Here is a 55,589-nt window from a genome sequence, read left to right as displayed (position 1 = left end):
ACCAGCCTGCGCCTGCCGGGGGTGGTGTACCGGCCGCTGCGCTCGCGCCACCTGCGCGACATCGAGCTCAGCTGCCTGTACCGCACCGACGACATGTCGCCGGTACTGGCGGCATTTCTGGAGGTGGTGGGTGCGTTTGCCAACGCCCAGAGCACGAAGGGCCGGGACGCGGGCGGGCGGGATTGACCCTGCCATGGCCATGGATGGTAGGTCGGCCATGGTCTTCCCGTCAGGCCTCGGAAGGCGCAAGCCCCAGCGCCTGCAAGCCGGCGACCGCGATGGCTTCGTCCTGCGCTTCGCTGCCACCCGAGACACCGATGGCACCGATGCGCATGCCGCCCTCCACGATGGGCAGTCCGCCCCCAAAGGCGACAAAGCGCGGGCGCAACACCAGCCCCTCGCGCACCGCAGGCGAATGTTGCTGCAGCACCGCATGCCACTGGGAGGTCGGCAGGCCGAAACTGGTGGCGGTGTAGGCCTTGTCGATGGCAATATCGACCGAATGCAGCGGCGCGCCGGGCATGCGCACGAACGCCGCCAGCACGCCGGCGGTATCGACCACCGCCACGTTGACCTGCACGCCCAGGGCGGTGGCGGCCTGCACCGCTGCCGCCACGGCGCACAGGGCCGCGGTGGCATCGATCACGCGCTGCTCCCGGCTCAGAGAGGCAGCACCGGAGCCAACGCTGGGATCTGGCATGGCCATGGCGTTCAGAAGGCCTTGACCATCGTCAGCCGCACCAGGTTCCCCTTGGGCTGCGGGCCGGTGCCGGCTTCGGCGCGAAACTCCTTGTAGACCGCGCCCTTGAGGAACACGCCGGCGGCAGCGATCGGGTACACCAGTTCGGCGCCCAGCGCGTGCCGCGAGGACTTGTCGGCGCTGGCGCCCGGGCCGCTGTCGTTGCTGGTCTGCCACTGGCTGTAGCCCACCACCCCCGCCTGCACCGGGCCAAACACCTTGGCCAGCCCCCACTCCACCGTGGCCTGGTTGCCATGGCGAAAGCCACTGTCGGTCTTGCCATGGCGCTCGAAGCGCAACAAGGCCGAACCCGAAATCGTCTTGGCGGCATCGAAGTAGTAGGTCGCACCACCGGTCAGCATCGTGCTCTTGAAGCCCTTGCCCGCCGATGCCGGATGGTCGGTGTTGCCCGAATCCAGCCACATGCCGGCGGCCGCCACGGCATCCCACTGCGCGCCGTGCCAGCCCAGCACCAGGGGGCCGACGTAAACGTCGCCCACACCCGAACGGCTGTCCGCGATGCCCGCGGCATGGATGGTCAGCGAGGTCCGCACCAGCGGCACGATGGCCTCGACACCGTAATCGGCACCCAGCACCTTGTGGCCCGTCATCCAGACAAAGCGATTGGCCAGCGCGGTGACGGTGCCGCTGTTGTGCCCCGGCAGATCGGTGCTGGAGCCCGGTGCGCGAAAGCTGTTGATGTTGTAGTTCACCACATAGCCCAGGTAATACAAGCCGGGCGGCGGCACGCTGGCGGCCTGTGCGCCTTCCACACCGGGAACGTAATGGCCTTCCGCCTGGGCGGCCAGGGGCGCCAGGCTGCCCAGACCCGCCAGCAGGGCGGTCGCTGCAAATGTTTTCTTCATGGGTTTTCTCGTACAACGAAGCAAAGAGGAAATAGCGGAGCCGGGGCGCCGCTTCAGGTGTACACGTCCGTGAAGGACGCCACCAGTTCACCGGTGTGAAAGAAGATCCCGCTGCCCAGCTTGTCCTCGCTCCAGGTGGTCACGGGGCGGTCGGGCTGCGCCAGGTAACCGAGGCCGGCAAAGGTTTCGTTGCGGTTGCCGCTGGGGTCGAAGAAGTAGATGGTCTCGCCGCGCGTGATGCCGTGGCGCGTGGGGGCCACGTCGATCTTGACCTTCTTCTTGGCCATGACATCGGCGGCCTTGAGCACGTCGTGCCACGAATCCAGGAAGAACGCGATGTGGTGCAGGCCGCTGACCGGGCCGCCCACAAAGGCGATGTCGTGCGGCGTGGTGGTGCGCGCCATCCAGGTGGCGGCCTGCATATCGCCCTGGGGGCCGACCAGCACCTGCTCGGTCAGGAAGAAGTCCAGGCATTCCTTCATGAAGCGCGTGTTGTCCTGCACTTTGTTGATGCCCGCCTCGGGGTTCATCTCGCACATCAGCAGCAGGTGGTCGAGCCAGTGCGCGCCCGCGCCCCGGATGCCGTCGGGCCAGGGATCGGGATTGACGGTGCCCACGTCGGTGCCCACGTATTCCTTCATGGCATACAGGCGCATTTCGTGGCCGCTGGGCAGGTTGAACTGCAGCATGCGGCCGGTGGAGGGCAGCGTGCCTTCCGGCAGCAGCGTGGTCTGGATGCCCCAGGCCTCGATGCGGGCCTGCAGCGCCTCCAGGTCCTCGTCTTTCTCCACCTTGTAGGCCACGTGGTTCAGGCCCGCACGGTCGCTGGGCGTGAGGATGATGGAGTATTTGTCCCACTCGTCCCAGCACTTCAGATAGACGTTGCCGGCGTTGTCCTTCATGACCGTCTTGAGGCCCAGGACCTCTTCGTAGTGCTTGACGGCAGCGGCGATATCCATGACCCGCAGGCTCGCGTGGCCGATTCTTAGTACACCCATTTCATGTCTCCTTCGGTTGGTAAATCTTCATTGGTTCAGTTGGCAGGGCGTTGCGCCACCGGGGTAGCGCTGCCCAGAAAAGGCTTGCGCAACCGGGCGGCCACTTCCAGGCACACCGCCTGGGTGGGCGCCACGCGGCAGGCCAGCGTGTAGCCACTGGCTTCTTCTTCGGTGCTGACATGCGCCCGGCTGACGGGTCCGAGCGACTGCACCGCCCCTTCCACAATGCGCACCTTGCAGACCCCGCAGCCGCCGTTGACGCAGCCGGCCGGGATGCCCTTGCGGCCCAGCCGCAACATGCCGGCCAGCAGGCTTTCGTTGGTGGCACAGTCAAAACAGTCGCCGGTCTGCGACACGCTGACGCGCACTTGCGAACAGGGGTTGGCTCCCATGGCGGCTCCTAGATGGTTTTGAACAAGGGGCTGCGCGCCTGCTGCGCATCGGCGGCCGAGAGGAATTTCTCGGTGTAGATGTCGCGCTCGAACAGGCGCCCCTGCATCAGCGCGCCGATACAGGCTTCGATCATGGGCGGGGGGCCGCACAGGTAGGCCTTGTGGCCGGCGAAGCTGCCACCAAAGTGCGCTTTCGCCGCTTCGTGAACAAAGCCGCGCGCGCCGTTCCAGCCATCGCTCCCGGCGGCGTCCGAAAGTGCCGGCACGTAGGTGAAATGCGGGTGGCACTCTGCGAGGGCGCGGAACTCGGCGTCGTAGTACAGCTCCTGCGCGCTGCGCTGCCCGTACACCAGCGTGATGGGCTGCGTGCAGCCACTGGCCAGCAGCTCCAGAATCATGGCGCGCGGGCTGGACAGGCCCGAACCGCCCGCCATGAACACCATGGGCATGGCGGCCGAACGGCGCACAAAGAAACGGCCGTAGGGCCCGGTCAGTTGCAGCCGGTCGCCTTCTCTCAAAGACTCGTGCAGCCAGGTGGTTCCAGCGCCGCCGGGCACCTGGCGCACGTTCAGCTCGATCTCGCTGCTCTGGCCATCGGCACCGGGCGCATTGGCAATCGAGAAGGCGCGCCCCCCGTCAACGCCCGGAATCTGCACTTGCACATACTGCCCGGCCTGGTAATGGATGGGCCGGTCCAGGCGCAGGTGCAGGGCCTTGATGGTCGGCGTGAGCTGCTCGATGCGCGCCACCGTGGCGGTGAAGTCGCGCACCGGTATCACCTTGGCATCGGGGTCGTCGTCAAAGTCGGCCTCGATGGTGGCGTCCGACTGCAGGGTGGCGCAGCAGGCCAGGGTCTTGCCGTCGTCACGCTCCATTTCCATCAGGGCGAACGGGTTGGCCGCGCCATGGTCCACCTCGCCGTCGGTCACCTGCACCTTGCAGGTGCCGCACAGGCCATGGCCGCAGGCGTGCGGAATGTAGATGCCCTGGCGCAGCGCGGCGTCCAGCAGGGTCTGGCCTTCTTCCACCTCGATGGTGGCGCCCAGGGGTTCGAGTGTCAGTTGGTAGCTCATGGCATGTCCTGGACGACGGGGCTGCGCGGTGGCGGCACCCGTCGTCTGTGCGGGCTGGTACGGTTAGCTGAAAGACCCCTGGATACCGGTCAGGCCCGGTGTCCGAAAGCGGATCGCGTCCTTGTGCCCCAGGCCGTTGTCGGCCAGGCTCTTGGCCGGATCGGGCGTCCAGGGCTGGCCCGACTTGAACCACTGGACTTCGTTCCAGTCGATGCGGTCAAAGTCGGGGTGCACGCCATAGACACCGGGCAGCACCGCCTGGGCCAGCGCGCCAAAAGGCATGTCGGCAGGCAGGGGCAGCGCCACCGGGCAGGGAAACATCAGATGCTCGTCCCAACCGATGAAGAGCAGGGGCGCCGGGAAGTTGGCGCGCACGTCCTTGGCGGGAAAGTCGTAGGGCTTGAGGGCGGTAACGCTCATGGCTGTGCTCCTTGGTCTGCGGCGGCCGTTGCACCCGGCACTGGATCGCCGCGCCAGGCGGCAAAGTTCTTCTGGTCTTCCGAACCCTCGAAGTCGAAGTTGTCGCGGCCTACGTTCATGCCGTACCAGTCGAGCACGGCCAGCAGCGGATCGAAGCCTTCGGCCGTTGGGTCCACACCGGGCTTGAAGCAGTGGCCCTGGTAGATCTGCTGCACCGGCAGCCAGGACTGCACGTACTTCTCGGGCTCGTGCTCGAACACATCCTTGCAGCCATCGCTGCAGAAGTGGTACTTGTCGCCCTTGTATTCGGTCTCGCGGTGGCAGATCTTGGTGGGGTCGCCCGGTTCGGTGAAGAGCAGCGGAATCTGGCAGGTGTTGCACAGCATCGGCAGCGTCTTGCTGTAGATGCGCCGACCGGCCTTTTGTTCTTCGCGCAGGTACTCGAAGCGCGGGCGGTAGTACTTGTCGAAGGTGTCGGGGTACTTCTCGCTCAGCCACTGCAGCTCGTCCTCCTTGGGAATCCAGGTGTGGAAGGGGGCTGCGGCACCGTAGTTGTAGAAGGTGTTCCAGGCCTGGTGGCTGATGTGGTCCTTGCCCTCGCAGGCTTCTTTCCAGCCCTTGGGCTCGCGGATGCCATAGCGCGCCAGGTCGCGGAACAGCGCGCCGCCGTTTTCCTCGACATACATCTCCCAGCTTTCCTTCCAGCTCATCACGCGCTTGGGCAGCATGTAGTCCTGCATCATGGCCACCAGTGTGAGCAGGCGGTAGCCGCGCCAGAACCATTTGTCGATCCAGCGCTGCACGATGGGCACGTTGGCCGGATCCTGCTCCAGCATGAACTTGATGCACTCGATGCCCAGCGTCATGTGGCGCGACTCGTCGGACTGCGCCGAGAAGCCGAAGGTCACCGTGGACATGTCGCCGTTGTGCGCCGCACCCGACATGAAGGGCACGAACAGCAGGTTGGTCAGCACGTACTCGAACGAGAAGCTCACGGCGGTGAGGAACTCGAACGGCCCGCCCGACAGCGCATCCTCGAAGAACGACTTGGGCACCGACAGGTACCACACGCGGTCGAACCATTGCGTTGGCTGGTGCAGGCCGTTGAAGTACTTGTTGTAGTGCGACAGCGCGTGCGTCTCGGTCTGGAAGTGGCGCAGCTCATCGATGGACTGCATCTGCGCGGCCACGCGGGCCCCGGCACCGGTGAAATGCCGGCCCACATGCGCAAAGCCGCGGTGCGCGTAGTACTCCAGCGGCGTCACGCCCTGGATGAACAGCTTGAGCGCGTTCACATAGCGCGCATCCGAGATGCCGAGCTGGCCGTTGTTCTGCGCAAAGGCCTCGATCACGGCGTAGAGTTTCTTTTCTTTCTCGCCCTGGTACTTCCAGTAGGCGTCCATGGTCAGGCGAAACGGGTCTTCCCATTTGTCCCAGTCGTGGATCTTGATGCCTTCGTACTGGTCGAACGGAAAGACCTTTTCCATTGGCTGGTAGGTCGTATCCCAGGCCAGGCCGCGCGTCATGGCGGCGTAGCGGTCCTTGAGGCCCAGTTTCTTCTTGATGACAGGTGCGTCCATGGTTTGTCTCCTAATGGTTTCGTGCAACGGCCCGCAGGCTCAGTGTTCCCAGCTCAGCGAAAACTCGTCGTCGTCTTCGTCGATGTATCCCGACAGCGTCACCAGGTTGACGTGCAGCTGCTGCAGGTTGAAGCGCTGGCCGGTCTGCTCTTCGATGGTTTCGCGGCGGATCACGAGGCGACCGGGCGCGTTGATCTTCACGAGCCCCGGTGGATAGGTGGCGCTGGCCTGGGCGTTGTCCGCCAGGATGGCGTCCACGACCGGGCGGGATTCTTCGTTGTCCTGAAAGGCGATGAAGACGCTGGAGACAACGGGTGCGGTAGATGCGTTCATGGTGGTGACTTCCTTCACAGGACCAGGCCCGACTTGCGCGCCCGGGCATCCAGCGCCGTGCGCACGGCGGCCAGGGCCACACTGCCTTGCGCCCCCAGCGCCATGTCCGCCACCGGTGCCAGCGCGGCCTGCGCCAGGTCGGCACAGGTCTTGAACCAGCCGGTGATCAGCGCCCGGTTCTCGTCCGACGCGGCGGCAGCCACCTTGGTGACCGCATCCACCCAGCGCGCGCTCTCGTCGTGCCACTCGGGCATGAAGGCCGTCAGCATGGCCACCGCCGTGCCGCCCTGCACTGCCAGGCGGTCGTCCACGAAATGCGTGTAGACCAGCGGGTACAGCAGGCCGTCAAGGACCAGGTCCTGTGCCACGAACAGCTCGAACGGATCGTTGACGACGAGCGTGTCTTCCACCAGCTTGCGCAGCGGCTGCCAGCGCGGGTCGTGCAGCCAGTCGTTCTTGCCCGCGTCGAGCGCACCGGGCTCGCCCAGGGCCAGCCCCAGGCGCGTGAGGTACTGGGCCACGGCCAGTTGGTCCATGGCATGGAACATGGCTGGCGCCGTGAATGCCGTGCCATAGCCGCGTGAGCAGATCGTGCTGTTGTTCATGTTGCCGCCCCAGGCCACATGGCGCAGCGGCATGAGCACTGCGCAGGCGGCGGCGCGCTGCGCGTCGGGAATCTTGTCGATCAGCCCCCGCGACTCCACGAACTGGTAGTTGGCCTCCATCGCCTCCTGCTGGCGCGCACGCGCCATGGTCCAGTTGGCGTAATAGAACTGGCGCGGGTCGCGCAGCGCATCCCAGTCGGCCAGCTTGACGGCCGTGCGTGCGGTGTCGAACAGCTCGAATTCGGGTTCCCAGGTCGGGCGGTAATGGAAATGCGCGGTGGGCTGCACGCCCACCGTGGCTTCCAGGTAGCGCGACGCGGGTTTGTCACCCGTGTACGCGGCCACGCGGGCGAAGGTGCTGCGCAAAGGCTGGATTTCGCGCGCCTGCAGGTCAATGTTCATGTGCGGTGTCTCCTCAAACGATGGTGGTGGTGCGGTCTTCGATCGGATCGCCGAGGGGGCGCACCTGTTGCGCCCGACAGAACGCCTCGAACGCGCGCTGCGGCAGCATCAGCTCCACCGCCAGCTCCGGCCAGCCGATCGAAAACTCGAACTCGATAAAACCGTTGTCCCGTCTTTTCAGCACACGGACGAACTTGCGCGACACATCGCATTGCAGGCTGTCGGTGGCCAGTGGTTCTGGGTTCATTGCGGGCTCCATGTTTTGGCTTTAGCCCGTCAACAGGTGCACGGGCCGTGCCAACTGTCGATAAAACAGCTTCAATATCGATAAAACAAGGGTTAGCCCCTACAAAACCCCGCACCGGGAAGCTGCCGCGCCCCCCTGGCGGCCGCGCACCGGCGCCTTGCCCGCAAGATGCCGCGGTGCAGCATGATCAAATGCTCAAATCCACCGAGCAGGAACTGATGAAATGGTGAATTCCACCGGTACTGGGGTCATACCCGATGGCGCTCATCAATTTTTTTATCGATAGTGCGCCGATGCCTGCCTCCGCCCTGCCCCCGCTGCCTCCCGATATCGATCTGCGCCGCCTGGTGCACTTTTCTGCGGGCGACGGCCGCATCTGGCTTTCTGGGCAACGCATGCTGCTGGTGCATGCGGCCGCACTGGGCGCCCTGCGCCGGGAGCTGATGAACACCCTGGGACCGGCGCAGACCCGCCGCCTGCTGATGCGCGCGGGCTATGCCTCGGGCGAGCGCGACGCGCAGCTTGCACGCCAGGTGCGCCCCGAGGCATCGCTGTTCGAGATGTTCTCGGTCGGCCCCCAGTTGCACATGCTGGAAGGCGCGGTCCAGGTCACCCCGCAGGTCTTTGAACTCGACGAAGCGGCGGGCCACTTTCATGGGTTTTTCCGCTGGGACCACAGCTGGGAGGTCGAGAGCCATGTGCGCGACTTCGGCCCCCAGGATGGCCCCGTCTGCTGGATGCTGCTGGGCTATGCCTCGGGCTACACCAGCGCGTTCTTTCACCGCGCGGCGCTCTTCAAGGAAGTGCAATGCGCGGCCTGTGGCCAAGGGCACTGCATGATCGAGGGCCGCTTCCAGCACGAGTGGCCCGACGGGGACGCCATAGCACGCGACTACGACGCCGAATCGGTGCTGGTCAAGCTCGACGAGCTGCAGTCGCAGGTGCAGACCCTGCGCACCCAGCTGCAGCCCGCCGATGAGCTGGGGCCGCTGGTGGGGCGCTCGCACGCATTCGAGCAGACCGTGGCGCTGCTGCGCAAGGCCGCGCAGACGCAGGTCACCGTGCTGCTCACGGGCGAAACCGGTGTGGGCAAGGAGCGCTTTGCCCGTGCGCTGCACGCCATGGGCGCACGGGCCGACAAACCCTTCGTGGCCGTGAACTGCGCGGCGCTGCCCGCCGAGCTGATCGAGAGCGAACTCTTCGGCGCCGAGAAAGGTGCCTACACCGGCGCCGCTGCCACGCGCATCGGCCGCTTCGAGCGCGCGCACGGCGGCACCCTGATGCTCGACGAGCTGGGCGAGCTGCCCCTGCCCGCGCAGGCCAAGTTGCTGCGCGTGCTGCAAAGCGGCGAAATCGAACGCCTGGGCGGCACCCAGGTGCGCAAGGTGGATGTGCGCGTGGTGGCCGCCACCAATGTGGACCTCGAAAAGGCCGTGGCCGAGGGGCGCTTCCGGCGCGACCTGCTGTACCGCCTGAACATCTATCCCATCCGCATTCCCTCGCTGCGCGAACGCACCGACGACATCGAACTGATTGCCATGCACCTGCTGCAAAAGTATGCGGTGCAACACGGCAAGCGCATGGCGGGCTTCACCGACCGGGCCCTGCTGGCGATGCGCGCCCATGCCTGGCCAGGCAATGTGCGCGAGCTGGAGAACCTGATCGAGCGCGGTGTCATCCTCACCCCGTCGGACGAGAGCGTGGACGCCGAGGTGCTGTTTCCGCACATCACGATGCAGCCGGGCGCCACCGTCAATGCCGCCGGCACGCTGGAGCGCACCACCACCGCCACGGCCCAGGCCACGCAGCTCTACGACCAGCTGCAAAACAGCGGCCTGACCCTGGAGGCCCTGGAAGACACACTGATCCGCGAAGCCGTGGCACGCGCCGGCGGCAATCTCTCGGCCGCCGCGCGCGCACTGGGCCTGACGCGCCCCCAGTTGAGCTACCGGCTATCGCGCCTGAACGAGCGCGCGCAGGCCTGACCCCACGGATCACCATGGCCAAACGTCCCTATCTGCACGCGCTGAACACCGACCACGACCTTGCAGGCGCGGGCGACACCATCTCGCGCACCCTGATCGAGCAGACCTATGCCGAGCTGCGCGACGACATCATCGAAGGCCGGCTGGAGCCCGGCAGCAAGCTGCCGATCGAGCACCTGCGGGTGCAGTACAACGTGGGCGCCGGCACGCTGCGCGAGGCCATCACCCGGCTGGCCAGCGATGCGCTGGTGACCACGGAAGGGCAGCGTGGCTTTCGCGTGGCCCCGATCACGCTCGAGGAACTGGAAGACATCACCCGCCTGCGGGTGCATGTCGAGATCGATGCGCTGCGCCTGTCGATCCGCAACGGCGGAGCGCACTGGCGGGCCGCGCTGCGGCAAAGCTACGACGCCATCTCGGCACTGGAGCAACCCTTTCAGACGGCGCACCGGCGCCGGTGGGAAATCCTGAACGTGCGTTTTCATGAAGCCCTGCTGGCCGGACAGGAATCGCCATGGACACGCAAGGTACTGGGCCTGCTGGCGCGCCATGGCGAGCGCTACCGCCGCTACGCCATGGGCCTGCCCGGCTCGGTGCGCGACGTGCACGCCGAGCACACCGAGATCTTCGAGCAGGCCATCGCAGGCCGCGAAGCCCGCGCGGCGCTGGCGCTGGAAGCCCATATCCGCGCCACACCCGACCTGCTGGCGCAGGCACTGCGCAACGGCCAGCTGACCTTACCCACAGGGGCCCCCCCTGACGCCGCGCCCGCACCGATGGCCGGCTGAACGTTTGCGCTATCGTTCGGGCCTGCCGCCGCGGCACCAGAACGGTCCCCTCCATGCTCCAGTACCTCACCATCCCCGTCACGCCCTTCCAGCAAAACTGCTCCATCGTCTGGTGCGACGCCACCCGCAAGGCCACCGTCATCGACCCCGGTGGCGATCTGGATCTGCTGCTGGCCGAGATCCAGCGCCTGGGCCTCACGCTGGAACAGATCTGGCTCACCCACGCCCATATTGACCACGCCGGCGGCACCGGCGAGCTGGCCCAGCGCCTTGCGCTGCCCATCGTGGGGCCGCACCCCGGCGACCAGTTCTGGATTGATGGCCTGCCGCAGCAAAGCGCGATGTTCGGTTTTCCGCCCGCGCAGCACTTCACGCCCACCCGCTGGCTGCACGATGGCGACCAGGTGCAGATCGGCCACGAAACGCTGAACGTGCGCCACTGCCCCGGCCATACGCCGGGCCATGTGGTGTTCCATGCGCCGCAGATCGACCGGGCCTTTGTGGGCGACGTGCTGTTTGCCGGCAGCATCGGCCGCACCGACTTCCCCCAGGGCAACCACCAGCAGCTCATAGCCAGCATCACGCAGCGCCTGTGGCCCATGGGCGACCAGACGGTGTTCATCCCCGGCCACGGGCCGGAAAGCTCGTTCGGACGGGAGCGGCAGAGCAACCCTTATGTGGGCGGCACGTGATGCATGGCGGAAGAGATTTTTCGCTATTACTTCAATAGCAAACTAGCCGCCGCGCCGGGCCGCTTCGTACAGCCCCTGCACCTTGGGTACGTTCTGCTCCAGCGCGCGGATGCGCGCCGGACCCGAGGGGTGGGTGGACAAAAAGGCCAGGCCGCCCTGCTTGCTGCCGGTGGCGTTGCCCATCTTTTGCCACAGACTCACGGCGGCCGAGGGCTGGTAGCCCGCGCGCGCGGCCAGCTCCAGCCCCACCAGGTCCGCATCGCTTTCGTCAGCACGGCTGAACTGCAGCGTGAGCAGCTGCCCGCCCAGGCTGGCTGCCGCATTGCCCAGGTCGCCCAGGCCCAGCAACTGCGAACCCAGGCGCAGCGCCAGGTTGGTGCCCTGCGTCTTGGCGATGCGCTCGCGCGCATGCTCGCGCAGGGCGTGGGCCATTTCGTGGCCCATGATCATCGCGGCCTCGTCGTCGGTGAGCTTGAGCTGGTCGAGGATGCCGGTGTAGAAGGCGATCTTGCCGCCCGGCATGCAAAAGGCATTGACCTGCGAGCTGCCGATGAGGTTGACCTCCCAACGCCATTGCCGTGCCCGGTCGTTCCAGGGTGCGGCATGCGGGATCAGCCTTTTGGCAATGGCATGCAGGCGCTGCAGCTGCGGGTGCCCTGCCGGCGCCAGGGCGCGCTGGGCCTTGGCCTGCTGCAGCATCTGCTGGTACTGCTGGGCGGCGGAGTTCTCCAGCGTCTCGGCGGGCACCAGCTTGCGCAGGCTCGATGCCGAGCCCACATCCACCTGCGCCAGCACGGGCGCGGCGGCGCTGGCACCCGCAGCCAGCAGGAAGGCGCGGCGCGCAGACCAGGGTGACGACGGCGCAACGGAGGGTGGGAGGCAGAGCAGGCACATGCAGGAATAATAGACAAAAACCGCCCGGCCCCATGTCAGACACCTCCCCGACCCCACCCCACCCCCCCGCCGTGCGCCCCCCCTGGCTGCAGACCCTGCGCGTGTACCTCGAACCCGCCAGCCTGCGCATGCTGACGCTGGGCTTCTCGGCGGGCCTGCCGCTGCTGCTGGTGCTGGGCACACTCTCGTTTCGCCTGCGCGAGGCGGGCATCGACCGCAGCACCATCGGGTATCTCAGCTGGGTGGGCCTGGCCTATGGCTTCAAATGGCTGTGGGCGCCGCTGGTGGACCGCATGCCGCTGCCGCTGCTCACGCGCTGGCTGGGGCGGCGGCGCAGCTGGCTGTTGCTGTCGCAGGGCATGGTGGTGGCCGGCCTCGTGGGCATGGCGCTGGCCGACCCGCGCCTGACGCTCGGCCCCATCGTGTGGTGCGCCCTGGCGGTGGCCTTTGGTTCGGCCACGCAGGACATTGCGCTCGATGCCTTTCGCATCGAATCGGCCGACGCCGACCGCCAGGCCGCACTGGCCGCCTCGTACCAGACGGGCTACCGCCTGGCCATGATCTGGGCCGGCGCCGGCGTGCTGTGGATCGCTGCGCGCTCGGAAGTGGCGCCCGCCGTGGGGCAGGTGGCGGGCGAGGCCGTGGCCCAGGGTGCGGCCGCCTACCAAAACGGCGCCTGGCAGGCCGCCTACCTGGCCATGGCGGCATCGATGGCCGTGGGCATCGTCACGGTGCTGTTCTCGCGCGAGCCGGTGCCGGTGGTGCTGCCGCCTGCCAAGAACGCCGCCGAATGGCTCAAGGGTGCCGTGGTCGATCCGTTCGCCGATTTTCTGGGCCGCTATGGCTGGCAGGCCGCGCAGATCCTGGCGCTGATCGCCGTGTACCGCATCAGCGACGTGGTCATGGGCATCATGGCCAACCCGTTTTATGTGGACATGGGGTTTACCAAGGACGAGGTGGCGGCGGTCACCAAAGTCTATGGCGTCGTCATGACGCTGGTGGGCGCCTTTGTGGGCGGCGTGCTGTCCATGCGCCTGGGGGTGATGCGCATCCTGATGCTGGGCGCCGTGCTCAGCGCCGGCAGCAACCTGCTGTTTGCCTGGCTGGCGGGGCACGGGCACGACGTGACGGCGCTGATCGCCGTGGTGTCGGCCGACAACCTGGCCAGCGGCATTGCCTCGGCCGCCTTCATTGCCTACCTGTCGAGCCTGACCAATGTGAGCTATTCGGCCACGCAGTACGCGCTGTTCAGCTCGATGATGCTGCTGCTGCCGAAGTTTGTGGCGGGTTTCTCGGGCGACTATGTCAACGCGCATGGCTATGCGCATTTCTTCACGGCCACGGCCCTGCTGGGGCTGCCGGTGCTGGCGCTGGTGTGGTTTGTTTCACGAATCAAAACACCCGCTAGCGCTTGAATATAAAGCGCTAGCCGCTATTGAAGAAATAGCACTCTAGCATTTCTCCGCTTGCCCGGTTTACCGGAACTTTACGGCGGCTTCAACGCTGCGCGACGCCTGCGGGCCACCATGGAGCCCTGCCCCCACCGGCTCCACCACCCCACTACACTGCCCCGATGAGCTCGCACCTGCTGATGATCGAAGACGACGCCCGCCTGGCCCAGATGGTGGGCGAATACCTGGGCCAGTCGGGCCTGCATGTCACGCACCGCGCCGACGGCGCCAGCGGCCTGGCGCAGTTGCAGGGCGAAAGCGCGGGCCCCTTGCCCGACCTGGTCATCCTCGACCTGATGCTGCCCGACATGGACGGCCTGGATGTCTGCCGCCGCATCCGCGCGCTGCAGGGGCCCGCCGCCCAGGTGCCGGTGCTCATGCTCACCGCCAAGGGCGACCCCATGGACCGCATCATCGGCCTGGAGCTGGGCGCCGACGACTACCTGCCCAAGCCGTTTGAACCCCGCGAGCTGCTGGCCCGCATCCGCGCCATATTGCGCCGGCGCACCGACGGCGCCAGCGCGCCGGCCGCGCAGACCCTGCGCTTCGGTACCCTCGAAATCGACCGCGATGCCCGCAGCGTGACGGTGGCCGGCGCGGCGGCCGACCTCACCTCCTACCAGTTCGACCTGCTGGTGGCGCTGGCCGAGCGCGCCGGCCGCGTGCTCACGCGCGACCAGATCATGGAAGCCGTGCGCGGCCGCGAACTGGAGGCGTTTGACCGCTCGATCGACGTGCACATGGGCCGCATCCGCGCGGCCATCGAGGTGGACGCCAAGAACCCGCGCCGCATCCTGACGGTGCGCGGCGTGGGCTACGTCTTTGCCAAGCAGCAGGATTGACGTGAAACATCCCCCTGTGGCGCTGCGCGCTTTCCCCCTTCTCTCGCATCGCTGCGCGCTGCGGGAAGAGGGACGCCGCCAGTGCGGCGGGGCGGCCCTTGCACGGCGGCCCTGGCTGGGGCCGCGCCCCTTGCGCGGGCCGCAGTCCACGGGTGCGGGGCATGGCGGTGTTTGATCTTTTTTCGCGCCGCCTGTACCTGCGCATCTGGCTGGCCGTGGTCGGCGGCGTGGCCGTGCTCACCCTGGCCGTGGGCTGGGCCTGGCGCATTGCCGCCGAGCAGAACGCACAACCCATGGCGCCGCCCGCCCGCGAAGTGGTGCTGCGCGACAGCGAGGGCCACACGCTGGTCGCCGGGCTCGCCACGCGCGTGCCCGGACCGCCGGGCGAGGGGCTGGAGCTGAGCATTGACAGCGCCGACGGCAGCACCTACAGCCTGCAGCTGGCACCGCGCGGCGACCGGGGCAATCACCCCGGGCCCAACCGCCGCGCCGACGCCGCCTTCTGGACCCGGCCCCCCTTCGGCTTCCTGTGGATGCTGGGCCTGGTGGGCCTGGCCGTGGCCGTGGGGGTGTTTCCCATCATCCGCCGCCTGCTGCAGCGGCTGGAGACCCTGCAGCGCAGCGTGCAGCGCTTTGGCGAGGGCGACCTGTCGGTGCGCGTGCCCGAGCAGGGGCAGGACGAGGTGGCCCACCTGGCGCGCCAGTTCAATGCCGCCGCCGCCCGCATCGAGGCCCTGGTCAAGACCCACAAGTCGCTGCTGGCCAATGCCTCGCACGAGCTGCGCTCGCCGCTCACGCGCATCCGCATGGGCCTGGAGCTGATGGGCGGACAGCAGCCCTCACCCGCGTTCCGCGAAGAAATCCTGCGCAACATCGCCGAGCTCGACCAGCTGGTCGACGAAATCCTGTTGTCCAGCCGGCTGGACGCGCGCGAGGCCGATGTGGGCACGGTGGAGCTGGTGGACCTGATCGGACTGGCCGCCGAGGAATGCGCCCGGGTCGGTGCCGACCTGGATGTCAGCGCCAGCGCCGATGCGCTGCAAGTGCGCGGCGTGGCCAAGCTGCTGCGCCGCGCGCTGCGCAATCTGCTGGAAAACGCACGCCGCTACAGCCAGGGCACCATCACGGCGGTGGTGCAGCGGCACAACGGCCAGGCGCGCTTGAGCGTGCTCGACCAGGGGCCTGGCGTTCCCCCCGCCTTGCGCGAACGCATCTTCGAGCCCTTCTACCGCCTGCCGGGTGCCAGCGAACGTGCCGGCGGCGTGGGCCTGGGGCTGGCCCTGGTGCGCTCGATTGCCGAGCGGCACAACGGCTCGGTGCGGTGCGATGATCGACCCGACGGCGCCAGTGGCGCATGTTTTGTGCTGTCCTTGCCGCTGGCACCTGCCTCACCCACAGCCACCACGGCACCCGCTCCGCACTGATCAGCGCGCCCTGCGGTGCGGCGGCAGTGGCCAACGCCAGGCCGACAGCCCGTACATCACCGCCCCGGCCACCAGCGCGGCCGCCGCCAGCGCCAGGCCGCGCGCAAAGCCCCGGCCCGGATCGCCCTGCGCAATCAGCCAGGCCACCAGGGGCGGCCCGGCGATCTGGCCCAGGCCGTAGACGGCCGTCACCAGGCTGGCAAAACTGTCGGCCGAAGCCGGCCACAGGCGCCGCGCCTCCTGCAGGCCATAGAAGGTGATGGCCGTGAACGGCAGGCCCACGCACAGGCTGCTGAGCGCAAAACCGGCGGGCGTGGGCCAGGCCAGCCCCAGCGCAATGCCCAGCGCCTGCAGCGCATAGGCGGCCAGCAGCAGCCAGCGCCGGTCCCAGGCCGGGGGCGCCCGCGTGCTCAGCGCCGCGCCCATCGCCACGCCGGCACCGAACACCGGCCAGAAAAGGTCCGGCCAGGGTGAACCCGGCGGCAGCGCGGCGCGCGCGATGACGGGCAGAAAGGTGGCGGTGACGATGTAACCCAGCCCCGCCAGGCCATAGGCCAGCGCATGCACGGCCCGCGCCACCGCCGTACCGGCGCCCTGCGCCCGCGCCGCAGCCGGCGGCGCCCCCTTTGCAGGGTCCGTGGCCCGGACCTGGGCCGCCCGACCCCGCACCACGGGCCAGACCCCCACGCACAGCAGCACCGACAGCCCGCCGAACACCACCCAGCCCGAAGCCGCCCGCCACTGCCCGGCCACCATGGCGCTGGCCGCCAGCCCCGTGAGCACGATGCCCACGCCCGGCCCGCAGAAGATCAGCCCGCCCATGGCCGGCCGGCCCAGCGCCGCCAGGCGCACCATGCACCAGGCCGCCACGTTGAGCAGCACCACGGCGCTGGCCGCCCCCGCCACCCAACGCAGCGCCGGCCAGCTGGCGGGTATCGGCAGCGCCATGGCCAGCGTGAGCAGCACCGTGGCCACCAGCCCCGCGCGCGCCAGCCGTGCCGGGTGCCAGCGGGCGTAGAACCCGGGCGCCAGCCAGGGCAGTGCCATGCAGGCCAGGGCGCCCACCAGGTAGCCCACGTAATTGGCCGTGGCCAGCCAGCTGCCCTCGGCGAGCGTGAGCACGCCGTCGTGCAGCATCATGGGCAGCAGCGGTGTGAACGCAAAGCGCCCCACGCCCATGGCCACGGCCAGCGCCAGCATGCCCGCCAGCGCCACGACAAGGGGCCGGTCAGCCCAGGGCGTTGGTGCGGGGTGGGCGGTGGCCTGTGGTTCCATAGCGTGGTTTCCATGTCTGTTTTCTTTATCCTACGCTCAGCGCCGCACGGTCCCTGCGCGAAGGGCGGCGCATGCGCACACGCCCGCGCACTGGCGCCATGGGCCCATTGGACGCCAAGCATTCGCCCATGGACAATGCCCGCATGCACACCTTCATCAACTCCCGTTTTTGCACCCGCTTCGGTCTGACCACCCCCGTCGCACTGGCGCCCATGGCGCTGGCCTCGGGCGGAGCCTTGGCGAGCGCCTGCGCCCGCGCCGGGGCGCTGGGCCTGGTCGGCGGCGGCTATGGCGACCTGGCCTGGACGCAGCGCGAATACCAGCTGGCGCTGCAGGCTGCGGATACCGGCCGCATTGGCTGCGGCTTCATCACCTGGAAGCTCGATGAAGACGCCTCGGCCCTCGACTGGGTGCTGGACCGGCCGCCCGTCCAGTGCCCCCGGGCCCTGATGCTGTCGTTTGGCGATCCGCGCCCCTATGCGCGCCGCATTGCCGACAGCGGCGCCGCGCTCATTTGCCAGGTGCAGCGCATGGACCAGGTCCCGCAGGCCATCGAGGCCGGTGCGCAGGTGATCGTGGCGCAGGGCGCGGAGGCCGGGGGCCACGGCATGAACGCGCTCAATGGCCGCTCCACCATGACCTTTGTGCCCGAGCTGGCCGACTGGCTGTCCGCCCATTCGCCCACCACCCTGCTGCTGGCCGCCGGCGGCATTGCCGACGGGCGCACGCTCGCGGCAGCCCTGGTGCTGGGCGCCGATGGCGCGCTCGTGGGCTCACGCCTGTGGGCCACGCAGGAAAGCCTGGCGCCGCAGGGCGCCAAGGACATGGCCGTCGCCACCGACGGCGACGGCACGGCGCGCACGGCTGTCTTCGACATCCTGCGGCGCAAAAACTGGCCTGCACCCTACGATTTCCGCGCCCTGCGCAACGCGTTGCACCGGCAGTGGGAAGATCGCATCGACGCCCTGCGCGCCGACCCCGGGACGGCTCGGGCCGCCTATGACGAGGGCGTGCGCAGCGGCAACTTTGAGGCCGCGCACGCCACGGCGGGAGAGGCTGTCGGGCTCATCCACGACCTGCCGACGGCGGGCGCGCTGGTTCAGCGCATGGATGCGCAGGCGCGGGCGCTGCTGGTTTGAGGGCCTGACCTTCAGAACGGCCTGGACGCGCTCAGCCGGGCCGCACTCCCTGTGGTTTCTCCAGCCAGCGGATGCAGCCCACGAACGCCACCAAGCTGAAGAGATAGAAAATATTGCCGCTGTTGTGGGCAAAGAAAACCTGCGTCCAGCCAAAGCCGAAGTAGGCGATGGGCAGCAGGGAGGCCGCCACGCGCACAGCCAGCAGCGCGGGCCGCTGCACTGGCGGCGCCCGGGCCAGCCGGGTGCGCGTCGGCCACATCACGGCCAGCGGAATCGCATAGAAGGCCAGCAACACGGCCACGCCGATCAGGCCGCGCTTGGCCCACATGTCCAGGATTTCATTGTGCGCATGCCCATACTCCAGGACCGATGGATGCGCCAGACCCGCCGCGACCATCTTCTGTTTTTGCACGACCACGCCGCTCACGCCCCAGCCCGTCAGCGGACGCTGCGCGCCCATGCGCAAGGCCAGGCGCCACTGCTCCAGGCGCTGACCGGCCGAGGTTGTCGCACCCTGCTGCGGGTGGTCCCAATACAACGGAACCTCCGCCATGGCCTGGTCCACGCGCGCCTCGAACTTGCCCGCAGCAGGAATCACCATGGCCGCAACACACAGGGCGGCACCGACGGCCGTCCACATGGCCCGCCGACCTTGGCCGTGGTGCCACATCACGCCCAGCACCACCGCCAGCAGCAGGGGGGCCACAACCCATGCACCCCGTGATCCGGACAGCAAAGACGCCAGTACCCCGCACCCGCCCAACAGCCACAACAGCAGAGACTGCCTGCGCGGCCAGGCGCCAAACGAAGCCATGGCCCATGTGGCGATCCCAAGGTACATGGCGATTCCGCCATACTGGATGGCATTGGTATGCCCCGTGGCCTTGCTCCACCCCAATACCAGGTACTGATAGGCGGCAATACCCAAAGCACCCGCACCACCCAACGCGCAACCCCACACGGCGCTGCCTGCATGCACGCCGACCTGGTAGGCGACACCCAGGCACAACGCGGCCAGCCAGTACTTGAACAGATAGTCCGAACCGGTCCACGACCACCAGCCGTCAAACGACAACCCCCAGATCAACCCCATGAGCACCATCACGGCGCACAGGGCTTTCAACTCGGTCGACCAAGTCTTGTGGCGGCACAACCCCACGCCCGCCAGCGCAAAAATGACACAGGCTGCTGCGCCATAAGAGTACCCAGAAGGCACGGCCAGCGACAATGCAAAAAAAACAAAGCACGAAATGCTCATTCCGCATCCGACGATGCGCTGGTACAGACTGACCGTATCTTTTCTCATCACACCTTTCGTCCCAAAACACTGCGCGCGATGCCACAAAGCCCGCTTTCCGCACCATGGCACCTTTTCCCATCCTCTACATCAACCTCGACAAAGATGTTGAACGCAGACAGCGCATGCAAGCCCAGTTCAACCACCTCCAGCTGGCTGCCCAGCGGTTGCCAGCCGTCTGGTGGCAAGACCTGGCGCAAGAGGAGCAAAACCAGTACTACAGCGAGACGCTGAACCAGGCGCAATACTTCAAGGCCCTGGCCAATGGCGAGAAGGGCTGTTATTGCAGCCATATCAAGGCTTGGCAGGCGTTGCTGGACAGCTCCGCACCGGCCATGGCAATTTTCGAGGACGACGTCAAGCTGCTGCCGGACATTATCCCGGCTTTGGAAGCCCTGGCCCAACGAACAACCGGCTGGGACATGATCAAACTGTACAGCCGGGATCAGGAAAAAATTTGCAACCAATCGCGTCTGTTCACCGCCCATTCCTTGATCACGTACCAGCGCATCCCCAGCTTTGCGGCGGGCTATGTGATCACCCGTGCCGGCGCCCAGAAGTTGCTGGCATCCCGCCTGCCATTCGGTCGCCCGGTGGATGTGGATTTCCGTTTCTGGTTCGAAAACGACCTGCGGGTCGCCGGGGTCTACCCCTCCGTCATGGCGCTGGATGACACCAGCGAAGTCAGCAGCATTTGGGAGCAACGCGACCGGCTCACGCTGTCGCAACGCCGACGCAAGCTGCTGATGAAGCTGCGCCTGACTCTGGGCAACGCTTGGCACCGCTGACACGCGCCAGGGCGGGTTACGAATGCCCGCCCTGCGCCAGAAGCGCCTGGTACTGCGCCCACATATGCGAGCGGCCATAGGAGGACAAGGCCTTGCGCCGCGCGGCCTGTCCCAGCTGGGCAGCCATCTCCGGCTGTCGCAACAGTTGTGCGAGTACCTGTCCCAAGGCGCCAGCATCAGACTCGGGCACCAGACGGCCGGTCAGGCCATCGCTGAGCACCTCGCGCGCACCGATCACATCCGATGCCACGCAGGCACAACCGGCGGCCATGCCCTCCACCAAGGCCAGCGGCATGCCTTCCCAGTGCGTGGACAGCACAAAGATCTGGGTCGCCGCCAAGCGCTGGGGCAAATCACCCACGTTGCCCAGAAACTGCACCTGGGCCTGCACGCCCAGTGCCTGGGCCAGTTGCCGCGCCTGCTTCAGCAGGCGCTTCTTGCCACCGCCAGCCAGGTACAGCGTGGGCATCAGGCCCTGCTGCTTCAGCCAGGCCAGCGCCCGGATCAGGGTCGCATGGTCCTTCTGGCGCGCGAAACGCGATGCCATCAAGATCGCGGCGTCGCGTTCAGCCCACGGCCGCATCAGTTGCTCTGGAAAGCGCTCCAGCGCGATGCCATTCGGGATGGCAATGCATTTGTCCGGCGGGAAACCGTGCGCAATCAGACTGCTGCGCACCCCCTCCGAGACGCCAATGCTGGCCTCTGTACAGGGCGCCAAGGCCAAGGCCTGGGCCAGACGGCGCGTTGTGTAGCGCTCGCGCGAGTTGTGCTCGACATGAAAGATCCGCGCCACGCCCTCGGCCCGGGCGGCCTGACGTCCCCAGATATGGTCGCTGAAACCGTGCGCAAACAGCACATCGGGGTGCCATGCACGAATGATCCTGCGCAACTCCCAGACCGTCAGCACGTGCAGCCAGTTCGACACGATGCGGACCTCCAGACCCTGGTCGCGCAGCGCCTGAACCCGGTCCATGTGCGTGGTGCGCTTGCGCCGCAGCACCAGCAGCACCTCGGTGCCCGGGGTCTGCCGGGCGGCCAGGCACAGATCGATGGCCACTTGCGTGGCACCGGAAAACCCGCCTGTGACGAAATGCAGGATGCGCATGATTCACCCAAAAAAAAACACCAAAGCCGGCCTGATCTAGGCCGTGCCTGGTGCCATTCAGCCGACAAAGGCCCGATCAATGCCCGCCCGCGAACACCTCGCCGGCCTTCAGCCGGTACACCGTGCCGCAATACGGGCACTTGGCTTCGCCGGCATGGGCCACGTCCAGGTACACCTTGGGGTGGCTGTTCCACAGCTTCATGTCGGCCTTGGGGTTGGGACAGAACACGCCGCCCTGGGCGTTCAGGTCTTTGGCCAGAAGTTCAATGACTGCTTGCGACATGGTCAGACCTTGGTGAGCCAGTGGGCATACTTGGGATTGCGGCCATTGACGATGTCAAAGAACGCGCTCTGGATCTTCTCGGTGATGGGGCCGCGGCGGCCCACATAGTCTTCTTTTCCGATCTCGATGCGATCGAGTTCACGGATGGGCGTCACTTCGGCGGCCGTGCCGGTGAAGAAGGCTTCGTCGGCGATATACACCTCGTCGCGCGTGATGCGCTTTTGCACCAGCTCCAGGCCCAGGTCCTTGCAGATGTGCATGACGGTGTCGCGCGTGATGCCCTTGAGCGCACCGGCCGACAGGTCGGGGGTATAGACCACGCCGTCCTTGACGATGAACACGTTCTCGCCCGAACCTTCGGACACGAAACCGGAAGTATCCAGCAGCAGGGCTTCGTCGTAACCATCATCGGTGGCTTCGGTGTTGGCCAGGATGGAATTGGTGTAGTTGCTCACCGCCTTGGCCTGGCTCATGGTGATGTTGACGTGGTGGCGCGAATAGCTGCTGGTCTTGACGCGGATACCGCGGGCCATGCCGTCCTCGCCCAGGTAGGCGCCCCAGGCCCAGGCGGCCACCATCAGGTGGATGTCGTTGCCCTTGGGCGAGACGCCCAGCTTCTTGTCGCCGATCCAGGTCAGGGGGCGCAGGTAGCACGACTCCAGCTGGTTCTCACGCACCACGGCGCACTGGGCTGCGTTCACCTGGTCCTGGGTGAAAGGGATCTTCATGCGCAGGATCTTGGCGCTGTTGAACAGGCGCTCGGTATGGTCCTGCAGGCGGAAGATGGCCGTGCCAGCGGCCGTGTTGTAGGCCCGCACGCCTTCGAAGGCGCCGCAGCCGTAGTGCAGGGTGTGGGTCAGCACATGGATCTTGGCATCGCGCCAGTCGACCATCTGGCCGTCCATCCAGATCTTGCCGTCACGGTCGGCCATCGAGGGAACTACGGGGCTCATGGGTGTCCTTTGGGTTGCTGGGTGTCGCAAAAGAGGAGATTTTACGGGGCCGCAGATCCCGCATCGCCTTCCGGCGCATCCTCAGGAGCCACAGGGCGTTCCAGTGCCCATTTCACCAGCTTGCCACCGTGGAACTCGCAGGTCACATGCGAGTGGGTGCCATCGGTCCAGCGGTAGACCTCGGGTTGTTCGTTCTCGGGCGATTGCAGCGCCCCCAGCGAACGCGTCATGGCCACCACATGCATCAGGCTCACCCCCGCCTGCAGCCTGGCATTGAGCATGACGGCGCTGCCCACATGGCCGATCGGACGATCGGACGCCTTGCGCAGCACATTCATGAGCCGCGTGAAATGCAGCAGCGCCCACATGAGGACTCCCCCGCCGACGGCCGCGACGCCCATCCAGCCATAGGACCGAAAGCCTACGACCAGCACCATCACCAGCCCCACGGGCACCAGGATATTTCGAAAATTCATGGCCCGATTGTCTTACGACGGCGCCCCCGCCCTCGTGTGGGGAGTGCGTATCGCCTGTCAACCCATGCCGCGCACCACGTTCATGGCCTCCTCGACCCGCTCCACGGCGTGGATGGTCAGGCCTTCGATCGGTTTCCTGGGGGCATTGGCCTTGGGCACCACGGCCACGCTGAAGCCCAGTTTGGCCGCTTCGCGCAGACGTTCCTGCCCGCGTGGCGCCGGGCGCACCTCGCCCGCCAGCCCCACCTCGCCAAAGGCGATGAACCCCTGCGGCAAGGCCTTGCCGCGCAGGCTGGAGGTGATGGCCAGCATCACGGCCAGATCGGCGGCGGGCTCGCTGATGCGCACGCCGCCCACGGCATTCACAAAAACGTCCTGGTCCATGCAGGCCACGCCCGCATGGCGGTGCAGCACGGCCAGCAGCATGGCCAGACGATCCTTGTCGAGCCCCACGGAAAGGCGCCGCGGACTGGGGCCGCCGCTGTCCACCAGGGCCTGGATCTCGACCAGCAAGGGCCGCGTGCCTTCGAGCGTGACCATCACGCAGCTGCCCGGCACCGGCTCGCTGTGCTGGCTCAGGAAGATGGCGCTGGGGTTGCTCACGCCCTTGAGGCCCTTTTCGGTCATGGCGAACACGCCGATCTCGTTGACGGCGCCAAAACGGTTCTTGATGGCGCGCACCAGGCGGAACTGGCTGTGCGTGTCGCCCTCGAAGTACAGCACCGTGTCCACCATGTGCTCCAGCACGCGGGGGCCGGCCAGCGCGCCCTCCTTGGTCACATGGCCCACCAGCACCACGGCCACGCCCGAAGATTTGGCAGCGCGCGTGAGGTGCGCCGCGCACTCGCGCACCTGGGCCACCGAGCCGGGTGCCGAGGTGAGCTGGTCGGAATACACCGTCTGGATCGAATCGATCACGGCCACGGCCGGCTGCATCGACTCGATGGTGGCCAGGATTTTCTCCAGCTGGATCTCGGCCAGCACATTCACCTGGCTGTGGTCCAGCCCCAGCCGGCGCGAACGCAGCGCCACCTGGGCGCCGCTTTCCTCGCCCGTGACATAAAGGGTGGGCAAGCCCGCGCGCTGCAGCGCGTCCAGCGCCTGCAGCAGCAGCGTGGACTTGCCGATGCCCGGGTCGCCCCCGATCAGCACCACGCCGCCTTCCACGATGCCCCCACCTAGTACCCGGTCGAGTTCGTCGATGCCGCTGGGCGTGCGCGCGATGTCCGTGGCCTCGATGGCCGCCAGCGGCATGACGGCCTGCGCCTGCGCCAGACCGGCGAACTGCGCACCGCTGTAGCGGTTCTTGCCAGGCCCGGCCTCCGCCACCGATTCGATCAGGGTGTTCCAGGCACCACACGATGGACACTTGCCCAGCCAGCGCGGGCTGGTGCCGCCACATTCGGTGCAGGTGAAAAGGGTTTTGTCTTTGGCCATGGGAGCGGGATCTTGCAAAGCGGCTGGCCACTATAGCGGCCACCAACGCACCACCGGCCGTCACCGCTCCCTCGGGGGCAACGAAGCCATGCGCCCGCACCCAACGACCAAACCCCTTAGGATGGCGACTCAGGCCCGCAATACCAGCGCGCATATCGACGCCCCCGGGGCCTCAGCGCTGCGGAGCCTGCACCCCGCCACCTTTTCAACCTCCACCATGTCCGCACCCACGCTTTACTTCGCTCCCGGCACCTGCGCCCTGGCCGTTCACATTGCCTTGCACGAGGCGCAGGCAGGCCACGAGCTGGTTCGTCTCGACTTCGCCACCCAGCAGCAACGCAGCCCCGAGTACCTGGCCATCAACCCCAAGGGCCGCGTGCCCGCGCTGGTGACCGAACACGGCGTGCTGACCGAAACCCCGGCCCTGCTGGCCTATGTGGCGCAACGCTTTGCCCAGGCGCAGCTGGCGCCGCTGGACCCGTTTGCCTTCGCGCGCATGCAGGAGTTCAACAATTACCTGGCCTCCACCGTGCATGTGGCCCACGCCCACCGCCCCCGCGCCAGCCGCTGGGCCGATGACGCCCACGCCATCGAGGCCATGCAGCGCAAGGTGCCGCAGAACATGGCGGAGTGCTTTGGTGTGATCGAACACCATTACCTGCAAGGCCCCTGGGTGCTGGGCGAACAATATTCCGTCGCCGACGCCTACCTGTTCACCGTGTCCGGCTGGCTGCGCAGCGACGGCGTGGACGTGGCGCAGTTCCCCAAGGTGGCCGACCACCGGCGCCGCATGGCCGAGCGCCCCGCCGTGCAACGCGCGCTGGCATAAACGGCACAAAAAAGCCCCGGCACCGGGCGGGTGGCGGGGCTTTCGGCGTTGCCGGCCCGGTCAGTTGACCTTGAGCGCGCGCCAGTCAATGCGGTTGTCCGCGCGGTGCGGCAACTCCACCTTCTGCGTGGCGGCCCACGGGATCACTTGGTTGTACAGCGGGATGTGGGAAATGAGCTCATGGTCCTGCACCAGGGCCTTTTCGATCAGGCCATTGCGTGTGGCCGGATCGGTTTCCTTCTTGATGCGCTCGATCAGCGCATCCTGCTGCGGGTTGCTGAAACGGCCCAGGTTGAAGTTGCCGTCGCCCCCGGCGCCCGGCGAGCGGATCAGCGACTGCAGCGAATAGAACGCATCGAACGTGGGCACGCCCCAGCCCAGCAGGTAGATGCTGGCCTCGTTGCGCTGGATCATGGGGAAATAGGTGGCAAACGGCAGCGAGCGCAGCTTGGCCTTCACCCCCACCTTGGCCCACTGCGCCGTGATGGCCTGGCACAGCTGCTCATCGTTGATGTAGCGGCCTGCGCTGCAGGCAAAGTCCACCTCGAAGCCGTTCGGGTAGCCCGCATCGGCCAGCAGCTTCTGCGCCGCCTTGATATCGAAGGGGTAGCGCACATCGGCCTTGGGCGTCCAGCCGTTGACCTGGTGGGCAATCAGCGCGCCCGTGGGCTGGGCCAGGCCGCGCATTACCACGCGCTGGATGGCGTTGATGTCGATCGCCTGGTACAGGGCCTTGCGCACGCGCACATCCTTGAGCGGGTTCTGGCCCTTGACGTTCGAGCCTGGCAACTCGCTGCGGAACTGGTCCATGCCCAGAAAGATGGTGCGGTATTCGGCGCCTTCCAGCACCTTCAGACCCTGCGTCTGGCGCACCCGCGCCAGATCCTGCAGGCTCGGGTCGATGATGAAGTCGATCTCGCCCGACAGCAGCGCCGCCGTGCGCGTGGCATCGGACTTGATGGGGGTGTAGACCACCTCGGTCACGTTGGTGGCGAACTTGCCCTTGCCCCACCAGTGCGGATTGGGCGCCAGCACCACGCGCTGGTCGGGCGTCCACGATTGGAGCACGAACGGCCCCGTGCCCAGGGCGTTGCGGTGGGCAAAGGTTTCGTCCTTGTTCTTGATGTCCTTGGGCTCGACCGACTTGTTCTTCTCGGCCCAGGCCTTGCTGAGCATGCGCAGCTCGGTCAGCTGGTTGAGCAGCACCGGGTTGGGAACGTCCGAGAAGATGTCGATGGTGTGGCTGTTGACCTTTTCCACCCGGTCGATGCCCTGGGCATAGACCGCGTAGTTGGAACTTTTCGACTTGGCGCGCTCGAGCGAGAACTTGGCGTCGTCGGCCGTGAACTCGCTGCCGTCGCTGAACTTCACGCCCTTGCGCAGGCTCAGGCGCAGCTGGGTGGGGCTCACCGGCTTCCATTCGGTGGCCAGCGCGGGCTCGGGCTTGAAGGTCTTGCTGTTGTATTCGACCAGCGTGTCGTACACGGCCGCGTGCAGGGCGTTGTTCACGCCCACGTTCTGGGCATGCACGTCCCACGACGACACATCCACCGCACGCGCCCAGCGGAAGGTCGTGGCCTGCGCGGCCAGGGGCAGGGTGGCAGCCAGCGCGGCGGCAAGGAGCAGGGGTTTGAATTGCATGGGCTTGTGCCTCTCAGAAAACAAAACCCTACTGTGACCCAGGGTGGGCGCCGCCGAAACAACTTTGTGCTTGTATCCATATGCACCGTGGGGTCGGCGCCCTGAAAGCAGCCGCCAAGGCACCTGCGCCAGAGCGCCCAGCCTACTTGTGCCGCAGCGCCAGTCGAATGCGCTCCAGCGCTGGCGAGGGCTGCGCCACGCTGCGATCGAACGGGTGCGCGGTGGCACCAACGGCTTTCAGGATGCGTTGCACGTAGGCGCGCGTCTCCAGGTAGGGCGGCACGCCGCGGTAGCGCTCGACCTTGCCCTCGCCGGCGTTGTAGGCCGCAGCCACCAGCGCCACGTCGCCTTCGAAGTAGGCCAGCAGCCAGCGCAGGTAGGTCAGGCCACCACGGATGTTCTGTGCCGGGTCATACGGGTTCTTGACGTTGAAGCGCTCGCTGGTTTCGGGAATCAGCTGCATCAGGCCCTGCGCATTTTTGGGCGACAGTGCCTGGGTGTTGAAGTTCGACTCGGCGGCAATGATGGCCAGCGCCAGCTGCGGCTCGACCTGGTATTGCGGCGCCATCTTGAGCACCAGCTCCACGATCTTGCGCGGCGCGACCCGCTGGTAGTTGACGCCGGGCTGGGCCACCTGAACCGGAGCGGGCGGTGGCGGCCGCAGGCACTCGGGCACTTCGTCCGTGGCGCCGCCCACCACCTGCAGCATGCGCGCAGCCACGCCCAGGCCCTGCTCGGCGGCGGCCTGGAAGAAAAAGGCGGCCGCCCCATCGTCGCGCACCACACCCCGCCCGTGGGCGTACATCCACCCGAGGTTGTACTGGGCCAGCATGTCGCCCAGCCGTGCGCTGGCGCAGTAGAGTGCGGCGGCCCGCAGCGGATCGCGCGCCACGCCTTCGCCATGTTCGTAGGCGATGGCCTCCTGGCGCAGGCCGGCCGCCCGGTTGGCGTCGGATTCACCGGACTGCGCCCGCGCCGCACCCGCACCCGCACCCCAGGTGCACAACGACACCACCGCTAGCGGCGCAAGGATCAACAGGCTGGCACGCATGGTTTTCAGTATGCGCGTCTTTGCGCCATTCGTCACGGCCCACGCCAACCCATGCTGACGTTCAGGCTGCGGTCAAAACAGGTCAAACCCGTTGCTCTACAAGCGGTGAAAGCTCCCTAAAAGGGAGCAACAAGGAAGGCTATTGAACTTGACTTGCAGATAGTGCATACCCGTCGCGCGACGGACGGTTTTTGCCAGGTTCCCAGCCCCTGGCCTCGCCGTGAGCTCAGTCCACCGCCACGGGCACGCGCGGCGCCAGGGCGCACATCAGCTCGTAGCCCACGGTGCCGGCGGCCTGCGCCACCTCGTCGATGGGCAGGACCGTGCCGTTGCCCGCCCGCCCCCACATCGTGACTTCGCTGCCGAAACCGGCCTCCACGCCCGCTGCCATGACGGGGTTCAGGTCCACGGTGACCATGTCCATGCTGACGCGGCCGACCAGGCGCGTGCGCACGCCGTTCACCAGCACGGGCGTGCCGGTGTCGCAATGGCGCGGGTAGCCGTCGGCATAGCCGCAGGCGGCCACGCCGATGGTGAGCGGCCCCTCGGCCGTGAAACGCGAGCCGTAGCCCACGGTATCGCCCGCCTGCAGCTGCTGCGTGCCGATGATGCGGGTGGCCAGCGTCATGGTGGGCTGCAGGTCCCACTGCGCCGCCCGGTGCTCGGGGTGGTCGGGCGCGCTGCCGTACAGCACGATGCCGGCACGCACCCAGTCGCCCCGCACCTGGGCGTCGCTGGCATGGCGCAGCGCGGCGGCACTGTTGCACAGGCTGCGCTCGCCGGGCAGGTCCTGCGTGGCCGCATTGAACGCCGCCATCTGGTGCGCAATGCCCCGCGCGCCGTCGGCATCGCTGAAATGGGTCATGAACGAGATCTCGTCCACCTGCGGCAGCGCATTCAGGCGCGCCCAGGCGCTGCGGTAGCGCTGTGGCGTGAAGCCCAGGCGGTTCATGCCCGAGTTCAGCTTGAGGAACACGCGGTGCGGCACCTGCGTCTTGTGGGCGGCCAGCATGTCGATCTGCTCGTCGCAGTGCACGGCGTGCCACAGCGACAGGCGCGAGCACAGCTCCAGGTCGCGCGGCTCGAACACGCCCTCCAGCAGCAGGATGGGGCCGCGCCAGCCCAGGTGGCGCACACGCTCGGCCTCGGCCAGGTCGAGCAGGGCAAAACCGTCGGCGGCACGCAGGCCTTCAAAGGCCCGCTCGATGCCGTGGCCGTAGGCATTGGCCTTGACCACGGCCCAGGTTCTGGCGTCGGGCACGGCCTGGCGCACGCGCTCAAGGTTGTGGTGCAGGGCAGCGGTATGGATGGTGGCGTGGATCGGGCGCGGCATGGGAAGAGTGGGGGAAACGAGCATGGGATTCTGGCATTGCGGGCCCGGGGGGGCGTGATATAACCGCCAGTCACCTGTATGCGGCCTCCCAATTTAATCGCGCATCAGCCTCACTGATACCCCTCCAGCCATTCGATGAAGCGCGGTTTCTACACCATCATGTCGGCGCAGTTTTTCAGCTCGCTCGCCGACAACGCACTCTTCGTGGCCGCCGTCGAACTTCTGCGCACAGGGGGCGCCCCCGAGTGGCAACGCGCCGCGCTGGTGCCCATGTTTGCCCTGTTCTATGTGGTACTGGCGCCTTTCGTGGGCGCGTTTGCCGATGCCTTGCCCAAGGGCAAGGTCATGTTCGTCAGCAATGCCATCAAGATCGCCGGCTGCCTGATGATGCTGTTCGGCTCCCATCCCCTGATTGCCTATGCCGTGGTGGGGCTGGGCGCAGCGGCCTATTCGCCTGCCAAGTACGGCATCCTCACCGAGCTGCTGCCGGCATCGCAGCTGGTCAAGGCCAACGGCTGGATCGAGGGGCTGACCATTGCCTCCATCATTCTCGGGGTGCTGCTGGGCGGGCAGCTCGTAGGGCCGCAGCTGTCGGCGGCGCTGCTGTCCATCGACGTTCCCAAGATAGACACCGGTGTTGATACCGCTGCCGAAGCGGCCATTGCCGCACTCATCGTGGTGTATGCCCTGGCCGCCTGGTTCAACACGCGCATCCCGCACACGGGCGTGGAGATGCGCCCGCTGCGCCAGGACCCGCAGCGCGGCCTGATCTCCAGCACCCTGGCCCTGCTGCCCGACTTCTGGGCCTGCAACAGCCGCCTGTGGCGCGACAAGCTGGGGCAGATTTCGCTGTCCACCACCACCCTGTTCTGGGGTGCCGGCGGCAACCTCAAGTTCATCGTGCTGGCCTGGGCCGGCGTGGCCCTGGGCTACAACACCACGCAGGCCTCGGCCCTGACCGGCGTGGTGGCCATTGGCACCGCCGTGGGCGCCGTGGCGGCATCGATGCGCATGCGCCTGGACATGGCCACGCGCGTGATTCCGCTGGGCATCACGATGGGACTGCTGCTGATCCTGATGGTGTTCATCCGCAACATCTGGGTGGCCATTCCATTCCTGATCCTGCTGGGCGGGCTGGGCGGCTTCCTGGTCGTCCCCATGAACGCCCTGCTGCAGCACCGGGGGCACAACCTCATGGGTGCGGGGCGCTCGATTGCGGTGCAGAACTTCAACGAACAGGCCTGCATCCTGGGCCTGGGCGCTTTCTACAGCCTGTCGCTCAAGCTGGGGCTGTCGGTCTTCGGCGCCATCATCGTGTTTGGCGTGGTGGTGGCGGGCACCATGTGGATCATCCAGCGCTGGCACGCCCGCAACTGCCGCCACCATGGCGAGGAACTGAACCACCTGCTGCACATCGCCCGGCAGGACACCCACCATTGATGCTATTTGCTGAATAGCTATTGGCGCTTGACACATGAGCGCTGCACGCGCTTTTGATGCCTACCATCTTCCCCATACTGGCCCTGGTGCTCAACGCCTTTGTGTGGGGCGTCTCGTGGTGGCCCTTTCGGCAGCTGCACGCCGCCGGGCTGCACCCGCTGTGGGCCACGGCGCTGATGTATGCGCTGGCCCTGGCCTGCCTGCTGCTGGCCCGGCCGCAGGCGCTGCGCAACGCGCGGCAGCACCCCGCCCTGTGGCTGCTGGCACTGAGCTCGGGCCTGACCAACGTGGCCTTCAATTGGGCCGTGACGGTGGGCGACGTGGTGCGCGTGGTGCTGCTGTTCTACCTGATGCCCGCCTGGTCGGTGCTGCTGGCCTGGAAGGTGCTAGGCGAACGCCCCACGGGCATGGCACTGGTGCGGCTGCTGCTGGCCTTTGCGGGCGTGGCGCTGGTGCTGGTGCCGGCCGGCGCATCGTGGGGCAGGCTGGCGGCCCACCTCTCGGGCGCCGACCTGCTGGCGCTGGCAGGTGGCTTCTGCTTTGCCCTCACCAACGTCACGCTGCGGCGCCTGCATGCCGTGCCCGGCGATGCGCGCATGCTGGCCATGTTTGGTGGCGGTGCCCTGCTGGCCTGCACCAGTGCCGCGCTGGGGCTGGCAGCGGGGACCGTGCCCGCCCTGCCCGCTCCGGCGCTGGCCTGGGTGTTGCTGGCGCTCGCGCTGGCTCTGGCCTTTGTGCTGGGCAACTACGCCCTGCAGTACGGCGCCGCCCGGCTGGCCGCGGGCACCACGGCGCTGGTGATGCTGTCGGAAGTGGTGTTTGCCAGCGTGTCGTCGGCCCTGCTGACTTCTGCCACGCTGGCACCGCGCACCCTGCTGGGCGGCGCGCTGATCATGCTGGCGGCGCTGCTGGCGGCATCGCCACCCCGGCGCCAGGCCAGCACCTGACAGCCGGGGCAATACCCGGCGCCAGCCGCTACCATGGGCTCTTCGAAAAGGTTCTTCCCCAAGGAGTTGCCAATGTCCAGCCTGTATGACTTGGAAGTCCAGCCCATGAGCGGGCCTGCCGTGCCATTGCGGCAGTTCGAGGGCAAGGTCTTGCTGATCGTCAACACGGCCAGCGCCTGCGGCTTCACGCCGCAGTTCGGCGGGCTGCAAGAGCTGCATCAGCAATACGGCGACAAGGGCCTGGTGGTGCTGGGGTTTCCCTGCAACCAGTTCGGCCACCAGGACCCGGGCAGCAACGATGAGATCGCCAGCTTCTGCCAGCGCAACTACGGCGTGGGCTTTCCGATGATGGCCAAGATCGATGTGAACGGCGCCCAGGCGTCGCCGCTGTACCAGTGGCTCACCGCCGAAGCCCCGGGCCTGCTGGGCAGCAAGGCCATCAAGTGGAACTTCACGAAGTTCCTCGTGGGCCGGGATGGCCGCGTGATCCGCCGCTATGCGCCGCAGGATGCGCCCCAAAAGCTGGCGGGCGACATCGAGGCGGCGCTGGCCACCCAGGGATGACCTGCAGGACCCGCGCGAGCCGGGGGTAGTGCGGATCGGGATGGGCCACCAGGCGTCTTTTTGCAGCCAATAGCCCGGCTATGGGCAAGAAAAGCAACGCAGTGGACCGCCCGAGGCGCGCTATCACCGACCGCAGGGAGTTATGCAGGCCATCCCCAGAACACAGCGATCAGTCTGCCGCTGCGGGCGGACGCTGGCGGCGCGCGCGCTCCAGCATCTGGCCGGTCTGGCGCGAATCCATGCCGTACATGTCGGCAAAGGCCTCCAGCGTCTGGCCGCTGGCCTCGAAGGCGCGCAGCAGGGCTTCGTCCTTGGCATTGCGGGCCGCCCATTCCGCGAAGGCTTCTTGCAGGATGGCATTGGCCGCTTCATCGCGGCCGGTGACCAGCTCGGTGTAGGCCTCGCGCGTGAGGCCCGAAGTCTCGAACGCCTGGATCATGCGCTTGCGCAGCTTGGGCAAAACGTCTTCGCCCGCCCGGGCCTTGCGGCGGCGGAACACCTCCAGCAGCGCATGGTGCACATGCTCGGGAGCCATGTCCTCGACGGGCTGGCCCGCCAGGTCGTGGCGCTTTTCACCGGCGGCCACGCTCTGCAGGTAGCGGGTGGAGCGGGTGTGGATGCCCAGCGCCACCTTGAGCGCATCGCGCTCGAACAGCTCGGGATGTGCTTCGAGCAGATCCTGAAAGATGCCGCGCTTGAGCGGCAGGAACACCGCACCAAACAGATGGGGATAGAGCCCCGCCAGCTGCTCCAGCACCGGGTGGGTGCGGGGCGGCGTGCGCGACGGTGCCTGTGGGCCTGCCGGCGCCTGGCCCTGGGCACGGGAGCGATCACGGCCGCTGTTGCGGCCACCACGCCCACCCCGGGGGGGACGATGGCCGCGCTGGGCATCCGCCGCAGCAGCGGCCTCGGCAATGGCTGCCGGAGCACTGTCGCCAGTCTCGGGCTGCTGCAATGCCTGCGGGGCACTGGCAGCGGCTACCGGGGCGGCGGGCGCCGCTGTGGGTTCTTGTTCTGGCACGTTGTCGGTCATGGCGTAGCGGATCGGAGGGCAACAAAACCCTCGATCATGCCAGCGTTGGCGCCAAGGCCCTTCCGACCCGCGCCGCAACAACCCATTCAAGACAAGGGGATGCATGCCGCTGGTGGCCCCGAAAGTAGCCCGATATGCGCCGCAGGAGAGCGGACCACCGTACACAAACAAGGCGCATCCCGGAAAGGATGGCCTTCCCTAACGGTTGCTGTTTCCCGGCGGGTCTCGCCGCGATTGCGACTGGTTGCTGCCGCCCACATGCGATTCGCGGTCGCTGCGGCTTTCGGGCGTGCGCTTGCCCTGGTTGATCTGGGTGGGGTCCTGCTCGCCCACCTTGTTGGTGTCGTTCTCGACCTTGCCCGTGTGGGGCGCTTGCTTGTCGCGCGGGTTGTGATGGATCGCCATGAAGATCTCCTGTAGGTGGCCCAAGGCCAAAGCTTCCCCGACCACGCCTCAGACAGTACCGCAAGCGAAGCCGCGTTGCAAACCGCAACGCGGCGCGGGATTGACGCCCGCGGCGGTGCCCCATAAAGTGGGCTCTGTCCCGCGCGTGTTCAATCCTCGGAGGAGACACCATGGCTTCACGGATATTCTGCAGCGGCCGGCTGGCTGGCCGGTTCAAGGCCGCCGTCAACGACCGCCTCCACAAGCGACGGCTCCCATGACGGCTCCCTCCGGCGCACGAACCGTCCTGTATGGCACACAGGCGTTGCTGTCCGTCATCGACGGGATGGCTCGGCAGGCCCACGCTCTGCTGGATGCAGCCCGCCAGGTGGCGGTGATTGGCGTGCTGCGCCGGGGCGCCCCCCTGGCGGACCGTCTGTGCACACGGATGATGGAGCGGTATGGCCTGCCGCAGCCCTTGCGGCTGGATCTGCAGGTCAAGCGGTATGCGGACGACCTCACCCTGCTCCATCCGGAAACCCAGCTGACAGAGCAGGCGCAGCATGCGGCACTGGATTTGCGCGGGCACACGGTGCTGGTCGTGGACGACGTCTTGTACACCGGGCATTCGCTGCTGAAGGTGGTGGACTATCTGGCACGCAAGCAACCCGCGGCCATCCGTGTGGCCTGCCTGGTGGACCGGGTCACCACCCGCCTGCCCCTCCATGCCGATGTGGTGGGCGTGCGCCTGGGCGTTGCCCCGCCGGACATCATCGAGTGCCATGTCCCCCCCTACGAGCCCGATTTCCGCATTGAGCTCGTGCAGCCCGATCGGCCGCGCTGAAACCGCCCGAGGCACCCCCATGTTCAAAGACCGCGACGACGCCGCCCACCAGCTGGCGGACCGCCTGGCCGCTTTCAGCGCCCAGCATCCCCTGGTGCTGGCCATTCCGCGGGGCGCCGTGCCCATCGGCAAGATCGTTGCAGCACAGCTCGGTGGCGACCTGGATGTGGTGCTGGTGCGCAAGCTGCGCGCCCCCTTCGAGCCGGAAGTGGCCATCGGCTCGGTGGCGGAAAACGGGTGGACCTACATCGCACCCTACGCAGCCGCAGTGGGAGCCGACCAGGATTACATCGCCGCGGAAAAACAGAAGCAGATGGCCACGATCCACTCGCGCCGGGTGCAGTACACCCCAATCCGTCCCCCGGTCGATCCGCACGGGCGCGTGGTGATCGTGGTGGACGACGGCCTGGCCACGGGCGCAACCATGATTTCCGCGCTGCACAGCCTGCGCCTGCGCCAGCCCGCGCGGCTGGTTTGCGCCATTCCCGTGGCATCGCCCGAGGCCCTGGAGAAAATCCGCCCCATGGCCGACGACGTGGTGTGCCTGCATGCGCCGGCCCACTTCCAGGCCGTGGGCCAGTTTTACCGCCACTTTCCGCAGGTGGACGACGCGGAAGTGATCTCGCTACTGGGCGCCTGAAGCCGGCACCCCCGGTGCCGGCAGATGCTGCGCGAACCAGTCCGCCGCCAGCTGGGCCACGGTTTCCAGCGCCCCCGGCTCCTCAAACAGATGGGTGGCATGGGGGACGACCGTCAAGACCGTGGTCCCGGGCATGTGTGCGGCAGCGCGCCGGTTGAGCGCCAGCACCTCTTCATCGCAAGCGCCCACCAACAGCAAGGTCGGACACCGCACCCGTGCAAGATCACGGGCGGATGCCAGGTCCGGGCGGCCACCGCGGGACACCACGGCCCGTATGCTGCCCCCCAGCGCCGCGGCCGCACGCAAGGCCGCAGCGGCACCGGTGCTCGCACCAAAATACCCCATGGGCACCAACGCCATCGCTGGCTGGCGCCTGGCCCAGTCGGTCACATCCAGCAGGCGCTGTGTCAAAAGCGCAATATCAAACCGCGTGGCCTCGGCGCGGTCTTCCTCGGGCGTCAGCAGATCGACCAGCAAGGTGGCCAAGCCCCGTTCCCGCAACACCCGTGCCACATGGTTGTTGCGCGGGCTGTGCCGGCTGCTGCCGCTGCCGTGGGCAAAGAGCACCAGACCCTGGCTGTCGGGTGGACTCTCCCATGCGCCCTCGATAAACCCGCTGTCCACCGGAATGCGAACCAGTTGTTGGGTTGCGGATTGCATGGCATTACACCTCGCTCAAGGGCTCATCGAACATTGCGCTTCTGCCCGCCCGGTTCACCTGCGGGCATCGCATCGGCAGCGTCCAGCGCCTCGTCCAGCACTTCCACCCAGTGCCGCACGGGGGTGGAGGTGCCGCTTTGCAGGTGCGTGATGCAACCGATGTTGGCCGACAGGATGACGTCGGGGGCCTGCTCGCCAAAGGCGTCGCCCAGCACACCGAGCTTGCGGTCGCGCAGCTGGTACGAGAGGCCCGGGTTGAGCACCGAATACGTGCCCGCCGAGCCGCAGCACAGATGGGATTCGTTGCGCGCCACGCGCAGCTGGAAGCCCAGCTGGTTCAGGTGCGTCTCGACGCCGCCGCGCAGTTGCTGGCCATGCTGCAGCGTGCAGGGCGGGTGGTAGGCAAAAAGTACGTCGGGCGGCTGCACGCGGCCCGCCAGTTTTTGCGCCAGCTCGGGCAGCATGGCGGGTAGCAGTTCCGACAGATCCCGCGTGAGGGCGCTGATGCGCGCGGCCTTGGCGGCGTACTGCGGGTCGTCCTTGAGGACGTGGCCGTATTCCTTGACGGTGACGCCGCAGCCCGAGGCGTTCATGACGATGGATTCGACGCCGCCCGCCTCCACCAGCGGCCACCAGGCATCGATGTTGGCGCGCATCTCGGCCTTGCCGCCTTCCTGGTCGTTGAGGTGGAACTTGACGGCGCCGCAGCAGCCCGCCTTGGATGCGATCACGGTCTGGATGCCCACCGCGTCGAGCACGCGCGCCGTGGCGGTGTTGATGTTGGGCATCATGGCCGGCTGCACACAGCCGGCCAGCATGAGCACCTTGCGCGCATGTTCGCGCGTGGGCCAGGCCCCGGCCGGCTGCGGCGCGGGCACCTTGGCCTGGAGGGATGGGGGCAGCAGGCCGCGCACTGCCTGGCCCATCTTCATGGCGGGGGCAAACAGGGGCGATGGCAGGCCCTCTTTCAGCGCCCAGCGCAGGGCCTTCTCGCCCAGGGGTCGGGCCACTTTTTCATCAACGATCTTGCGGCCGATGTCGATCAGGTGGCCATACTGCACGCCGCTGGGGCAGGTGCTTTCGCAGTTGCGGCAGGTCAGGCACCGGTCCAGGTGCATCTGCGTCTTGCGCGTGGGGGCCTCGCCTTCGAGCACCTGCTTGATGAGGTAGATGCGGCCGCGCGGGCCGTCGAGCTCGTCGCCCAGCAGCTGGTAGGTGGGGCAGGTGGCCGTGCAGAAACCGCAGTGCACGCATTTGCGCAGGATGGCTTCGGCCTCCAGGCCATCGGGGCGCGCGCGGTATTCAGGGGTCAGTTGGGTTTGCATGGGGTGCAGCCTGGACGGGTCAACAAGATCACTTCAAGGAATGGGGGGCAGCCGGGCGGGCCCGGCCTTGCGCAGCGGATGGCGCAGGCGCGCGCGGTCGGCCCACAGCGGGGGCAGCGACAGGACCAGCAGCACCAGCGCCAGCGGCACCACAAAGACAAAGCCCACATGCTTGAAGCCGGCCGCCCCGGCAATGCCGCCCACGAGAAACACCGACGCCAGCCCCGCGAACAGCCGCAGCCGGGCCTGGTTGGCGCGCACCTGGTTTTCGAGCGCGGTGCCGGTGCGGTTCCAGTACAGCATCTTGCCCAGCTCGATGCCCAGGTCGGTCACCACGCCCGTCATGTGGGTGGTGCGGATCTGGGACGAGGACATCTTGGTCACGGTGGCGTTCTGCAGCCCCATGATGAAGGACAGCAGCAGCACCGTCATGGGCACGGCAAAAGGTGTGCGCCAGTCGAGCGTGATGGCGCCCACCAGCCCGAACACGAGCATGAGCAGCGCCACCAGCAACAGCGGCAGCGCATAGCTGCTGTGCAGTTTGCGCTGCAGCGCCCAGTTCACCATCACCGCCGTGGTGGCCGCCCCGCTGATGAAGGCCAGCAAGGCCCCCAGGGCGCTGAGCACCAGCACCATGTTGCCCAGCACGAGGTTGTCGGCCAGCATCGACAGAAAACCCGTCATGTGCGAGGTGTACAGGTGGACCACCAGAAAACCACCTGCATTCACCGCCCCGGCATTGAAGGCCAGCAACAGACCGAGCACGCGGTTGCTGGTGCCCGTGCGGTGGTGGCCGGTGAGATGACGCAGGCGGCGCATGTTCAGCCTGCGGCGCCCTGGTGCGGCTTCGCTTGCCCGATGTCGCTGGCCACCATGTGCGCGCCCCTCACCACTGCGGCGCCATGCGACCGGGGTTGAAGATGCCGGCCGGGTCGAAGCTGTGCTTGAGGCGCGCATGGATCTGTGCCAGCGCCGAAGATTCCAGATCCAATGGGCCGGCAACGCTTGATTGCTCTGCGCCATCAGCCATGAATAACGCAGCACTTCCACCCACAGCCCGGGCGGCTTGGCGCAACGCATCGCCCTTCGCCAGCGGCGCCTGCACCCAGCGCAGGGCGCCATGCCATTCGATCAGCGGCGAAGCCCCCTCGGGCAGCGCCAGCACGGGGGCCGTGGCGGGCACAGACAGGCGCCACAGCGCCTGCCCAGGCTGGGCCTGGCGGGCGGAAAACCAGGGCAGCGTCTGCTCGCGGCAGGCCTGCCAGTCGGGCGCCACGGTGGCGTTGTCGAGCCGCGTACCGCCCATGCTGCGGCAGGCCGCATCCACCGCCGCCACCGCGCCACGCAGGCGCACAAACAGCGTGCCCACGCCCGCGTCCTCTACCCAGCAGCTGGCGTTGAGCGGCAGGGGCAGGCCGCCCCAGGCGTGCAGCCGGCGCAGGGCATCGGCCTGGCTGCATTCAAAGCGCAGCGTGGCCTCGGCGGGCGCCACGGGCAGCACCTTGAGGCTCACCTCGGTGAGCAGGCCCAGCGTGCCCCAGGCGCCCGCCATGAGGCGCGAAACGTCGTAGCCCGCCACATTCTTCATGACCTGGCCGCCGAAGGTGAGCAGCTCGGCGCGGCCGTTGAGCAGCACCACACCCAGCAGATAATCGCGCACGGCGCCCACGCTGGCGCGGGCAGGGCCGCTGAGGCCAGCGGCCACCATGCCGCCCACGGTGGCACCCGGTCCGAAATGGGGGGGCTCGAAGGGCAGGCACTGGCCTTTTTCGGCCAGCACGGCCTCCAGCTCGGACAAGGGCGTGCCCGCGCGCGCCGTGACGACCAGCTCGCTGGGCTCATAGCCCACGATGCCGGTGAATGCACGGGTATCGAGCACCTCGCCGCGCAGCGCAAGGCCATGAAAGTCCTTGGTGCCCCCACCCCGGATGCGCAGGGGGGTTTGCGCGGCGGCGGCGGCGCGGACACGGTCAACCAGCTGGCGAAGGGCGAATTCCATGGCCTGCATGGTAGCGGCACTGTTCCTGGGTATGCCGGCCTGGGCATGTGAATTTTTTGAACAGGGACCGTGCATTCCACCCGCGCCCCACGCAGGTCACAGCGCACACCAGGGCCTTGCCCCCAGAAAAAAGGCCCGCCGAAAGGGCGGGCCAAGACCTGGAGGTTTCTCCCTCCATCAGCAAGCGCTGCGGTGCCACCAGACACCGCAGCGCGGGAGCGATCAGCGGTTGTAGGCTGTTTCGCCGTGCGAAGTGATGTCCAGCCCTTCGCGTTCGGCTTCCTCGGATACCCGCAGACCCACGAGCAGATCGGCGATCTTGTAAGCGATGAACGAGACCACGCCCGACCACACGATGGTGAGCAGCACGCTCTTGGTCTGGATCCACACCTGGGCACCCATGGCAAAGGTATCGGGAGCGAGGCCACCTGTGCCGCCCAGGTTCTGCGAGGCAAACACACCGGTCAGGATGGCACCGAGGATGCCGCCCACGCCGTGCACGCCGAACACGTCGAACGCATCGTCGGCGCCCAGCATCTTCTTGAGGCCACCCACGCCCCACAGGCAGATGACGCCAGCAATCAGGCCCATCACGATGGAACCCATGGGACCCACGAAACCGGCGGCCGGCGTGACGGCCACCAGACCCGCCACCGCACCCGAGGCAGCACCCAGCATGGAGGCCTTGCCCTTGTGCAGGGCTTCACCGGCCAGCCAGGACAGCGTGGCAGCGCCCGTGGCCAGGATGGTGTTGATGAAGGCCAGGCCGGCTGCGCCGTTGGCGGCGCCGGCCGAGCCGGCGTTGAAACCGAACCAGCCCACCCACAGCAGCGAGGCGCCCACCATGGTCAGCGTCAGGCTGTGGGGCGTGAGCGCTTCGCGGCCGAAACCGATGCGCTTGCCCACCATGTAGGCACCCACCAGGCCGGCGATACCGGCATTGATGTGCACCACGGTGCCGCCAGCAAAGTCAAGCGCGCCGTCCTTGCCCAGCAGGCCGCCGCCCCACACCATGTGGGCCATGGGGATGTAGCTGAAGGTGAACCACAGCACGGCGAAGATCAGCACGGCAGCAAACTTGATGCGCTCGGCGAACGAACCCACGATCAGCGCCACGGTGATGGCGGCAAAGGTGGACTGGAAGGCCACGAACACGTATTCGGGAATCGTCGGCAGCAGACCCGACAGCGTGTCTGGCGCGATGCCCTTGAGGAAGAGCTTGTCGAAGCCACCGAAGAACTGGCCCTCGCCGGCAAAGGTCAGGCTGTAGCCATAGACGGCCCACAGCACGGTGATCAGCGCAAAGATCACGAACACCTGCACCAGTACCGACAGCATGTTCTTGGAGCGTGCCAGGCCGCCGTAGAACAGGGCCAGGCCCGGGATGACCATCAGGATCACGAGCAGGGTGGAGGTGAGCATCCACGCGGTGTCGCCCGAATCGAGCTTGGGCGCGGGTGCTGCAGGGGCGGCCTCGGCAGTGGCGGCTGCGGGTGCTGCGGCGGCATCGGCCGGCGCAGCCACGGGGGCGGCGGGCGCCGCGGCTTCTGCCGCCGGAGCGGCAGCGGTGGTTTCAGCCGGGGCGGGCGCCTGGGCCAGGGACATCGATCCTGCGGACAGCAGGCCCAGTCCCAGGATGAAGGAGGCAAGCAGTTTTTTCATGGCATGTTCTCTCTGTGGAATGCAGCGGGCCCTGGGGCGCGCTTAAAGGGCTTCCTTGCCGGTTTCGCCGGTGCGGATGCGCACCACCTGCTCCAGATGGCTGACGAAAATCTTGCCGTCACCAATCTTGCCGGTGCGCGCCGCGCCTTCGATGGCTTCGATCACGCGGTCCACCAGCTCGTCGGCCACGGCGGCCTCGATCTTGACCTTGGGCAGAAAGTCGACCACGTACTCCGCGCCGCGGTACAGCTCGGTATGGCCCTTCTGGCGCCCGAAGCCCTTGACCTCGGTCACCGTGATGCCTTGCACCCCGATGTCGGAAAGGGCTTCGCGCACTTCGTCGAGCTTGAAGGGTTTGATGATGGCTGTCACCATTTTCATTTGGGGTTCCTCCGATGGGGCGCCTGCGCGCCCACTGTGAATTACAGGGTTTTGGTGAGCGTGGCGATCACGCGGGCTTTGTTGACGGAACCGAAATAGTCTTTCTTGTTGGCGCCCACGATGGCGGCGCCCAGGGTCAGACCGTCGCCGAAGTCGTAGGCGCCACCGAATTGATAATCCATGTAGCTGGGCACGCCGCTGTCCCGGATGTCGCCGGAAAAGCGGGTAAAGCCCACCGCTGCCTTCAGCGTCACCTTGGGCATCACTTCCTGGGCCACCGCGACGTTCAGGTAGCCGGTGTTGCGCCCCCGCAGGCCCGAGCCGGACTTGGCGCCCGCCCAGCCGAAATAGTCCTTGGACACGGTGTGCGAGTACTTGGCCGTGAGCGGGCCATAGGTGGCAGCGCCATAAAGTTCGGTGGTGTTGCCGCTGGTGTTGCCGGGATACAGATAGCTCAGGGCACCCACATCCAGGTCCACCTCGCCGGCCTTGAATTTGTAGCCACCGTACAGGTCGGATTCCAGGGAATTGCCGGGCAGCCAGTTCACGCTGGAGTTCCAGTTGCCGACATACCAGCCGGTGTCACCAAAGGCATAGTCGAAACCGCCCTGCAACGCGGGCTTGAAGGCGCTGACCTTGCCGGTGTCCTGGTCCTGCCCCCGGAACTTGTAGTTGCTGGTCATGCTGACATTGCCGGTGAGCTGGGCACTGGCCAGCAACGGCAGGGCTGCAGCACAGGCAACGGTCAGAAGCTTGATGGATGCGCGGATCATGGTTCCTCCGGTGTAATGAAGAGTGGGGACAGTTGTGCAAAGCACGGTCCGTGCCATGTTGCGGATCTCCATGGCGACAAGGTCCGCACCCACGGCGTGCATTCGCCCTTACATTGGCAGTGGCGCCGCACCGTTGCACCCCCTTGGTGCGCAACGCCGCCAGCAGACAACAACCCTCCACCCACCGCACCCATCTGGGGAGAAAACCGTTCATGAGTCTTGCATTGGTGCAAAGTCGCGCGCTCCTGGGGCTGGAAGCGCCCTCCGTCACCGTCGAGGTGCATCTGGCCAACGGGCTTCCCAGCTTCACCCTGGTCGGCCTGGCCGATCTGGAAGTGAAGGAAGCGCGCGAGCGGGTGCGCTCGGCACTGCAGAACGCAGGGCTGGAGTTCCCCCACAACAAGCGCATCACGGTCAATCTGGCGCCCGCCGATCTGCCCAAGGATTCGGGCCGCTTCGACCTGCCCATTGCCCTGGGCATCCTGGCCGCCAGCGGGCAGATCGACGCGGGCCGCCTGGCCGGCCATGAATTCGCCGGGGAGCTGTCGCTGTCCGGGCAATTGCGCCCCGTGCGCGGCGCGCTGGCCACGAGCCTGGCACTGCGGGCCCACGGCGTGGCGGTGCGGCTGGTGCTGCCGCCCGGCAGTGCCGAAGAGGCCGCCCTGGTACCCGACGCACAGGTGTACCGCGCCCGGCATCTGCTCGATGTCGTGCGGCAGTTCCTGCCGGCAGGCAGCCAGGAATCCATGGACGACGCCAGCGCCCCGGACGACGGCTGGTGTCTGCTGCAACCCGCGCCGCTGGCCACGCAGGTGGCCTATGCCGATCTTTCGGACATCAAGGGCCAGGCGGCCTCCAAGCGCGCACTGGAGATCGCGGCCGCTGGCGGGCACAGCCTGCTGATGATGGGGCCGCCCGGATCCGGCAAATCCATGCTGGCCCAGCGCTTTGCCGGGCTGCTGCCGGCCATGACCATGGAAGAGGCCCTGGAGAGCGCCGCCGTGGCCAGCCTGGCCGGGCGCTTCACCCCCGCGCGCTGGGCGCAGCGACCCACCTGCCAGCCGCACCACACGGCATCGGCGGTGGCACTGGTGGGTGGGGGTTTGTGAATTACAATAATTTTTAAGACTCTACAATATTTAATGCGACCACAAAGGCTGTGATGCCCGCCCTTCGGCGAGAACGCCGAGTCCCGGATGATCGACATAGCGCAGGGACCGGATCGCGGTGCGGACACGGCCGCAGCATTCGTTGCAGAACCGACCTGGGCTTGGCCGCTTCAGGCTGATCTCAGTCGTTCACGGTGGGCTGCATCAATGACTGCAACGACTAACACCAGTCGTCGGCCAGCGACTCACTTGTGCGTGGCGCGAAGGCGACTACCGGATCCGGGTAGATTCATCGTGGCACCGGAAGCCCTGGTGTCACTCTACGATCATGGCATCACGACCTTGGTTATAGACCTTATGGGATGTGAATTGCCGAAGCAGAATCTGTCGGCCAGGTCTGTTCGGGTTCTGGGTGGTGGAACGAGGGCTGTCTGACTGATGGTCATCCGCTGCGAGCCATCAGCGATAAAGGGTGTTATGTCGCTATCACCACCAGTGGGATTTCCGTTCGACGAAATCGATTAGAAGCTGATGACATTTGTGGGCAGTCGGGGTGTTGCCGCGTCCCCTCTCCTTGGCCATAGATTTCAGGAACCATGACCCGTCCCACAACTGCCAAACTTCCTCGAGAAGTGCCCCGAACAGAACCTCCGACTCAGCAAGACCAAGGAAGTCTTCAGCGCTGAACCGCATGTCCGTTGCGCGCTTGGCTGCGGCCTTCCTGAGCCTTAGAGCGCGATCCCAAGAGAAGTCGCTTCTCACCGAAGGCAGCGCGTTCTCAAGCATGCTCCAACTTGTCTCCGGGATGCTGTCCTGCTCCGCAGCCCGATGCAGTGCTTCAAAGGTGATGCTAAGAAGCTCTGCCACACTCCTAGAGCGCCAGCCCATGCCCCTGCGGAACCCGTAGGCTAGCAACTCAACAGGAAGCTTCCTCCTAGATTTGGAGTACGAGCGCAATGCGATGAGCCAGGGGTCGTCGCCAAAGTCATTGGGCACAGCGTCCGGCTGGAGCTGCTGCGAGACGAGGTAAATGGTGCCGGCGCTTGACGCCGTCGACTGCGCAAGGAATTTCGCCACGGCGTCCGTGTCGGAGCATGCATGTCGCACCCAAGCATCGAGGTTCTGGCTGACCTGAGGCTGCTGATCCAGGGTCTGGATGCATTTCAAGACGGCAAGCGTACCGACCTCATGCAGTGCAGAGGTCATTGCCCCTTCATCATGTAGCCCGAGGACCAGTGCATCAAGAACTGCGTGACTCGTGAGGTCGATCCCGATGTTTGCGACAACCTTTGGCCAACACTGAGTACGCCCCCAAAACTCGGGAAGCTCCGCCAGGTCGGGTCTGACCGTTAGAAGTGGGTGGACGAGGTCAGGAGCGGCCGAAAGTCCATCCAGAAGCTCGGCGGCGATGATGCCTTGGGCTGCGTGGCGCAGAGGAATTTGAACTGAAGGCCGATCATCAAGCCAAAGGCTGGCGAGCATGACCGGGTTAGTCGCCCAGAGCCGCTCAGAGAAAGGCGGCGCAAATTCCTCGAGCTCCTCGGAAGGCAGGAAGTCAATGTTCTTTGCCACGAAGCGCAACGATTCGTCGCTCAGGTGCTCGGATCTAGGCAACACGGTCCTAAGCGCAAACATCTTGGCCAGCTTGGACGTCGCCAGAAGCCCAGGTTCGTTGACCAAATCAACAATCTGGTTGACGTCCATCTGAATCGAGGCTGACTGGGACACCAGAAGCTCGCAAATGGGGCGCATGGCTGCGCGCCCGCCGAGTACGTCCGTGCCTATCAGACGCAGGGCTTGTCGTATCTCTGATCGTTCGGGGTGCCAAACATCGGCAAGTAGCCCTCGCATCCAAGCCTCGTCACTGGAGGTTACCGCTTCCCACCCTTCGAAGCGCCCCTGGAATCGAAGGCGAGATGTCGCCGCCGAACTGGGACAGAGCTGGAGGTCGAAGGCAAATCCGTCCTGAGAACGGTCGGTGGTCGTGAGCGTACAGAACTTGAAGGAGCGCCGCAGGCGGGGCCATTGTTGGTCCCATATCCGAAGCACTACTTCGTCGACATAGAAATCAGGGTCACGTCGAGCCCAAATCGGCTCGTCGGGGAGTCCGTAGAGTCCTGTGGCGAGGCGTCCAAACCAGAACAGCTCTTCATCGCTCAACATCTCCGAACATAGAGGGTCGTTACCAAGTAGCAGCGCGTTGTCATAGCCGAATCGCTGCTCCATGGAAGGACGGCGGAACAGTTTGGCTAGGCTGGACGGACGGTCAAGAGTTGCAAGCTCGGCGAACTCGACAAAGATGGTGTGCGTCCAGACAGAACCTGGCCTGGGAAGCTCGGTCGCGGGCCATGTCTTCGCCAGCGCGTAGAGGCCCGACTCCGCGAGCGGGTAGCCCGTGATGTACGGGATGCCCTCGCCGGTCACGCCGGAGCCCGACACGTCGCTCATGACGAGGACCAGGCGCGCGTCCTTCGGCGACAAAGCGGCTGAGCAAGCCAGTTGACGATGGCCATCGGAATAGCCATGCAACGCCTGATGAACGGTTGTACCCACTACCAACCCTATCCCAACAGCCAAGTGAGGGGCTCAGTTAGGTCATGGGACTCTGCGCCCTCAGTCACAACCTTGATTCGCTGCGAGGGAATGTCCACATCCCGCATGCGCTGCGCCTCTTCCCGAGGCGGCTTGTCGTCCTCGTCGTACTCGCCGCCCTGGGCGCTGACGCCGAACACCGTCCACGTCCAGCCTTCGCCAAGGCCATTCTCAAGATATTGCCGCAGGAACGGGAAGTGGCGGTCCAAATACGTTACAGGCGCATGGCCTTCAGCGGCGGCCTTGTCCCACGCCGAGAGCACTATGGCAAGGCGCCGCGGACCGGCGTCCAAGGGAGCTGACTGGAGAGACTGCAGAAGGTCTACAAGCTGGACCTGCGTGGCCGAGTGTTCTGGCTTCCAAGGGACTGGTTGTTCCGGTTCAGGAGCGATGCCTAGCGCCTTGTTCTGCTGGACTTCATCTACAACCCATGTAGGGGCCTTGTACTTGTTTGCATGAACGAAGAGGAGAACGCCGCGGCTACGGAGCTGCGCCGCGACCGAAGGATCGCACTCTCGCTTCTCCCACATGCGCTGGAACGACTCACCCGCCATGTCCGGGAAGTGCAGTTCGAACTCCGCGCCGGTTTTCTCCCGAAGGGTCATCGTCACCGTGCGGCTCTTGACCTCAGTGGTTCGTTCCTGCGCCTTTGCGCGCAACCAACGGTCTACGAGCAAATGCAGGTGCTCGGTCCCCTCACCGCGTAGGTGGACGAGCCTGAGCTCCACGTCCACTTCGTTGGCGGTCATGAGATGCCGCAGTGCGGCGAGGTAGGTGGTCTTTCCGCTGCTTGGCAAGCCTAGCACGACGACGTCTTGCCTGTTCATGGCATAACCTCGCTCTCAATGACCCGAAGGCGCCCGAACGCCCGTGCTGCGGGGCGCGGGGTCGGAACGGTCGTGGCGTGCTCATTGCGGGCTGGTGCCTTCAGCCAGAAGTCGAGCAATGCAGCCACACCTTCACCGCGAACGGCCTTGGTCGACTTTGGTGACGCGGCCACCGGAAACGTCTTGAACTCGACAAAGTGGGAACCGTACTCGGTGCTCATGCTTGTAGCAAGGTTCTCGAAGAACTGGAGGGCTTCGGGCGCTCCCTTCTCGGCCGACCGAACGGCATCAACCTTCGTAAGCACCAATGCCAGCCGTTGCCATCGCCTTGTAACGCCTGCTTCGACAAGCGCGCGCAAAGTGAGCAATGCGTCTCGACGCGCCAGGTGGCGCTCGGCGCTCAGGAGAAGCTTCTCACCATCGACAAGCACAGTCAGAGTGTCTGAGCGCGGAAGCTCGGGATAGCCTTTTGCCAGGTCCTGGTTCGTCTGCGTATCCATGTAGTCCTCGCCTGCTCTGTTGGCAAACAGAGCGCAGCGGCGTGGAGGACCGTCGGCACTTACCAAGTCCAGATGGTAGAAGGTGAGTTCACCGAGCTTCGTTCGCTCTGTATGCGGATCGTTGCGGCGCGACTCGCTTCGAGCATCGTGGGCCGTTTTCTCGAAAGCGTGCAGGGTGGCCGACCCCCCGAATTGGTATTGACCGATAGGCCCCAACTGGAACAACTCGTAGACCGCAGCGATGAGGCTCGTTTTACCCGCGTCATGCGGGCCCACCAGCGCGACCAGGTTGCTGTCCTTCGCGCGAAGAACCAATTCCGCTTCTGTCGCGGAAAGCGCGTCAGCGTGCGGCAGGCGGACGCCCGGTGCAACGGCCTTGATTGCTTCGCCGTCGGATGCCTCGACAACGACAAGAGCCTTGCCGTAGTGTGGGCAGCTGGGCGGGTCTGCGATGCCCTCCATGCACTTCGAATCAATCGCGACATTGCATTCAGGGTTGCCGCATCGCACTACAGGATTTGTGTTGCCGTCGACTGCCATTGCGGTCACCCCAGTCGGACGAGCAAAAGCTCGAGGAACGCGCTCTGGGCGAACTTCAGCGCCGACAGCTCTTGCTTGTGAGCAAGGCCAGTCACGGAATCCCAGCCCACGGTCCAGCCGTCTTGGCCGTCAATTTCTAGCCGGCGACGTACCGCTTCGAGGATAGGCGTGGTAGCAGGCGAGACTTTGGGATGGTCCGATTCCGGCAGGAGCGTATGCAACAGTGAGAGTGGCAAAGCGTTGACTGCCACCTCTACCGATACCATTGCGCTGCTTTCTACACCTGCACGCGTAAGCAGCGCAGCGAGGGATGGAGGGCCCGGCAGTACCGTCGCCAACTCGCTCAGTTCTGCGGCGAGCACGAGCGGCCTTTGAGCCGAGGACACCTCGCCAAACGGGAGATTGGCAAGCTCACTATAGCCACCGTGGAGCCACCACAAGACGTCCAGCTCCTCGTCTTGCACCTTGATGTAACCCTGTACCGCAGCTTCAAACAACTTCTGGCGGCTCACGACGTCTTGTAGGGCTTTGTTTAGCTCCTGCGCCATCGAATTGAAGACAGCGTGAACATTTGACTGATCGAAATCAGGGTTCGCTTCGAGTGCAGCCTTGACGTTCACAACCGGCGCGGTTTTATTCAACAACGGCTGCGGCCGTTGGCGGGTAGTCTCAGCAAGGTCCGAAAGCGCTTGTTCAGCCATCCCGACCAAGGGTACTGGCAACTCAGGGGCGCGCTGACCAGCGGCGGTCGTCGCCACAACCAGGGCCGCGGCCTTCGCAGCGGTCGCGTTCCGGCCCTGAAAGGCGACAGCGAGCGATGACGCCGCCAACATGGCAAGTTCAGCGTCACCGGGCGCCGGCGCGTCGTTGGAAAATTTACTCCGAATCGCCGTCTTGCTGGCTTCCGACTGTTTCAACTTGAAGGCCAGGCTTACAAGGCTTGTCAGCTCCGTAGAAGAGGGACCTTTCGCAACCGCTTGGACCTGACTCCAGCGTACTAGCTGGATGTCTGCATCAGTGCCGAGCTGCATACTGCTGTACCACGTGGCGAAATTTGCTTGCAATTTCTTCTCCCCCTGTATGTTGACTATTGCTTTTGCTCAATGGCTTCGACTTCTCGTGCAAGGTCCATCAACAGACCACGGCTGCCTGCCAGTTCAAGCGCTTTGCCGTAGCGCTCGGAATCGGGCACCTTGGCTGCGAGGTCTTCTTGAGTAATAAGCCCCAGCTTCAGTGCAATATCTCGTCGGTCGCTGACATCCAGATGATTCCAGAACCGATAGATTAGATTTCGGGTTGATGGAGTACTCATAGTTGCCTCCAGCTTCGCCACGGTATTCGCAGCGAGGTCAGCGGTTGTGTGCGCGGCTTCTGCAATCTTGGTGTGCGGAAGGTGCGGCTCCGGTATCGTTGCGACAGAAGGCGGGGCGCTCAGGGGGAAATGTTCAGGCGCAGCCATGTTGTTCACCCAAACGTTATTGCCGAGCGGGTCCTTGACCGGGATAAACATCTCGGGCGCGTTCTGCCATTGCCGCACATGCGCCGTTACGCGCAAGGTGCGGGCCGCGCCAGTGTCGATGACGTCGAGGTCTACGAGGTTATACCCAGGTCGCCAGCCGAGCTCTCTCTTATCAGGGTTGACCGCGCCTGCCTTGAATCGCGTGTAGGCCGGGTCGCGTGTGCAACGCTGCGTATGCTCATGGCCGAAGAACTGCAGCTTCGTCCGGGAGTTAACGTCGTCGTCTACTTGCGTAACGTCGACGAACCAGTGTGGTGGGTGGTGGCAAATCACTAGGTTTACGATGTCCCGGTCCTTCTCGAAGACCGTTTGCAAAGGACTTAGGTAAAGATGACCGGGTTCGTCGTCCCGCTTGCCAAGGCCGGAGAGTAGCGTCGAAGTCAGTCCGAAAAGGCGCAATTTCAAGCCCGCCGAGAGTTCGAGCGTGTCAAACCAGTAGGGCCTGGAGGGGTATACGTTGCAATTGAACGAAGCCGCAAAGTTGTTATAAGCCTCAAGGGGGAGGAACAGCGAGCGCCCGACCTCTACATCACGAAGTTGTTCGCGCAGGACTCGCGAGCGATTCGCGTCCGGCGCTCGAACAATCGCCTCCTGAGCGTTGGAGACCGCGAGGGCCTTCTGACAGACCTTCTGGTCTACGTCATGGTTCCCGGGAACAACGTAGATGCTCTCGCGCGGGCAATGACACTTCGCGGCGAGCGCTTCCAACCACTCCTGCGCCGCTTTGTATTCGTCCGGGTGAGCCTTGTAAGCGATGTCGCCGCCTACGAGAATTGCGTCGACGTGCTTACCATCGCGGCACAAATCGACGATGTCTTGCTCAAGGACCGTCCGATATGGGCGGTCCGTATCAGTCGCCGGCTCTAGGCAATCAGGCTCTCGGAAATGGATGTCAGACAGGTGAAGGATACGCATCGTTGCATCTTATCCGTTCGTAACAAATGCCCATGACGTGGTCTGCCCTGAGAGCGTGCATTGCATGCATCAATGCGCATGGGTTTGGCGAGTCGACTAAACATTTCAGAGCGAATACACCAATCAGCCCGGCTATTCCCGCTATCGCTCCTTGGGACAGAGAGCTCGGCAGGGTGGCGGAGTAACTAAGGCAGGGAATCAGGGCGGACGGAAAAAGGCGCAGACTAAGTTGCGCTGATTCCACCGATTTGCGGTTGGCCGCTGCTTCCCTGCCGTATCTGCAAGGTTTGTAGGCTACGTTCCGTAGTTCGAGGTCTAGCTCCAGCGTTCTTTAGGCTAATCCCAACTTTTGTTTCCTCGGTCGGTTAGCCGGTTCTTGAGCTGCTGAGATGCAGTGCTTGACGGGAACATTCAATGTCCGCTTCGCAGGCTAGACCGTGCAGACGAGAGCCAAGGGAGAATGACTGCAAGCGCTGCAGAGCCGACATCGAGCGATGCCAGTCTCTGGACCACTATTGCAGTGTTTTGTGTAACGCGGACGTTCGTTTAAAGAGCCCGCATTTTTTGGAACTCTGGCCAGAGGTGTCGGGTTCTCGAATTGATGCGACGCTACCGAATTAAGTGAGACGCCAATCCGCTTCTCACGTCCACTCGGCAGCCTTGGCTCGAACGGTGAATCCATCGGAACTCCAAGTCCCGTAGGTGCCAAAAGCGCTGAGTGACCGAGTGTGTTTGCGGATCTGGAGGCGTTTTGCGCGCGCAGGCGCCGCATGATGCTGGAGCGCCTGCGTGCCAACGTCCGTCATGAGCGACCGGCCGCTCGATGGCGAAATGGTGCTGATCGAAGACGACGAGTTAGACCTCGAAGGCGCCGAATCAGCGTGAGGCTCGCGGGCTGACCTGGCGACGGGTCGGCATGTCCTGGCGTCCAAGAAGTGACACGGCTGTACGCCGGCGATAACCATCGTCGCGCCGGGACGCGCGTCACTCACGCCAAATAGGACGGTGAATTGTGCGATTTGCGCATATTCGATGATCGCATGCAAGCTCATGGGCCCCGACGCCGATGCAGAAGTCCCCCTACATGTTGGCGCCGATTCAAAATTGAGCCACCGTGCCGATTGAATTTTGAGCCAGGGCTAATGGCCAACCTGTGAAGGTCGGCTGTGGATAAGTGTAGTGCCTTGGGTCGGTTTTGGTCTCCTTGGTGATCGAGCTCGGTGGTCGTCCGTTGAGGGCAAGCCGCGCAGGGCGAAGCCCGTAGCGGCTTGCCCTTGAACCGCTCAGAACGGCTCAGCCTTCTTGGCCTGTTCGCGTGCCTTGATGCGTTTCTTGGCCACGGCTGTGCTGTGCATGAACCTGTGGGACTCGTTGCCCGTCTCGACGATGTGGCAGTGGTGCGTGAGTCGATCCAGCAGTGCCGTGGTCATCTTGGCATCGCCGAACACGCTGGACCATTCCTTGAAGTCCAGGTTGGTGGTGATCATCACGCTGGTCTGCTCGTAGAGCTTGCTCAGCAGGTGGAACAGCAAGGCGCCGCCTGCCTGGCTGAAGGGCAGGTAGCCCAGCTCATCAAGGATGACCAGGTCCATGCGCTGCAAGCTCGCTGCGATGCGGCCTGCCTTGCCTTGGGCCTTCTCCTGCTCCAGTGCGTTGACCAGGTCCACCGTGGAGTAAAACCGCACGCGTGAGCCATGGCGCGTGATGCCCGCCACGCCGATGGCCGTGGCCAGATGCGTCTTGCCCGTGCCGGGGCCACCCACTAGCACCACGTTGTGCGCCTGCTCGGTGAACGCCATGCTGGCCAACTGCTCGATGAGCTTTTTGTCCACGGGCGAGCATTCGAAGTCGAAGCCCGCCAGGTCGCGGTGCACGGGGAACTTCGCCGTGTGCATCTGGTAGCTCACTGAGCGCATGGCCCTGTCCGTGACTTCCGCTTGCAGCAGGTGCTCCAGCAGCCAGCGCGAGCTCTCCAGCGTGGCGTGGCCGCCTTGCTTGACCAGGTCCTCCCAGGCCCCGGCCATGCCGTACAGGCGCAGCTCTTTGAACTCCTTGTCCAGCTCACGCATGATCGGCCTCCTGCATGTCGCTGCCAGCGCGCAGGCTGTCATAGCGCGCCGTGTCGGCCAGGGGTGTCTGGCTCACTTGCAGGTTGGTCGCAACCGTCTCGGGCAGGGGCTGCGCTTGCAGGCGGCCGAGCACGTTGATGACGTGCTCGGTGCTCACCCGCCCCGATGGCGGCGCACTCTCCAGGGCCAACTCCACCGCCACCAGCACGGCGTCCAGCCCTTGCTTGGGCACCTCGGCCAGTACCTGCGCCATCACCCTGTCGCCGCCCTCCTGGTGCAGCAAGCCTTTGCGCATGCGCTGCAATGGCTCGGGCAGGTCTGCAAAGGGCGCGCCGTTGCGCAGCGCGCCCGGCTTGCGCTCGATCAGCGGCACGTAATGCTGCCAGTCGTAGCGGGTCTGGTTGCGATCGCTCAGGCGCTCGTGCGTGGCCACCATAGCATCGCCGGCCACCACCACGATCTGCGCCGGGTACAGGTGTGTGCTGACCATTTGCCCCGCCCATTCGCAGGGCACCGAGTAGCGGTTGCGCGCCACCGTCACCAGGCAGGTGCTGCTCACCTTGGCCGGGTTCTCAACATAGCCATCAAAGGCCACCGGCATCGGCATCAGGTGGCTTTGCTCCAGCTCCAGCATCTCGGCGATGCTGAACGCTTTGTGCTGCGGGTGGCGCAGCTCTCGCCACAGAGCCCGGCAGCGCTCGCCCAGCCACGCATTGAGCTCGGTAAAGCTGCCAAAGCGCCGTTGCCCCGCCTCCACCCAGATGCGACGGCGGCTGTCTTGCACATCCTTCTCCACGCGCCCCTTCTCCCAGCCGCTGGCACGGTTGCAAAAATCAGGGTCGAACAGATAGTGCGCGCACATGGCTGCAAAGCGCGCATTGACCACGCGGCCTTTGCCCTTCTTGACTTTGTCGACCGCCGTCTTCATGTTGTCGTAGATGCCACGGCGTGCCACGCCACCCAGCGCTGCAAAGCTGCGGGTGTGCGCATCGAACAGCATCTCGTGGCCTTGGCTGGGGTAGGCCACCAGCCAGAAGGCCCCACTGGCACACAGCTTCATGTGCGAGACCTGCATGCGGTAGTACACCCCGCCCACCAGCAAGCCGTCTTCGCTCCAGTCGAACTGGAAGGCCTCGCCAAGCTCGAAAGTCAATGGCACGAAGGCCTTGCAGGCCGCCTGTTGGCCTTCACCTTGGCGCCACTTGCGGATGAAGTCCGTCACCCGCGTGTAGCCACCTTCGTAGCCCGCTGCCTTGATCTGCGTGAACAAGGCCTTGGCCGTGCGCCGCTCCTTCTTGGGCCGCTTGGCATCGGCCTTCAAGGCTTGCTTGAGCTCCGCCTCGTGCGCCGACAGCTTGGTCGCCTTCGCCGCCTCCCGGCGGTACTTGGGCTCGACCGGCTGCGCCTCGTCCAGCCACTTGGCCACCGTGTTGCGCGACAGGCCCGTGGCCCTCGATATCTCCCGCTTCGTCTTCTTGTCCCGGCGGTGCATCCGCCGTATCTTGCCAATCATGTCCATGGTGATCACCCTCTTCATTCCCTTGCTGCACAAAACAGCAGGGTAGGTAAAACACCTGGCTCAGTTTTAGGTCGGCATCACACCAAAAAGTGGCTCAGTTTTCGGTCGGCGTCAACAAGCCATTTATAAAAACTCCAAAAAACCAGGGAGAAATTACCAAGATCGGCGGCCAGCGGCAGTCACACCAAAAGACTGATAATTTAGCCGTCCTGCCTGGGGGAATTTGACTGGCCAAAGGTGGGGGAATTTGAAGTGGCCATCAGGGTTCCAATTCAGAAGATCTACCCATTCCGATTTCCAATGGATGTCATTGAAGTCCTCAACGAAATATGGAGGTTTGATATGAGTACACCAGCCCCGCCGACGGATTTCCAGTCTTGGCTTGATTACGCAGTCGCAACCATGGACGCGCGAGGAGCATACCTAGACCGCATCTTTAGTGAGGAGGGCACTCCATCTCAGCACGATATCCGGTCTGCAGCCCAAGAGGAGCTTGATCATCTTAGGAAAAAAGCAGTCATGCCTTGGGTCGGTATGCTGGAGTACTGGCAGATTGCACTTTCACAGAGGCTTGGCCGCTCTGCCGCAGACATTGTTGAAGACAACCTTTTGGCGGCGGATTTCTCAGATGGCAGTGTTCACGTCCAATTTAAGGATGGCTCTGATCTGACGTTTCGGCGGGCGTTTTACGTAGGCGAAACACCCGCTGATGGGGCCATTCATCGAGTAGCAGTGTTTACAGAGCAATGCGGGTATCACGAGTTCTGGATAGGCCCAGGGGATCAAATTTCGGCAACTTCAATGTCTGGGGCTCGGTATAAACCCTCTGACGAAGATTTGGCATGGGACTCAATGGCCCCAGTAGGTCGTGAATTTGGAAGTCCCGATTTCGACAAACTGATGGACGAAGATGCGAAGAAATTTAAGTCAGATTTAGCCCAATGGATCCAAAAAAGCAGTGACGCGAATGTGGCTTTGCAGCTGGAGGAGGATGAGATATCAGACGCGCGCAATGTCCAACTCGCATTACATGAACTCGGACAAGACGTCACTATTGATGTCGCCGCTTCAGTTTGGAAGCAATATTCGCAATCATTGATGGCAAGCTGGATGTCAGGCGCAGAGACGGTTCAGTCCGCCGCCAGAACGCTGTATCTAAATTGCCCAAGAGATCAGTCGCACCATGGGCCTTTGACCGGTGGCTAAGCACCCCGCCAGCGCCCGTATTGAATGCAACGACCGCGGTTTAGTCAAGCGACCTATTGTTCTAGACCTCTGGCGGCATACGTGAGGAAATTTGGTACTCAACATGGCACACCACCAGGAACAAGACGTCCGAAGTCTCGCGCTGCACACTGCTGCGGTTGAGTTGATGCGGGCTGATGACGCGCTTTAAGCTTGCTGATGCCGCAGATTCAACGTGTCTGGCAGGCCAACATGCAGGTCTACGGCGCCGACAAAGTATGGCGGCAACTCAGGCGTGAAGGCACGGCAGTGGCCCGCTGCACTGTTGAGAGGCTGATGCGGCAGTTGGGCTTGCGCGGGGTGATGCGCGGCAAGGTCGTACGAACCACCACCTGCGACAGCAAAGCACAGTGCCCTCTAGACCGGGTCAACCGTCGGTTCCGCGCAGAGCGGCCCAACCAGTTGTGGGTAAGCGACTTCACCTACGTCTCGACCTGGCAGGGCTGGCTCTATGTGGCCTTTGTGATCGACGTGTTTGCCAGGCGGATCGTGGGCTGGCGGGTGAGCAGTTCGATGCGCACAGACTTCGTACTCCCCGATGGCCACCCAAATTCCCCCGCCTATGGCCACCTCAAACTCCCCCACCTGAACTGATCGGGGATAGGGGTTAAACGCCGGCGCCGTCGGCACCTGTTGGCAGGACATTGATCCGGTCTTCCTCGAGGGAAGGCCAAGGAGTGAATGTCTTGAAGTCCAACCAACGCGCCACCATAGAGACACTGCTGGAGCGCAATACATCGCAACGCGAGATCGCCCGCATCACG

Annotated in this window: 53 protein-coding genes and 2 pseudogenes (1 of these 55 running past the window's edge); 18 read left to right on the top strand and 37 right to left on the bottom strand. The window is 65.5% G+C overall.

Annotation, left to right across the window (positions count from 1 at the left end):
- Window positions 1-186: the 3' end of a LysR family transcriptional regulator gene (locus BLW02_RS13245; RefSeq protein ID WP_092699308.1), read on the top strand. The gene continues 738 nt to the left of window position 1, outside the view; the window shows 186 of its 924 coding nt (coding positions 739-924); the start codon falls outside the window, past its left edge; it ends in the stop codon at window positions 184-186.
- Window positions 187-229: 43 nt separating this feature from the next.
- Here BLW02_RS13245 and BLW02_RS13240 read toward each other — a convergent pair whose 3' ends face one another.
- From BLW02_RS13240 to BLW02_RS13195, 10 genes are all read right to left on the bottom strand, one after another.
- On the bottom strand, window positions 230-706 hold the full coding sequence (locus BLW02_RS13240) for a GlcG/HbpS family heme-binding protein (RefSeq protein WP_244273693.1): 477 nt from the start codon (window positions 704-706) through the stop codon (window positions 230-232).
- A gap of 5 nt (window positions 707-711) precedes the next feature.
- Window positions 712-1,605, bottom strand: a complete 894-nt coding sequence (locus BLW02_RS13235; RefSeq protein WP_092699306.1) for a SphA family protein — start codon at window positions 1,603-1,605, stop codon at window positions 712-714.
- Window positions 1,606-1,658: 53 nt separating this feature from the next.
- A complete protein-coding gene (locus BLW02_RS13230) occupies window positions 1,659-2,603 on the bottom strand; it encodes a catechol 2,3-dioxygenase (RefSeq protein ID WP_092699304.1) in 945 nt (314 codons plus the stop codon).
- 35 nt (window positions 2,604-2,638) lie between these two features.
- Window positions 2,639-2,995, bottom strand: coding sequence for a 2Fe-2S iron-sulfur cluster-binding protein (locus BLW02_RS13225; protein ID WP_092699302.1), 357 nt, complete (start codon window positions 2,993-2,995; stop codon window positions 2,639-2,641).
- Between the two features lie 8 nt (window positions 2,996-3,003).
- On the bottom strand, window positions 3,004-4,068 hold the full coding sequence (locus BLW02_RS13220) for an NADH:ubiquinone reductase (Na(+)-transporting) subunit F (protein WP_092699300.1): 1,065 nt from the start codon (window positions 4,066-4,068) through the stop codon (window positions 3,004-3,006).
- 63 nt (window positions 4,069-4,131) lie between these two features.
- Window positions 4,132-4,488, bottom strand: coding sequence for a phenol hydroxylase subunit P4 (locus tag BLW02_RS13215; protein WP_092699297.1), 357 nt, complete (start codon window positions 4,486-4,488; stop codon window positions 4,132-4,134).
- Window positions 4,485-6,068, bottom strand: coding sequence for an aromatic/alkene/methane monooxygenase hydroxylase/oxygenase subunit alpha (locus BLW02_RS13210; protein WP_092699295.1), 1,584 nt, complete (start codon window positions 6,066-6,068; stop codon window positions 4,485-4,487). The genes BLW02_RS13215 and BLW02_RS13210 overlap by 4 nt, the downstream gene beginning before the upstream one ends.
- Window positions 6,069-6,107: 39 nt before the next feature.
- On the bottom strand, window positions 6,108-6,401 hold the full coding sequence (locus tag BLW02_RS13205; RefSeq protein WP_092699346.1) for an MmoB/DmpM family protein: 294 nt from the start codon (window positions 6,399-6,401) through the stop codon (window positions 6,108-6,110).
- A gap of 14 nt (window positions 6,402-6,415) precedes the next feature.
- Window positions 6,416-7,408 carry a ferritin family protein gene (locus BLW02_RS13200; protein ID WP_092699293.1) on the bottom strand — a complete coding sequence of 331 codons (993 nt, stop codon included), beginning with the start codon at window positions 7,406-7,408 and terminating at the stop codon, window positions 6,416-6,418.
- Window positions 7,409-7,421: 13 nt separating this feature from the next.
- The gene (locus BLW02_RS13195; RefSeq protein ID WP_342029670.1) at window positions 7,422-7,655 is read right to left on the bottom strand and encodes a phenol hydroxylase subunit; all 234 of its coding nucleotides are present in this window, start codon (window positions 7,653-7,655) and stop codon (window positions 7,422-7,424) included.
- A 293-nt stretch (window positions 7,656-7,948) separates the two neighbouring features.
- On the opposite strand from BLW02_RS13195, the gene BLW02_RS13190 reads away from it, so the two are divergent.
- From BLW02_RS13190 to BLW02_RS13180, 3 genes are read left to right on the top strand one after another with little or no spacing between them, the layout of a single operon-like run.
- Window positions 7,949-9,640: a sigma-54-dependent Fis family transcriptional regulator gene (locus BLW02_RS13190; RefSeq protein WP_092699344.1), complete on the top strand. Its 1,692-nt coding sequence runs from the start codon at window positions 7,949-7,951 to the stop codon at window positions 9,638-9,640.
- Between the two features lie 14 nt (window positions 9,641-9,654).
- On the top strand, window positions 9,655-10,428 hold the full coding sequence (locus BLW02_RS13185) for a GntR family transcriptional regulator (protein ID WP_092699289.1): 774 nt from the start codon (window positions 9,655-9,657) through the stop codon (window positions 10,426-10,428).
- A 53-nt stretch (window positions 10,429-10,481) separates the two neighbouring features.
- Complete coding sequence (locus BLW02_RS13180; protein WP_092699287.1) at window positions 10,482-11,120, top strand: MBL fold metallo-hydrolase; 639 nt, start codon at window positions 10,482-10,484, stop codon at window positions 11,118-11,120.
- 42 nt (window positions 11,121-11,162) lie between these two features.
- Here the strand turns inward: BLW02_RS13180 and BLW02_RS13175 are convergent, their stop codons facing one another.
- Window positions 11,163-12,014, bottom strand: a complete 852-nt coding sequence (locus BLW02_RS13175; RefSeq protein WP_092699285.1) for a M48 family metallopeptidase — start codon at window positions 12,012-12,014, stop codon at window positions 11,163-11,165.
- A 32-nt stretch (window positions 12,015-12,046) separates the two neighbouring features.
- Here BLW02_RS13175 and BLW02_RS13170 point away from each other — a divergent pair, with 32 nt between their 5' ends.
- The 3 genes from BLW02_RS13170 (at window position 12,047) to BLW02_RS13160 (ending at window position 15,731) form a co-directional block, all read left to right on the top strand.
- Window positions 12,047-13,429, top strand: a complete 1,383-nt coding sequence (locus tag BLW02_RS13170) for an AmpG family muropeptide MFS transporter (RefSeq protein WP_092699283.1) — start codon at window positions 12,047-12,049, stop codon at window positions 13,427-13,429.
- A 158-nt stretch (window positions 13,430-13,587) separates the two neighbouring features.
- Window positions 13,588-14,307: a response regulator transcription factor gene (locus tag BLW02_RS13165; RefSeq protein WP_092699281.1), complete on the top strand. Its 720-nt coding sequence runs from the start codon at window positions 13,588-13,590 to the stop codon at window positions 14,305-14,307.
- A gap of 161 nt (window positions 14,308-14,468) precedes the next feature.
- Window positions 14,469-15,731 (top strand): ATP-binding protein, encoded by a 1,263-nt coding sequence (locus tag BLW02_RS13160; protein WP_092699279.1) that lies wholly within the window; start codon window positions 14,469-14,471, stop codon window positions 15,729-15,731.
- Here BLW02_RS13160 and BLW02_RS13155 read toward each other — a convergent pair whose 3' ends face one another.
- A complete protein-coding gene (locus BLW02_RS13155; RefSeq protein ID WP_092699277.1) occupies window positions 15,732-17,006 on the bottom strand; it encodes a YbfB/YjiJ family MFS transporter in 1,275 nt (424 codons plus the stop codon).
- 98 nt (window positions 17,007-17,104) lie between these two features.
- Between BLW02_RS13155 and BLW02_RS13150 the strand changes: the two genes are divergently transcribed.
- A complete protein-coding gene (locus tag BLW02_RS13150; protein WP_244273692.1) occupies window positions 17,105-18,145 on the top strand; it encodes an NAD(P)H-dependent flavin oxidoreductase in 1,041 nt (346 codons plus the stop codon).
- A gap of 31 nt (window positions 18,146-18,176) precedes the next feature.
- Here BLW02_RS13150 and BLW02_RS13145 read toward each other — a convergent pair whose 3' ends face one another.
- Window positions 18,177-19,451 (bottom strand): O-antigen ligase family protein, encoded by a 1,275-nt coding sequence (locus BLW02_RS13145; RefSeq protein WP_092699275.1) that lies wholly within the window; start codon window positions 19,449-19,451, stop codon window positions 18,177-18,179.
- 56 nt (window positions 19,452-19,507) lie between these two features.
- Between BLW02_RS13145 and BLW02_RS13140 the strand changes: the two genes are divergently transcribed.
- Window positions 19,508-20,230: a glycosyltransferase family 25 protein gene (locus BLW02_RS13140; protein ID WP_092699273.1), complete on the top strand. Its 723-nt coding sequence runs from the start codon at window positions 19,508-19,510 to the stop codon at window positions 20,228-20,230.
- Between the two features lie 16 nt (window positions 20,231-20,246).
- Here BLW02_RS13140 and BLW02_RS13135 read toward each other — a convergent pair whose 3' ends face one another.
- From BLW02_RS13135 to radA, 5 genes are all read right to left on the bottom strand, one after another.
- Window positions 20,247-21,335 carry a glycosyltransferase gene (locus BLW02_RS13135; RefSeq protein WP_092699271.1) on the bottom strand — a complete coding sequence of 363 codons (1,089 nt, stop codon included), beginning with the start codon at window positions 21,333-21,335 and terminating at the stop codon, window positions 20,247-20,249.
- A gap of 76 nt (window positions 21,336-21,411) precedes the next feature.
- Entirely contained in the window at window positions 21,412-21,618 is a 207-nt protein-coding gene (locus BLW02_RS13130; RefSeq protein WP_092699269.1) for a zinc-finger domain-containing protein, read from the bottom strand.
- A gap of 2 nt (window positions 21,619-21,620) precedes the next feature.
- Window positions 21,621-22,571, bottom strand: coding sequence for a branched-chain amino acid transaminase (locus BLW02_RS13125; protein WP_092699267.1), 951 nt, complete (start codon window positions 22,569-22,571; stop codon window positions 21,621-21,623).
- Between the two features lie 41 nt (window positions 22,572-22,612).
- On the bottom strand, window positions 22,613-23,047 hold the full coding sequence (locus BLW02_RS13120; protein ID WP_092699265.1) for a glycerate kinase: 435 nt from the start codon (window positions 23,045-23,047) through the stop codon (window positions 22,613-22,615).
- A 57-nt stretch (window positions 23,048-23,104) separates the two neighbouring features.
- On the bottom strand, window positions 23,105-24,484 hold the full coding sequence (radA, locus tag BLW02_RS13115; RefSeq protein WP_092699263.1) for a DNA repair protein RadA: 1,380 nt from the start codon (window positions 24,482-24,484) through the stop codon (window positions 23,105-23,107).
- Between the two features lie 217 nt (window positions 24,485-24,701).
- Here radA and BLW02_RS13110 point away from each other — a divergent pair, with 217 nt between their 5' ends.
- Window positions 24,702-25,313, top strand: coding sequence for a glutathione S-transferase family protein (locus BLW02_RS13110; protein ID WP_092699261.1), 612 nt, complete (start codon window positions 24,702-24,704; stop codon window positions 25,311-25,313).
- 60 nt (window positions 25,314-25,373) lie between these two features.
- On the opposite strand, the gene BLW02_RS13105 is transcribed toward BLW02_RS13110, so the two are convergent.
- From BLW02_RS13105 to alr, 3 genes are all read right to left on the bottom strand, one after another.
- Window positions 25,374-26,954, bottom strand: coding sequence for an ABC transporter substrate-binding protein (locus BLW02_RS13105; RefSeq protein WP_092699259.1), 1,581 nt, complete (start codon window positions 26,952-26,954; stop codon window positions 25,374-25,376).
- Window positions 26,955-27,096: 142 nt separating this feature from the next.
- Complete coding sequence (locus BLW02_RS20315; RefSeq protein WP_092699340.1) at window positions 27,097-28,005, bottom strand: lytic transglycosylase domain-containing protein; 909 nt, start codon at window positions 28,003-28,005, stop codon at window positions 27,097-27,099.
- Window positions 28,006-28,231: 226 nt separating this feature from the next.
- Window positions 28,232-29,338, bottom strand: coding sequence for an alanine racemase (alr, locus tag BLW02_RS13095; RefSeq protein ID WP_092699257.1), 1,107 nt, complete (start codon window positions 29,336-29,338; stop codon window positions 28,232-28,234).
- 135 nt (window positions 29,339-29,473) lie between these two features.
- On the opposite strand from alr, the gene lplT reads away from it, so the two are divergent.
- The 3 genes from lplT to BLW02_RS13080 all read left to right on the top strand — a co-directional run bounded on the left by lplT (window position 29,474) and on the right by BLW02_RS13080 (window position 32,289).
- Window positions 29,474-30,778, top strand: coding sequence for a lysophospholipid transporter LplT (gene lplT / locus BLW02_RS13090; protein ID WP_092699255.1), 1,305 nt, complete (start codon window positions 29,474-29,476; stop codon window positions 30,776-30,778).
- A gap of 56 nt (window positions 30,779-30,834) precedes the next feature.
- Entirely contained in the window at window positions 30,835-31,725 is an 891-nt protein-coding gene (locus tag BLW02_RS13085; protein WP_092699253.1) for a DMT family transporter, read from the top strand.
- A 72-nt stretch (window positions 31,726-31,797) separates the two neighbouring features.
- Window positions 31,798-32,289 carry a glutathione peroxidase gene (locus BLW02_RS13080; RefSeq protein ID WP_092699251.1) on the top strand — a complete coding sequence of 164 codons (492 nt, stop codon included), beginning with the start codon at window positions 31,798-31,800 and terminating at the stop codon, window positions 32,287-32,289.
- A 169-nt stretch (window positions 32,290-32,458) separates the two neighbouring features.
- Here the strand turns inward: BLW02_RS13080 and BLW02_RS13075 are convergent, their stop codons facing one another.
- Window positions 32,459-33,322, bottom strand: a complete 864-nt coding sequence (locus tag BLW02_RS13075) for a ProQ/FINO family protein (protein ID WP_092699249.1) — start codon at window positions 33,320-33,322, stop codon at window positions 32,459-32,461.
- A 198-nt stretch (window positions 33,323-33,520) separates the two neighbouring features.
- Window positions 33,521-33,727 (bottom strand): hypothetical protein, encoded by a 207-nt coding sequence (locus BLW02_RS13070; RefSeq protein WP_026434934.1) that lies wholly within the window; start codon window positions 33,725-33,727, stop codon window positions 33,521-33,523.
- Window positions 33,728-33,983: 256 nt separating this feature from the next.
- On the opposite strand from BLW02_RS13070, the gene BLW02_RS13065 reads away from it, so the two are divergent.
- Window positions 33,984-34,550 carry a phosphoribosyltransferase family protein gene (locus BLW02_RS13065; protein ID WP_092699247.1) on the top strand — a complete coding sequence of 189 codons (567 nt, stop codon included), beginning with the start codon at window positions 33,984-33,986 and terminating at the stop codon, window positions 34,548-34,550.
- 19 nt (window positions 34,551-34,569) lie between these two features.
- On the top strand, window positions 34,570-35,190 hold the full coding sequence (locus tag BLW02_RS13060; protein ID WP_092699338.1) for a phosphoribosyltransferase: 621 nt from the start codon (window positions 34,570-34,572) through the stop codon (window positions 35,188-35,190).
- Here the strand turns inward: BLW02_RS13060 and BLW02_RS13055 are convergent.
- The 7 genes from BLW02_RS13055 to BLW02_RS13025 all read right to left on the bottom strand — a co-directional run bounded on the left by BLW02_RS13055 (window position 35,176) and on the right by BLW02_RS13025 (window position 41,990).
- Window positions 35,176-35,850, bottom strand: a complete 675-nt coding sequence (locus BLW02_RS13055) for a dienelactone hydrolase family protein (RefSeq protein ID WP_092699245.1) — start codon at window positions 35,848-35,850, stop codon at window positions 35,176-35,178. The genes BLW02_RS13060 and BLW02_RS13055 overlap by 15 nt on opposite strands.
- Before the next feature lie 23 nt (window positions 35,851-35,873).
- Window positions 35,874-37,175 (bottom strand): glycolate oxidase subunit GlcF, encoded by a 1,302-nt coding sequence (glcF, locus tag BLW02_RS13050; RefSeq protein WP_092699243.1) that lies wholly within the window; start codon window positions 37,173-37,175, stop codon window positions 35,874-35,876.
- Between the two features lie 33 nt (window positions 37,176-37,208).
- Window positions 37,209-37,994: a YoaK family protein gene (locus BLW02_RS13045; RefSeq protein ID WP_092699241.1), complete on the bottom strand. Its 786-nt coding sequence runs from the start codon at window positions 37,992-37,994 to the stop codon at window positions 37,209-37,211.
- Window positions 37,995-38,061: 67 nt separating this feature from the next.
- On the bottom strand, window positions 38,062-39,183 hold the full coding sequence (gene glcE / locus BLW02_RS13040; RefSeq protein ID WP_208859731.1) for a glycolate oxidase subunit GlcE: 1,122 nt from the start codon (window positions 39,181-39,183) through the stop codon (window positions 38,062-38,064).
- 213 nt (window positions 39,184-39,396) lie between these two features.
- The gene (gene amt, locus BLW02_RS13035) at window positions 39,397-40,836 is read right to left on the bottom strand and encodes an ammonium transporter (RefSeq protein WP_092699239.1); all 1,440 of its coding nucleotides are present in this window, start codon (window positions 40,834-40,836) and stop codon (window positions 39,397-39,399) included.
- 42 nt (window positions 40,837-40,878) lie between these two features.
- Window positions 40,879-41,217 (bottom strand): P-II family nitrogen regulator, encoded by a 339-nt coding sequence (gene glnK / locus BLW02_RS13030; protein ID WP_026434926.1) that lies wholly within the window; start codon window positions 41,215-41,217, stop codon window positions 40,879-40,881.
- Between the two features lie 41 nt (window positions 41,218-41,258).
- Window positions 41,259-41,990, bottom strand: coding sequence for a TorF family putative porin (locus tag BLW02_RS13025; protein WP_092699238.1), 732 nt, complete (start codon window positions 41,988-41,990; stop codon window positions 41,259-41,261).
- A 212-nt stretch (window positions 41,991-42,202) separates the two neighbouring features.
- Here BLW02_RS13025 and BLW02_RS13020 point away from each other — a divergent pair.
- Window positions 42,203-43,093, top strand: a pseudogene (locus tag BLW02_RS13020) (YifB family Mg chelatase-like AAA ATPase); the annotation flags it as partial.
- A 492-nt stretch (window positions 43,094-43,585) separates the two neighbouring features.
- Here the strand turns inward: BLW02_RS13020 and BLW02_RS13015 are convergent.
- The 7 genes from BLW02_RS13015 to istA all read right to left on the bottom strand — a co-directional run bounded on the left by BLW02_RS13015 (window position 43,586) and on the right by istA (window position 53,580).
- Window positions 43,586-45,652, bottom strand: a complete 2,067-nt coding sequence (locus BLW02_RS13015) for a GAP1-N1 domain-containing protein (protein ID WP_139285378.1) — start codon at window positions 45,650-45,652, stop codon at window positions 43,586-43,588.
- A gap of 8 nt (window positions 45,653-45,660) precedes the next feature.
- On the bottom strand, window positions 45,661-46,518 hold the full coding sequence (locus BLW02_RS13010; protein ID WP_092699234.1) for a TRAFAC clade GTPase domain-containing protein: 858 nt from the start codon (window positions 46,516-46,518) through the stop codon (window positions 45,661-45,663).
- Window positions 46,515-47,558: a TRAFAC clade GTPase domain-containing protein gene (locus tag BLW02_RS13005; RefSeq protein ID WP_139285377.1), complete on the bottom strand. Its 1,044-nt coding sequence runs from the start codon at window positions 47,556-47,558 to the stop codon at window positions 46,515-46,517. Before BLW02_RS13005 ends, BLW02_RS13010 begins: the two co-directional genes overlap by 4 nt.
- Window positions 47,559-47,563: 5 nt before the next feature.
- The gene (locus tag BLW02_RS13000; RefSeq protein WP_139285376.1) at window positions 47,564-48,622 is read right to left on the bottom strand and encodes a GTPase-associated system all-helical protein GASH; all 1,059 of its coding nucleotides are present in this window, start codon (window positions 48,620-48,622) and stop codon (window positions 47,564-47,566) included.
- Between the two features lie 23 nt (window positions 48,623-48,645).
- A complete protein-coding gene (locus BLW02_RS12995) occupies window positions 48,646-49,992 on the bottom strand; it encodes a metallophosphoesterase (protein WP_092699228.1) in 1,347 nt (448 codons plus the stop codon).
- Between the two features lie 1,283 nt (window positions 49,993-51,275).
- Window positions 51,276-52,061 (bottom strand): IS21-like element helper ATPase IstB, encoded by a 786-nt coding sequence (gene istB, locus BLW02_RS12990; protein WP_024815605.1) that lies wholly within the window; start codon window positions 52,059-52,061, stop codon window positions 51,276-51,278.
- Window positions 52,054-53,580 (bottom strand): IS21 family transposase, encoded by a 1,527-nt coding sequence (istA, locus tag BLW02_RS12985; protein ID WP_056637686.1) that lies wholly within the window; start codon window positions 53,578-53,580, stop codon window positions 52,054-52,056. Before istA ends, istB begins: the two co-directional genes overlap by 8 nt.
- A 300-nt stretch (window positions 53,581-53,880) precedes the next feature.
- On the opposite strand from istA, the gene BLW02_RS12980 reads away from it, so the two are divergent.
- On the top strand, window positions 53,881-54,786 hold the full coding sequence (locus tag BLW02_RS12980; RefSeq protein ID WP_067511974.1) for a hypothetical protein: 906 nt from the start codon (window positions 53,881-53,883) through the stop codon (window positions 54,784-54,786).
- A gap of 192 nt (window positions 54,787-54,978) precedes the next feature.
- Window positions 54,979-55,359: pseudogene (locus BLW02_RS12975) on the top strand (IS3 family transposase); the annotation flags it as partial.
- Window positions 55,360-55,589 lie beyond the last annotated feature (230 nt).

It is taken from the genome of Acidovorax soli, assembly GCF_900107605.1.
Classification (GTDB): Bacteria; Pseudomonadota; Gammaproteobacteria; order Burkholderiales; family Burkholderiaceae_C; genus Acidovorax; species Acidovorax soli.
This window is presented reverse-complemented; position numbering and strand designations above follow the sequence as displayed.

Bases quoted from the DNA above. Each gene is read 5' to 3' on its own strand.
- BLW02_RS13155 (WP_092699277.1), bottom strand. From the start codon at position 17,006: ATGGAACCACAGGCCACCGCCCACCCCGCACCAACGCCCTGGGCTGAC.
- BLW02_RS13220 (WP_092699300.1), bottom strand. From the start codon at position 4,068: ATGAGCTACCAACTGACACTCGAACCCCTGGGCGCCACCATCGAGGTG.
- BLW02_RS13060 (WP_092699338.1), top strand. From the start codon at position 34,570: ATGTTCAAAGACCGCGACGACGCCGCCCACCAGCTGGCGGACCGCCTG.
- BLW02_RS13210 (WP_092699295.1), bottom strand. From the start codon at position 6,068: ATGGACGCACCTGTCATCAAGAAGAAACTGGGCCTCAAGGACCGCTAC.
- BLW02_RS13145 (WP_092699275.1), bottom strand. From the start codon at position 19,451: ATGAGAAAAGATACGGTCAGTCTGTACCAGCGCATCGTCGGATGCGGA.
- BLW02_RS13080 (WP_092699251.1), top strand. From the start codon at position 31,798: ATGTCCAGCCTGTATGACTTGGAAGTCCAGCCCATGAGCGGGCCTGCC.
- istA (WP_056637686.1), bottom strand. From the start codon at position 53,580: ATGGACATGATTGGCAAGATACGGCGGATGCACCGCCGGGACAAGAAG.
- BLW02_RS13075 (WP_092699249.1), bottom strand. From the start codon at position 33,322: ATGACCGACAACGTGCCAGAACAAGAACCCACAGCGGCGCCCGCCGCC.
- BLW02_RS13160 (WP_092699279.1), top strand. From the start codon at position 14,469: ATGGCGGTGTTTGATCTTTTTTCGCGCCGCCTGTACCTGCGCATCTGG.
- BLW02_RS13005 (WP_139285377.1), bottom strand. From the start codon at position 47,558: ATGGCAGTCGACGGCAACACAAATCCTGTAGTGCGATGCGGCAACCCT.
- BLW02_RS20315 (WP_092699340.1), bottom strand. From the start codon at position 28,005: ATGCGTGCCAGCCTGTTGATCCTTGCGCCGCTAGCGGTGGTGTCGTTG.
- BLW02_RS13175 (WP_092699285.1), bottom strand. From the start codon at position 12,014: ATGTGCCTGCTCTGCCTCCCACCCTCCGTTGCGCCGTCGTCACCCTGG.
- BLW02_RS13190 (WP_092699344.1), top strand. From the start codon at position 7,949: ATGCCTGCCTCCGCCCTGCCCCCGCTGCCTCCCGATATCGATCTGCGC.
- BLW02_RS13110 (WP_092699261.1), top strand. From the start codon at position 24,702: ATGTCCGCACCCACGCTTTACTTCGCTCCCGGCACCTGCGCCCTGGCC.
- BLW02_RS13130 (WP_092699269.1), bottom strand. From the start codon at position 21,618: ATGTCGCAAGCAGTCATTGAACTTCTGGCCAAAGACCTGAACGCCCAG.
- BLW02_RS13070 (WP_026434934.1), bottom strand. From the start codon at position 33,727: ATGGCGATCCATCACAACCCGCGCGACAAGCAAGCGCCCCACACGGGC.
- BLW02_RS13085 (WP_092699253.1), top strand. From the start codon at position 30,835: ATGCCTACCATCTTCCCCATACTGGCCCTGGTGCTCAACGCCTTTGTG.
- BLW02_RS12995 (WP_092699228.1), bottom strand. From the start codon at position 49,992: ATGCGTATCCTTCACCTGTCTGACATCCATTTCCGAGAGCCTGATTGC.
- BLW02_RS13105 (WP_092699259.1), bottom strand. From the start codon at position 26,954: ATGCAATTCAAACCCCTGCTCCTTGCCGCCGCGCTGGCTGCCACCCTG.
- alr (WP_092699257.1), bottom strand. From the start codon at position 29,338: ATGCCGCGCCCGATCCACGCCACCATCCATACCGCTGCCCTGCACCAC.
- lplT (WP_092699255.1), top strand. From the start codon at position 29,474: ATGAAGCGCGGTTTCTACACCATCATGTCGGCGCAGTTTTTCAGCTCG.
- BLW02_RS13195 (WP_342029670.1), bottom strand. From the start codon at position 7,655: ATGAACCCAGAACCACTGGCCACCGACAGCCTGCAATGCGATGTGTCG.
- radA (WP_092699263.1), bottom strand. From the start codon at position 24,484: ATGGCCAAAGACAAAACCCTTTTCACCTGCACCGAATGTGGCGGCACC.
- amt (WP_092699239.1), bottom strand. From the start codon at position 40,836: ATGAAAAAACTGCTTGCCTCCTTCATCCTGGGACTGGGCCTGCTGTCC.
- BLW02_RS13025 (WP_092699238.1), bottom strand. From the start codon at position 41,990: ATGATCCGCGCATCCATCAAGCTTCTGACCGTTGCCTGTGCTGCAGCC.
- BLW02_RS13225 (WP_092699302.1), bottom strand. From the start codon at position 2,995: ATGGGAGCCAACCCCTGTTCGCAAGTGCGCGTCAGCGTGTCGCAGACC.
- BLW02_RS13125 (WP_092699267.1), bottom strand. From the start codon at position 22,571: ATGAGCCCCGTAGTTCCCTCGATGGCCGACCGTGACGGCAAGATCTGG.
- BLW02_RS13165 (WP_092699281.1), top strand. From the start codon at position 13,588: ATGAGCTCGCACCTGCTGATGATCGAAGACGACGCCCGCCTGGCCCAG.
- BLW02_RS13150 (WP_244273692.1), top strand. From the start codon at position 17,105: ATGGGCCCATTGGACGCCAAGCATTCGCCCATGGACAATGCCCGCATG.
- glnK (WP_026434926.1), bottom strand. From the start codon at position 41,217: ATGAAAATGGTGACAGCCATCATCAAACCCTTCAAGCTCGACGAAGTG.
- BLW02_RS12980 (WP_067511974.1), top strand. From the start codon at position 53,881: ATGGATGTCATTGAAGTCCTCAACGAAATATGGAGGTTTGATATGAGT.
- BLW02_RS13200 (WP_092699293.1), bottom strand. From the start codon at position 7,408: ATGAACATTGACCTGCAGGCGCGCGAAATCCAGCCTTTGCGCAGCACC.
- istB (WP_024815605.1), bottom strand. From the start codon at position 52,061: ATGCGTGAGCTGGACAAGGAGTTCAAAGAGCTGCGCCTGTACGGCATG.
- BLW02_RS13065 (WP_092699247.1), top strand. From the start codon at position 33,984: ATGACGGCTCCCTCCGGCGCACGAACCGTCCTGTATGGCACACAGGCG.
- BLW02_RS13230 (WP_092699304.1), bottom strand. From the start codon at position 2,603: ATGGGTGTACTAAGAATCGGCCACGCGAGCCTGCGGGTCATGGATATC.
- glcF (WP_092699243.1), bottom strand. From the start codon at position 37,175: ATGCAAACCCAACTGACCCCTGAATACCGCGCGCGCCCCGATGGCCTG.
- BLW02_RS13055 (WP_092699245.1), bottom strand. From the start codon at position 35,850: ATGCAATCCGCAACCCAACAACTGGTTCGCATTCCGGTGGACAGCGGG.
- BLW02_RS13215 (WP_092699297.1), bottom strand. From the start codon at position 4,488: ATGAGCGTTACCGCCCTCAAGCCCTACGACTTTCCCGCCAAGGACGTG.
- BLW02_RS13140 (WP_092699273.1), top strand. From the start codon at position 19,508: ATGGCACCTTTTCCCATCCTCTACATCAACCTCGACAAAGATGTTGAA.
- BLW02_RS13120 (WP_092699265.1), bottom strand. From the start codon at position 23,047: ATGAATTTTCGAAATATCCTGGTGCCCGTGGGGCTGGTGATGGTGCTG.
- BLW02_RS13135 (WP_092699271.1), bottom strand. From the start codon at position 21,335: ATGCGCATCCTGCATTTCGTCACAGGCGGGTTTTCCGGTGCCACGCAA.
- BLW02_RS13185 (WP_092699289.1), top strand. From the start codon at position 9,655: ATGGCCAAACGTCCCTATCTGCACGCGCTGAACACCGACCACGACCTT.
- BLW02_RS13205 (WP_092699346.1), bottom strand. From the start codon at position 6,401: ATGAACGCATCTACCGCACCCGTTGTCTCCAGCGTCTTCATCGCCTTT.
- BLW02_RS13235 (WP_092699306.1), bottom strand. From the start codon at position 1,605: ATGAAGAAAACATTTGCAGCGACCGCCCTGCTGGCGGGTCTGGGCAGC.
- glcE (WP_208859731.1), bottom strand. From the start codon at position 39,183: ATGCAGGCCATGGAATTCGCCCTTCGCCAGCTGGTTGACCGTGTCCGC.
- BLW02_RS13045 (WP_092699241.1), bottom strand. From the start codon at position 37,994: ATGCGCCGCCTGCGTCATCTCACCGGCCACCACCGCACGGGCACCAGC.
- BLW02_RS13010 (WP_092699234.1), bottom strand. From the start codon at position 46,518: ATGAACAGGCAAGACGTCGTCGTGCTAGGCTTGCCAAGCAGCGGAAAG.
- BLW02_RS13240 (WP_244273693.1), bottom strand. From the start codon at position 706: ATGGCCATGCCAGATCCCAGCGTTGGCTCCGGTGCTGCCTCTCTGAGC.
- BLW02_RS13180 (WP_092699287.1), top strand. From the start codon at position 10,482: ATGCTCCAGTACCTCACCATCCCCGTCACGCCCTTCCAGCAAAACTGC.
- BLW02_RS13170 (WP_092699283.1), top strand. From the start codon at position 12,047: ATGTCAGACACCTCCCCGACCCCACCCCACCCCCCCGCCGTGCGCCCC.